General features: G+C 46.3%; 54 protein-coding genes and 1 tRNA gene (2 of these 55 cut by a window edge). 32 read left to right on the plus strand and 23 right to left on the minus strand.

Going from position 1 to position 57,671, the window contains the following annotated elements; all coding sequences use genetic code 11:
• A protein-coding gene (locus tag FOT42_RS12575) for a nucleoside-diphosphate kinase (RefSeq protein ID WP_151890922.1) crosses the window boundary here: on the plus strand, window positions 1-158 show its 3' portion. Its footprint begins 262 nt before the window's first position; only the last 158 of its 420 coding nucleotides appear in the window; its start codon lies beyond the left edge, outside the window; its stop codon occupies window positions 156-158.
• A gap of 15 nt (window positions 159-173) precedes the next feature.
• Here the strand turns inward: FOT42_RS12575 and FOT42_RS12580 are convergent, their stop codons facing one another.
• The 4 genes from FOT42_RS12580 to recF are packed head-to-tail and all read right to left on the minus strand — an operon-like array spanning window position 174 to window position 2,532.
• Window positions 174-713 carry a GNAT family N-acetyltransferase gene (locus FOT42_RS12580; RefSeq protein ID WP_192938391.1) on the minus strand — a complete coding sequence of 180 codons (540 nt, stop codon included), beginning with the start codon at window positions 711-713 and terminating at the stop codon, window positions 174-176.
• 19 nt (window positions 714-732) lie between these two features.
• Window positions 733-1,029, minus strand: a complete 297-nt coding sequence (locus tag FOT42_RS12585) for a DciA family protein (RefSeq protein ID WP_151890924.1) — start codon at window positions 1,027-1,029, stop codon at window positions 733-735.
• Window positions 1,029-1,451 carry a hypothetical protein gene (locus tag FOT42_RS12590; RefSeq protein ID WP_151890925.1) on the minus strand — a complete coding sequence of 141 codons (423 nt, stop codon included), beginning with the start codon at window positions 1,449-1,451 and terminating at the stop codon, window positions 1,029-1,031. The genes FOT42_RS12585 and FOT42_RS12590 overlap by 1 nt, the downstream gene beginning before the upstream one ends.
• Before the next feature lies 1 nt (window position 1,452).
• Window positions 1,453-2,532 (minus strand): DNA replication/repair protein RecF, encoded by a 1,080-nt coding sequence (recF, locus tag FOT42_RS12595; protein WP_151890926.1) that lies wholly within the window; start codon window positions 2,530-2,532, stop codon window positions 1,453-1,455.
• A gap of 126 nt (window positions 2,533-2,658) precedes the next feature.
• Between recF and FOT42_RS12600 the strand changes: the two genes are divergently transcribed.
• From FOT42_RS12600 to FOT42_RS12630, 7 genes are all read left to right on the plus strand, one after another.
• Window positions 2,659-3,420 carry a tetratricopeptide repeat protein gene (locus FOT42_RS12600; protein ID WP_151890927.1) on the plus strand — a complete coding sequence of 254 codons (762 nt, stop codon included), beginning with the start codon at window positions 2,659-2,661 and terminating at the stop codon, window positions 3,418-3,420.
• A gap of 3 nt (window positions 3,421-3,423) precedes the next feature.
• Window positions 3,424-3,906 carry a 6,7-dimethyl-8-ribityllumazine synthase gene (gene ribH / locus FOT42_RS12605; RefSeq protein ID WP_151890928.1) on the plus strand — a complete coding sequence of 161 codons (483 nt, stop codon included), beginning with the start codon at window positions 3,424-3,426 and terminating at the stop codon, window positions 3,904-3,906.
• Between the two features lie 212 nt (window positions 3,907-4,118).
• A complete protein-coding gene (locus FOT42_RS12610) occupies window positions 4,119-4,403 on the plus strand; it encodes a riboflavin synthase subunit beta (protein WP_151890929.1) in 285 nt (94 codons plus the stop codon).
• Window positions 4,403-6,247 (plus strand): DNA mismatch repair endonuclease MutL, encoded by a 1,845-nt coding sequence (gene mutL, locus FOT42_RS12615; RefSeq protein ID WP_151890930.1) that lies wholly within the window; start codon window positions 4,403-4,405, stop codon window positions 6,245-6,247. The genes FOT42_RS12610 and mutL overlap by 1 nt, the downstream gene beginning before the upstream one ends.
• The gene (locus FOT42_RS12620; protein ID WP_151890931.1) at window positions 6,248-7,003 is read left to right on the plus strand and encodes a rhomboid family intramembrane serine protease; all 756 of its coding nucleotides are present in this window, start codon (window positions 6,248-6,250) and stop codon (window positions 7,001-7,003) included.
• 3 nt (window positions 7,004-7,006) lie between these two features.
• A complete protein-coding gene (locus FOT42_RS12625; protein WP_151890932.1) occupies window positions 7,007-7,870 on the plus strand; it encodes a rhomboid family intramembrane serine protease in 864 nt (287 codons plus the stop codon).
• 19 nt (window positions 7,871-7,889) lie between these two features.
• A complete protein-coding gene (locus tag FOT42_RS12630) occupies window positions 7,890-8,909 on the plus strand; it encodes an endonuclease/exonuclease/phosphatase family protein (protein ID WP_151890933.1) in 1,020 nt (339 codons plus the stop codon).
• On the opposite strand, the gene FOT42_RS12635 is transcribed toward FOT42_RS12630, so the two are convergent.
• From FOT42_RS12635 to udk, 11 genes are all read right to left on the minus strand, one after another.
• The gene (locus tag FOT42_RS12635; protein ID WP_151890934.1) at window positions 8,898-9,206 is read right to left on the minus strand and encodes a DUF6122 family protein; all 309 of its coding nucleotides are present in this window, start codon (window positions 9,204-9,206) and stop codon (window positions 8,898-8,900) included. The genes FOT42_RS12630 and FOT42_RS12635 overlap by 12 nt on opposite strands.
• Window positions 9,199-9,831 (minus strand): WbqC family protein, encoded by a 633-nt coding sequence (locus tag FOT42_RS12640; protein WP_151890935.1) that lies wholly within the window; start codon window positions 9,829-9,831, stop codon window positions 9,199-9,201. The genes FOT42_RS12635 and FOT42_RS12640 overlap by 8 nt, the downstream gene beginning before the upstream one ends.
• Window positions 9,832-9,848: 17 nt before the next feature.
• Window positions 9,849-11,591 carry a signal peptidase I gene (lepB, locus tag FOT42_RS12645; RefSeq protein ID WP_151890936.1) on the minus strand — a complete coding sequence of 581 codons (1,743 nt, stop codon included), beginning with the start codon at window positions 11,589-11,591 and terminating at the stop codon, window positions 9,849-9,851.
• A gap of 48 nt (window positions 11,592-11,639) precedes the next feature.
• Complete coding sequence (gene dapB / locus FOT42_RS12650) at window positions 11,640-12,341, minus strand: 4-hydroxy-tetrahydrodipicolinate reductase (protein WP_151890937.1); 702 nt, start codon at window positions 12,339-12,341, stop codon at window positions 11,640-11,642.
• 3 nt (window positions 12,342-12,344) lie between these two features.
• Entirely contained in the window at window positions 12,345-12,971 is a 627-nt protein-coding gene (locus tag FOT42_RS12655) for a DUF5683 domain-containing protein (protein ID WP_192938392.1), read from the minus strand.
• Complete coding sequence (locus tag FOT42_RS12660; RefSeq protein WP_151890938.1) at window positions 12,964-13,872, minus strand: ParB/RepB/Spo0J family partition protein; 909 nt, start codon at window positions 13,870-13,872, stop codon at window positions 12,964-12,966. The genes FOT42_RS12655 and FOT42_RS12660 overlap by 8 nt, the downstream gene beginning before the upstream one ends.
• The gene (locus tag FOT42_RS12665) at window positions 13,873-14,646 is read right to left on the minus strand and encodes a ParA family protein (RefSeq protein WP_151890939.1); all 774 of its coding nucleotides are present in this window, start codon (window positions 14,644-14,646) and stop codon (window positions 13,873-13,875) included. It lies immediately after the preceding gene.
• A 133-nt stretch (window positions 14,647-14,779) separates the two neighbouring features.
• Window positions 14,780-16,867 (minus strand): methylmalonyl-CoA mutase, encoded by a 2,088-nt coding sequence (scpA, locus tag FOT42_RS12670; protein WP_151890940.1) that lies wholly within the window; start codon window positions 16,865-16,867, stop codon window positions 14,780-14,782.
• Window positions 16,860-18,257: a methylmalonyl-CoA mutase subunit beta gene (locus FOT42_RS12675; protein WP_151890941.1), complete on the minus strand. Its 1,398-nt coding sequence runs from the start codon at window positions 18,255-18,257 to the stop codon at window positions 16,860-16,862. The genes scpA and FOT42_RS12675 overlap by 8 nt, the downstream gene beginning before the upstream one ends.
• Entirely contained in the window at window positions 18,250-18,582 is a 333-nt protein-coding gene (locus FOT42_RS12680; RefSeq protein WP_151890942.1) for an FtsB family cell division protein, read from the minus strand. Before FOT42_RS12680 ends, FOT42_RS12675 begins: the two co-directional genes overlap by 8 nt.
• 2 nt (window positions 18,583-18,584) lie before the next feature.
• A complete protein-coding gene (gene udk, locus FOT42_RS12685; RefSeq protein ID WP_151890943.1) occupies window positions 18,585-19,193 on the minus strand; it encodes a uridine kinase in 609 nt (202 codons plus the stop codon).
• Between the two features lie 148 nt (window positions 19,194-19,341).
• On the opposite strand from udk, the gene FOT42_RS12690 reads away from it, so the two are divergent.
• The 4 genes from FOT42_RS12690 to FOT42_RS12705 all read left to right on the plus strand — a co-directional run bounded on the left by FOT42_RS12690 (window position 19,342) and on the right by FOT42_RS12705 (window position 24,263).
• Window positions 19,342-19,830, plus strand: coding sequence for an acyl-CoA carboxylase biotin carboxyl carrier protein subunit (locus tag FOT42_RS12690; protein ID WP_151890944.1), 489 nt, complete (start codon window positions 19,342-19,344; stop codon window positions 19,828-19,830).
• A complete protein-coding gene (gene accC / locus FOT42_RS12695; protein ID WP_151890945.1) occupies window positions 19,827-21,269 on the plus strand; it encodes an acetyl-CoA carboxylase biotin carboxylase subunit in 1,443 nt (480 codons plus the stop codon). Before FOT42_RS12690 ends, accC begins: the two co-directional genes overlap by 4 nt.
• 5 nt (window positions 21,270-21,274) lie before the next feature.
• A complete protein-coding gene (locus FOT42_RS12700; protein ID WP_151890946.1) occupies window positions 21,275-22,816 on the plus strand; it encodes an acyl-CoA carboxylase subunit beta in 1,542 nt (513 codons plus the stop codon).
• A gap of 232 nt (window positions 22,817-23,048) precedes the next feature.
• Window positions 23,049-24,263 carry a multidrug effflux MFS transporter gene (locus tag FOT42_RS12705; RefSeq protein ID WP_151890947.1) on the plus strand — a complete coding sequence of 405 codons (1,215 nt, stop codon included), beginning with the start codon at window positions 23,049-23,051 and terminating at the stop codon, window positions 24,261-24,263.
• On the opposite strand, the gene FOT42_RS12710 is transcribed toward FOT42_RS12705, so the two are convergent.
• From FOT42_RS12710 to FOT42_RS12740, 7 genes are all read right to left on the minus strand, one after another.
• Window positions 24,260-25,342 carry an anhydro-N-acetylmuramic acid kinase gene (locus tag FOT42_RS12710; RefSeq protein WP_151890948.1) on the minus strand — a complete coding sequence of 361 codons (1,083 nt, stop codon included), beginning with the start codon at window positions 25,340-25,342 and terminating at the stop codon, window positions 24,260-24,262. The two genes, FOT42_RS12705 and FOT42_RS12710, sit on opposite strands and share 4 nt — an antisense overlap.
• Complete coding sequence (locus tag FOT42_RS12715; protein ID WP_151890949.1) at window positions 25,329-26,924, minus strand: glycoside hydrolase family 3 protein; 1,596 nt, start codon at window positions 26,922-26,924, stop codon at window positions 25,329-25,331. The genes FOT42_RS12710 and FOT42_RS12715 overlap by 14 nt, the downstream gene beginning before the upstream one ends.
• A complete protein-coding gene (locus FOT42_RS12720; protein ID WP_151890950.1) occupies window positions 26,917-28,197 on the minus strand; it encodes an MFS transporter in 1,281 nt (426 codons plus the stop codon). Before FOT42_RS12720 ends, FOT42_RS12715 begins: the two co-directional genes overlap by 8 nt.
• Window positions 28,194-28,676: a GNAT family N-acetyltransferase gene (locus tag FOT42_RS12725; protein WP_151890951.1), complete on the minus strand. Its 483-nt coding sequence runs from the start codon at window positions 28,674-28,676 to the stop codon at window positions 28,194-28,196. Before FOT42_RS12725 ends, FOT42_RS12720 begins: the two co-directional genes overlap by 4 nt.
• 6 nt (window positions 28,677-28,682) lie before the next feature.
• The gene (locus tag FOT42_RS12730) at window positions 28,683-30,167 is read right to left on the minus strand and encodes a glycoside hydrolase family 10-like protein (RefSeq protein WP_151890952.1); all 1,485 of its coding nucleotides are present in this window, start codon (window positions 30,165-30,167) and stop codon (window positions 28,683-28,685) included.
• A 95-nt stretch (window positions 30,168-30,262) separates the two neighbouring features.
• Window positions 30,263-31,762, minus strand: coding sequence for a SusD/RagB family nutrient-binding outer membrane lipoprotein (locus FOT42_RS12735; protein WP_151890953.1), 1,500 nt, complete (start codon window positions 31,760-31,762; stop codon window positions 30,263-30,265).
• A 13-nt stretch (window positions 31,763-31,775) separates the two neighbouring features.
• Window positions 31,776-34,862, minus strand: a complete 3,087-nt coding sequence (locus FOT42_RS12740; RefSeq protein WP_226789888.1) for a SusC/RagA family TonB-linked outer membrane protein — start codon at window positions 34,860-34,862, stop codon at window positions 31,776-31,778.
• Window positions 34,863-35,323: 461 nt separating this feature from the next.
• Here FOT42_RS12740 and FOT42_RS12745 point away from each other — a divergent pair, with 461 nt between their 5' ends.
• On the plus strand, window positions 35,324-36,073 hold the full coding sequence (locus tag FOT42_RS12745) for a DeoR/GlpR family DNA-binding transcription regulator (RefSeq protein ID WP_151890954.1): 750 nt from the start codon (window positions 35,324-35,326) through the stop codon (window positions 36,071-36,073).
• A 2-nt stretch (window positions 36,074-36,075) separates the two neighbouring features.
• Complete coding sequence (gene murQ / locus FOT42_RS12750) at window positions 36,076-36,891, plus strand: N-acetylmuramic acid 6-phosphate etherase (RefSeq protein WP_151890955.1); 816 nt, start codon at window positions 36,076-36,078, stop codon at window positions 36,889-36,891.
• A 2-nt stretch (window positions 36,892-36,893) separates the two neighbouring features.
• Here the strand turns inward: murQ and FOT42_RS12755 are convergent, their stop codons facing one another.
• Complete coding sequence (locus FOT42_RS12755) at window positions 36,894-38,012, minus strand: PQQ-dependent sugar dehydrogenase (protein WP_151890956.1); 1,119 nt, start codon at window positions 38,010-38,012, stop codon at window positions 36,894-36,896.
• 256 nt (window positions 38,013-38,268) lie between these two features.
• Here FOT42_RS12755 and FOT42_RS12760 point away from each other — a divergent pair, with 256 nt between their 5' ends.
• The 18 genes from FOT42_RS12760 to FOT42_RS12845 all read left to right on the plus strand — a co-directional run.
• Window positions 38,269-46,476, plus strand: coding sequence for a T9SS type B sorting domain-containing protein (locus tag FOT42_RS12760; RefSeq protein WP_226789889.1), 8,208 nt, complete (start codon window positions 38,269-38,271; stop codon window positions 46,474-46,476).
• Between the two features lie 146 nt (window positions 46,477-46,622).
• Window positions 46,623-46,696: transfer RNA gene (locus FOT42_RS12765), tRNA-Pro, on the plus strand.
• Between the two features lie 222 nt (window positions 46,697-46,918).
• Window positions 46,919-48,193 carry a site-specific integrase gene (locus tag FOT42_RS12770; protein WP_036385944.1) on the plus strand — a complete coding sequence of 425 codons (1,275 nt, stop codon included), beginning with the start codon at window positions 46,919-46,921 and terminating at the stop codon, window positions 48,191-48,193.
• An 84-nt stretch (window positions 48,194-48,277) separates the two neighbouring features.
• On the plus strand, window positions 48,278-48,661 hold the full coding sequence (locus FOT42_RS12775) for an ArsR/SmtB family transcription factor (protein WP_036379075.1): 384 nt from the start codon (window positions 48,278-48,280) through the stop codon (window positions 48,659-48,661).
• On the plus strand, window positions 48,654-49,256 hold the full coding sequence (merTP, locus tag FOT42_RS12780) for a mercuric transport protein MerTP (RefSeq protein ID WP_036379073.1): 603 nt from the start codon (window positions 48,654-48,656) through the stop codon (window positions 49,254-49,256). Before FOT42_RS12775 ends, merTP begins: the two co-directional genes overlap by 8 nt.
• 2 nt (window positions 49,257-49,258) lie before the next feature.
• Window positions 49,259-49,471, plus strand: coding sequence for a GDCCVxC domain-containing (seleno)protein (locus FOT42_RS18345; protein WP_081894160.1), 213 nt, complete (start codon window positions 49,259-49,261; stop codon window positions 49,469-49,471).
• A gap of 108 nt (window positions 49,472-49,579) precedes the next feature.
• Window positions 49,580-49,912 (plus strand): ArsR/SmtB family transcription factor, encoded by a 333-nt coding sequence (locus FOT42_RS12790; protein WP_036379071.1) that lies wholly within the window; start codon window positions 49,580-49,582, stop codon window positions 49,910-49,912.
• A gap of 68 nt (window positions 49,913-49,980) precedes the next feature.
• Window positions 49,981-50,613: a hypothetical protein gene (locus tag FOT42_RS12795; protein ID WP_108423558.1), complete on the plus strand. Its 633-nt coding sequence runs from the start codon at window positions 49,981-49,983 to the stop codon at window positions 50,611-50,613.
• Window positions 50,610-51,080, plus strand: coding sequence for a DUF6428 family protein (locus FOT42_RS12800; RefSeq protein WP_036379069.1), 471 nt, complete (start codon window positions 50,610-50,612; stop codon window positions 51,078-51,080). The genes FOT42_RS12795 and FOT42_RS12800 overlap by 4 nt, the downstream gene beginning before the upstream one ends.
• Before the next feature lie 16 nt (window positions 51,081-51,096).
• Window positions 51,097-51,729: a low molecular weight phosphatase family protein gene (locus FOT42_RS12805; protein ID WP_036379068.1), complete on the plus strand. Its 633-nt coding sequence runs from the start codon at window positions 51,097-51,099 to the stop codon at window positions 51,727-51,729.
• A 3-nt stretch (window positions 51,730-51,732) separates the two neighbouring features.
• Window positions 51,733-52,779 carry an ACR3 family arsenite efflux transporter gene (gene arsB, locus FOT42_RS12810; protein ID WP_036379066.1) on the plus strand — a complete coding sequence of 349 codons (1,047 nt, stop codon included), beginning with the start codon at window positions 51,733-51,735 and terminating at the stop codon, window positions 52,777-52,779.
• Between the two features lie 2 nt (window positions 52,780-52,781).
• On the plus strand, window positions 52,782-53,552 hold the full coding sequence (locus tag FOT42_RS12815) for a metallophosphoesterase family protein (RefSeq protein ID WP_036379065.1): 771 nt from the start codon (window positions 52,782-52,784) through the stop codon (window positions 53,550-53,552).
• 322 nt (window positions 53,553-53,874) lie between these two features.
• A complete protein-coding gene (locus tag FOT42_RS12820) occupies window positions 53,875-54,471 on the plus strand; it encodes a sigma-70 family RNA polymerase sigma factor (RefSeq protein WP_051947131.1) in 597 nt (198 codons plus the stop codon).
• Between the two features lie 85 nt (window positions 54,472-54,556).
• Window positions 54,557-54,793, plus strand: a complete 237-nt coding sequence (locus tag FOT42_RS12825) for a thioredoxin family protein (RefSeq protein WP_051947130.1) — start codon at window positions 54,557-54,559, stop codon at window positions 54,791-54,793.
• 12 nt (window positions 54,794-54,805) lie between these two features.
• On the plus strand, window positions 54,806-55,780 hold the full coding sequence (locus tag FOT42_RS12830; RefSeq protein WP_051947129.1) for a permease: 975 nt from the start codon (window positions 54,806-54,808) through the stop codon (window positions 55,778-55,780).
• 12 nt (window positions 55,781-55,792) lie between these two features.
• Entirely contained in the window at window positions 55,793-56,332 is a 540-nt protein-coding gene (locus FOT42_RS12835; protein ID WP_051947128.1) for a sigma-70 family RNA polymerase sigma factor, read from the plus strand.
• 74 nt (window positions 56,333-56,406) lie between these two features.
• Entirely contained in the window at window positions 56,407-56,874 is a 468-nt protein-coding gene (locus FOT42_RS12840; RefSeq protein ID WP_161594391.1) for a DUF2703 domain-containing protein, read from the plus strand.
• Window positions 56,875-57,442: 568 nt separating this feature from the next.
• A protein-coding gene (locus FOT42_RS12845) for a ParB/RepB/Spo0J family partition protein (RefSeq protein ID WP_151890958.1) crosses the window boundary here: on the plus strand, window positions 57,443-57,671 show its start. It continues 1,568 nt past the right edge of the window; the window shows 229 of its 1,797 coding nt (coding positions 1-229); it begins with the start codon at window positions 57,443-57,445; its stop codon lies beyond the right edge, outside the window.

Consider the following 57,671-nt stretch of genomic DNA (forward strand, 5'->3'; position numbering starts at 1 on the left):
CCTTGATCGGTGCCACCAACCCGGCCGAAGCTGCCGAGGGCACTATCCGTAAATTGTATGCTGCCAGCATCGGTGAGAACGCCATCCATGGATCGGACAGCGATGAGAACGCTGCCATCGAAGGTGCTTTCCACTTTTCTGGAAGGGAAGTGTTCTAATTTGAACCAAAGATATCAAGAAGAAGCCGCTCCATTGGAGTGGCTTTTTTTATTGGAGAACAGCAGCAATTCCTCTTGACTTCCTGTCGGCATCACTTTTCCAATTTCTTGGAACCCCAACTTTCCCAGTAGTTGGCAAGACCGATTATTGGATGGAAGGACGATGGCGAGCACTTCATCAAAACCCAATTTGGATCGGGCGTGTTCCATAAGCGCTTTGCCGGCCTCCAACATCAAACCTTTTCCTTCATGATCTGGTAACAGGGCAAAACCGATGTCCGGATGGTCCAGATAATCTCGTTTCAAGAATCCGCACAGGCCTATCGGGACCATGGTTTCCTTGAAGCATAGCTTATACAGTCCAAAACTGTTGGTCTGGTAAGAATTCGTCAGGCTTTTCTGGATATAGTTTTCCGCGTCTTCCATTGAATATATTCCCTTGTCCCCAATAAATTGGATCCATGTAGGACTGTTCAACAATTCCAAAATGAATGTGGCATCGGAAAGTTCTGCTTCTGAAATGACGAGCCGTTCTGTGGATAGGATGACTTTCACGAGTGATGAAGGATCAATATCAACGAAGCACCAATTTCTTGACCAGTTCCCGGCCCAGTTCCTCATTGATCATGGAGATGATCTTGGTCTTGCCCAAACTGAGTTCTTCCCTGAGCACGGAGGAGGAAAGCGACACGTAGAGCGTCTCGTTCTTGAGTTCCACGGCCGTGGTGTAGTTGTTCACCCCATTGCCCATCAGGTTGACCCATGCCTCGCGGGCATCCACTTTGTCCATGCCTTTTTGGAGCTTGTTTTCCTTGATGAACTCGTTCAAGGCTTCGCTTAGCGGCAGATGGGAATTGTTCCTTTTGGCCATTATTTCGGGATTTTGATGGGTTGGAACCGCCTGTAGGAATAAGTGACCCCTTCTTCGTTGGTCACCGAAAATGAAAGGGAATCCACGGATACCAATTTTTCCTCCCATTCGCTGAACTCATTTTTGTAGCGGAGCGTATAGGTCTCTTGGTTTTCCGATACGGTGAAGAACTCCGTATCGTTCGAGGTGTCGTAGGAGCCATCAAACCGGGGCTGCATCTTCTTGCGGAACCCTTCGCCATCCTTCAATTTGATAAAATCAATACTGGGGTTGACCGAGTACTGCTTTTTGGAACCATCCGGAAATTCCACTTCGGCAATCTCCCAATAGCCGTTCAGATACTGTAGGTCCGCTTCGGCCACAGCGGTTTTTTTGCAGCCCAAGAGCATCAATAGCAATATAAAAGGAAGAATCCGTCGCATGTTACAAGGTAAAGATTTTATAGCTCTGATGGATGGTTTTCACCACATTTTCCGTGCGTTCTGCATGCGTGTCACTGATAAAGATCTGACCAAAATTATCGTTCTTCACCAAGCCCACAATATGGGAGACCCGGTTCTCGTCCAGTTTGTCAAAAATATCATCCAGCAATAGGATGGGCGTGGTGTTGGCCTGTTCCTTGATGAAATGGAACTGGGCCAGTTTCAGGGCAATCAAAAAGGATTTCTGCTGGCCTTGGCTCCCGAATTTTTTGATGGGATGTCCCGCAATGGTGAACTCCAGGTCGTCCTTGTGCACTCCCACCGAAGTGTATTGCAGGGCACGGTCTTTCTCTACGTTGGACTCCAAAAGTTTTAGGAGTGGACCTTCGGAGAGTGGGCTTTCGTAGGAGAGCATGATCTGTTCTTCCTTTTCCGAGATATGACTGTACTGCTCCTTGAAAATGGGCACAAAAGCAGCCATGAATTCCTTGCGCTTTTTATGGATCTCCGTCCCCAGTCCATGCAATTGTTCGTTGTAAATGGATAAGGTGTTCGGGTCAAAGGTGCGGTTGGCCACAAAGTATTTCAGCAGTGAATTCCGTTGTACCAAGACCTTGTTGTACTTGATGAGGTTCTGGAGGTAGCCCTTGTCCGACTGTGAAATAACGCCGTCCATAAACTTCCTGCGGGTTTCGCTGCCCTCAAGGATAAGGTCACGGTCCGAAGGGGAAATGATCACCAAGGGCAAAAAGCCAATATGCTCGGAGAACTTCTCATATGGTTTTCCATTGCGTTTGATGACCTTTTTGGTCCCTTTTTTGAAACTACAGATGATTTTTTCGGTTTTTCCCTCCTTTTCAAACTCGCCTTCCACCACAAAAAATTCGGTGTCGTGTTTGATGTTCTGCGTGGCCACCGGATTAAAGTAGCTCTTACCGAAACAGAGGTGGTAAATGGCATCCAGAATATTCGTTTTTCCCACGCCGTTATTGCCCACCAAGCAGTTGATGACGGGGTCGAACTCCAAGGTCTTGGAGTCGAAGTTTTTGTAATTGACTAAAGATAAATGTCTTAAAAACATAAAAATCTAAAGGGACAAAGTGGGTTTTTCCGATCGGTGTTCCGTTAGGGGTTCCAAAAATAACGAATAAATTACCTTTTGGTTTTGGATAAAAACTTTATTTTTGCGCGACCAATTAAATGACGGATGGCAACATACAAGAAGAGAGGCTTTAAGCCAAAAAATAAGGCGGAAGAAGCCCAAGTGGAAGAACACGACAGCACAACGGCGGAAGTGTTCAACACGCTGGACAAAGGTGCATCACGCACCGAGGCATGGGTACAAAAGAACCAAAACTATATTTTGGGGGTCATTGGAGCCGTTGCCATCGGGGTGCTTGCCTATTTGGGTTACCACCAGTTCATCCAAAAGCCGAAAGAGGCCTCTGCGGCCAATGAGCTATTCTATCCACAACAATATTTTGATCAGGCATTGGCCAGTGAGACCGAAAAGGATTCCCTGTTTACGTTGGCCCTTAACGGTGCCGAGGGTAAATACGGTTTCTTGGATATCATTGAGGAATACAGCGGAACCAAAGCGGCCAACTTGGCCAAATATTCTGCTGGAATGACCTATTTGAACCTTCAGCAATATGATGAGGCAATTTCCCATTTGGAAAGCTTTTCATCGGATGACGATATCATGGGTGCCATGGCCAAAGGCGGAATTGGAGATGCTTTTTCACAGTTGAACCAACCCGGAGATGCCTTGGATTATTACGAAAAGGCCATTGCCCATAGTGAAAATGAGTTCACCACGCCAAGATTTCTGTACAAGGCAGGAGTGGTTGCCATGGAATTGGGGGAAAAAGACAAGGCATTGGGGTATTTTGAGCGCATTAAGGAAGACTATCCGAACGCCCAGGAAGCCAATGGGGTCGAAGCCCTGATCGGAATGGCCCAAAATTAGACTATGGCCACAGCGAACAAAAATTTATCCACTTACGATAAAAACAAAATCCCAAATGCGAAGGACCTTCGGTTTGGGATTGTTGTTTCGGAATGGAACGGAGAGATCACCGGAGCCCTTTGTTCTGGGGCGAAAGAAACTCTTTTGGACTGTGGCGCACTTCCCGAAAACATATTGGTGTGGGATGTTCCCGGTAGTTTTGAGCTCACTTTTGGCTGCAAAAAGATGATGGATACCCAAAAAGTGGATGCCGTCATCGCCATAGGTAGTGTCATCAGAGGGGAGACCAGTCATTTTGATTTTGTGTGCAGTGCCACGGCACAAGGCATCAAAGACCTGAACGTGGCCTACGATATTCCTGTCATTTTCTGCGTCCTGACCGATGACAATCTTCAGCAGGCCAAGGATAGGAGCGGGGGCAAACATGGCAACAAAGGTACGGAAGCGGCCATAGCGGCCATCCAAATGGCTGTGTTGGGGAGATAAGTTCAAGCACAAATATCAAGTACAAGTATCAAGTTCAATAACATAGATGGGCCGTCTTTTATCAAGTTGAACTTTTGGATGGTTGGGTTTTTTGAGTTTGAACTTTTCCCTTTAACTTGAACCTTCCTCCTCCTGTTAACATTTTTTGGGAACAGTGTCCAATCCCTTTTTTCTATTTTGAGTACCTTTGAGGTGATACGGAGAAGGATGTTATGCGAAACCCCTTAAAACTTAGGAAAAATAAATCGTTCGATTATTCCCCACGCTACTACAAGGGGGAGGGCAATCCGTATAAAATAGAACACAAACTGGATAAGTTTCGAAGCACGGCACATACCAATAGAGGACTCAAGAACAAGTTTTCATCGGCAATGGATGACTTGAAAACGGAAGGGGACAAAAACCTGAAGCTGCGTCTTCTGGTCATCGTGGGCATATTGGTGTTGCTGTTCCTTTTTATCATCGACTTCGACCTATCGATATTCCTGAATCCCTAATGGCTGACATCATCAAACTTTTGCCAGACCATGTTGCCAACCAGATTGCGGCAGGGGAAGTGGTCCAACGGCCTGCTTCCGTGGTCAAGGAACTCTTGGAAAATGCCATCGATGCCGGTGCCAAGGTCATCAAATTGATCATAAAAGATGGCGGAAAGACCCTCGTCCAAGTGGTGGATGACGGGGTTGGGATGAGTGAGACCGATGCCCGATTGTCGTTTGAGCGCCACGCTACTTCCAAAATATCATCAGCGCAGGACCTGTTCAACTTACAGACCAAGGGTTTCCGTGGAGAGGCTTTGGCTTCCATTGCGGCCATTGCCCATGTGGATATGCAGACCCGAACGCCTTCGAATGAGGTGGGAACCCATATCAAGATCGAAGGGAGCAAAATTGTTTCCCAAGAGGTCGTCGCGAGTCCGAAGGGTACTTCCATTTCAGTGAAAAACCTCTTCTTCAATATACCAGCCAGACGAAATTTTTTGAAATCCGACCAAGTGGAGCTCCGTCACATCACCGATGAGTTCCATAGGGTGGCCTTGGTGCACCCAGATATCGAGTTTCATTTCTACAATAATGGTTCTGACATCTTCAACCTGCCATCATCAAAACACCGTCAGCGCATTGCCCATATTTTTGGCAGTAAGATGGATGGTCGATTGGTGCCCGTGCAGGAGGAAACGGAGGTGGTGAAGATCTCCGGATTTGTCTGCAAGCCCGAATTTGCCAAGAAGAGCAGGGGGGAGCAGTTCTTTTTTGCCAATGGTAGATTCATCAAAAGTCCATATTTGCACCATGCCGTGGTCGCCGCATTTGAGGGTTTGATCAAATCGGACATGTACCCAGGCTATTTTCTGTACCTGCAAGTGGACCCGTCTTCCATCGACATCAACATCCATCCTACGAAGACAGAAGTGAAATTTGATGATGAGAACACGCTCTACGCTATTCTCCGATCGACCATAAAGCATAGCTTGGGGCAGTTCAATGTGGCCCCGGTACTTGATTTTGAGCATGACCCGAACCTGGATACGCCTTATTCGTACAAAGAAAAGGGGGCAACCTTGCCCAAGATTACCGTGGATGCCAGTTTCAACCCCTTTCAGGAAACTTCTGAAAGGAAAAGTGCAGGGAGGTCCTATCAAAAAGCCAGTGCCAAAGGTTGGGAGGGACTGTACGAAGGACTGGAAAAAGGCTCCGATATTGAAGGTTTCAGCAGTGTGGTCATCGAGTCGGAAAGCGAAGAACAGGGCACTTTGTATTCGGAAGATGGGACAGGGCATTTGGCCTCCACCTTTCAGCTCCGAAGAAAGTATGTGGTGAGCACGGTCAAGTCCGGAATGCTCGTCATCCACCAGAGCAGGGCACATGAACGTATCCTTTTTGAAAAGTTTTTAGGGGAGATCACGGTGAAGGAAGGCCTGAGCCAACAACTGTTGTTTCCCATGGAGCTGACCTTCAACAAGCAGGAACTGGCCGTTCTGAACGAGATCAAGGAAAGCCTGACAAACATCGGTTTTGCCTTTGAAAACCTGGAACAGGAAACTGTAAAAGTGACAGGCGTTCCGTTGGTGGTCCCCGAAAGTGGGATTGGCACGGTATTGGATCGCCTCATCGCAGATTATACGGAAGGGTTCAGCGATGGTTCCGTTTCACAAGCAGAGGTCCTGGCCAAAGTGCTTTCCAAGAACTTGGCGGTACGGACCGGCGAGGTGTTGGACCAAGAATCGCAGTTGGCCCTTTTGGACAACTTATTTGCATGCAAGGAACCTTCATTGAGTCCGTTCCAGAAATTAACGTACACCATTATCTCCGAAGGGGATATCGATAAAAAATTCAGTTAGATGGGTAGAATGACCGAGGCAGTAAAGCATTTGTTGATCATCAATGTGATCTTGTTTTTTGCCACACAACTATATGGGGAACAAATGTACCAATGGCTGGCACTATGGTTTCCAAAAAATGAAAATTTCCATATTTGGCAAATAGTTACCCACATGTTCATGCATGGGGGTGTTATGCACATAGCATTCAATATGTTGGCTCTTTGGATGTTTGGGACCCCTGTTGAAAGGGTCTTGGGGAAGAACCGATTTTTATTTGTCTACTTTTCAGCGGGATTGGGAGCGGTATTGTTTCAGTTGGGGTTCTATTACTTTAATTTTTTGCCAATTCAATCGGAATTGTTGAGTACAGGACTTTCAAATCAGCAAATATTGGATATGATGGCTTCGAACCGACTTCAAGAAGGTTTGACCGAGATCCAGATTTCCACCTTGCGATCGGTAATGCCCGAGTATGCTCAAATTTATCATGCAAGTATGGTGGGTGCCTCTGGTTGTATCATGGGGGTACTGGCTGCTTTTGGGATGATGAACCCAGAGGCAAGACTTATGTTGATTTTCTTGCCAATTCCCATTAAAGCCAAGTATTTTATTCCTGGAATCATTCTGTTGGATATTATTTCGGCGCTTACAGGGCAATCCTTTTTCAGTCCTAGCAATACGGCGTATATGGCCCACGTTGGTGGTGCCATTATCGGTTTCCTGATCATGTGGTATTGGAAAAAGAACCAGTTCAACAATAGAAGATGGGATTGATCTATGACAAATGGCGGACTTCAATATCAATTTGCCCGACTCAGCATTGCTGAAAAACTTATCGTTGTCAATGTCCTGATCTTTATTCTGGATGGATTGTCAACAGCCTTGTTGGGCCATTCGGTGTCCCACTGGTTTCACTTGCCCAAGGATTTTTTGGAATTTGTGGGCCAACCGTGGTCTTTGATCACCTATTCCTTTTTTCATGCGGGATTGGGGCATATCTTTTGGAACATGCTCATGCTCTATTTCGCGAGTCGCATCTTCCTGAATCTTTTTGATGCCCAAAAGTTCATCAACGTGTATTTTTTGGGTGTCATCGTTGGTGGGTTGGTCTTTTTGCTCAGTTATAATGTCTTCCCGACCCTGTTGAACACCAACACAGCATTAATTGGGGCATCGGCAGGGGTGACGGCCGTACTGATCTTTGTCTGTGCATACATCCCCAACCAGGAGGTCAGGGTAATTTTCTTCAACATCAAACTATGGTATGTGGGGGCGTTCTTCGTTTTGGTGGATCTGATACAGATACCCTATGGCGCGAATATTGGAGGACGGTTGGCCCATTTGGGCGGTGCTTTTTTGGGCTATATGTATGCCCGGCAATTGCTCAATGGCAATGATATTGGCGCTGGGTTCACCAAGTTGAGGAATTCCATCGGGCAACTGTTCAAACCAAAAGAAAAAAAGGCCTCGATGAAGACCGTATATAGAAAAAACACTGCCGCAGACAGTCAGGCTGACTATGACAGGCAGGCCAGACAGCGAAAGATTGATACTATTCTGGACAAGATCAGCAAGTCGGGATACGAGAGTCTGTCCAAAGAAGAAAAGGACTTTTTGTTTAAAGCAGGTAAGGAAGATTGATACATAAAAATCAACGTCAATGCTGGATAGGATAATTCTTGCCATCAATATTTTAGTTGCCCTTTTATTGGGCATCATATCCATTTTTTCTTTTTTACCGTTCCAGCCAATACCTGTCCTTTCGGTATTGAGCCTCTTCGTTCCTTTTCTTCTTATCCTGAATGCTTTATTTCTGCTGTATTGGTTGTTCAGAAAAAGAAAAAGAGCAATTTATTCCATATCGGCATTGCTCATAGGATATATCTCCTTTGGATTTTTCTATGGATTTGGAGACAAAGATCAGGTGGGGAAAAAGAACACTGATTTGAAGATATTGACCTACAATGTTTGGGGCTTCAATAAGAATGGATGGATCAAGGAACCCGGTATTGGTGATAGTATAATCAATTTTATAAAGGAAAAAGACCCGGACATCCTTTGCATCCAAGAACACAATAGGATTCGTCATCGCCAATTGCGCCAGTATCCTTACAGAAGTGAAACTCCCTACTCGACCGGACGGACCACACAAGCGATTTTCTCAAAATATCCCATAGTGGGAAATGGTTCGCTGGATTTGCCAGGAACGATCAATAATATTATTTATGCTGATATTGCCCATGGAAAAGACACCATACGGGTGTATAATATCCATTTGCAGTCATTCAGTATTGTGCCGAGTGCAGCTTCCTTTTCGGACGGGGACAAGTCTGAAAAAGCATACCGGCGTTTGGTAAACACCTTCACAAAGCAACTGGAGCAGGCAAAGATTTTTAGGAGCCATCTTCAGGACAGTCCTTTTACGAACATTGTCTGTGGGGATTTCAATAACACCCAATTTTCAAATATCTATAAAATAGTCAGAGGAAATCTGCGAGATACCTTTTTGGAGAAAGGTGAGGGGTTTGGTCGAACTTATGACCTGTTCAAATTCCCGATCAGGATAGACTATATCCTGGCCGACCCGGATTTTGAAGTTCTGGACCATGAAAATTTCAACGAAAAACTGTCCGATCACTACCCTGTGATGGCCACCTTGCGCCTCAATTCACATCAATAGACAATCCATTATATCCGCTATTATGTGGATGATCAGAGCCAACCCAATGATTCTTGTAGGCCTGAAAAAAGGGAGAATGCAATACACCAAAATGGCCCAATAGCTGTGCAAAGGATGAAAACCAATGCTGCAACGATTTGGGTCAAATAAGGGGTCTGCCAGCAGATGGTCCACATCGATGAGAATGCCTGCCAACAAAATCAGTGCGATTTGCAGTCGATTGCCTTTGAAAAACCAGAAGGCAATAAGGATGGGCACCAAAAAATGGATACCATAATGGGCCATATGCCTAAGCATGGGACAAATCCAAGGGTTGGTGCTTCAGGTAGGTAAGCGCATTGGTGCCCTCGTTGAACAACAGGTCCAATATGCTCAGGTCGGGAATGAAGCGGTGGCGATCATCGAACACTTGTGGGTAAGGTTCCAATTGTATAGTTCCTTTTCGTTTGGCCTCTGCCAAAAAGCGGGTGTCCAATAGTTCGGTCGGTTCCATTTGGAACTTCTCGGTCTGTGTCATTGGCAGTTCCACTCCCATACAGTTGCAGATTACCTCAATGGTCTTTAGGTTGAACTCATACAAAGAGACGTCATTTCCCTCATACAGCGGTCTTATCCCATCTTCATAGAATTCAAAGAATGGAGAGGTCCTGTAGGCCGTTTCCAAGGTCCGCCAATGTTGTTTTTTCCAAGGATAACTGTTGTCCATTTCCACATCGGCATATTTTTGCCTGCCCTCATCGCCTCCTACGTGTTTGACGGGAATGTTGAGCATGTGCTTCCCTTTGTCCGTACAGATGTAACATCGGTTTCGGTAGGTCTGCTTCTGAAAATTGTCATTGGCCTCCCAGACCACATCATTTTGAACCATAGCGGCAAAAGAGGCCACATTGGGAAAATAGGTGGGGTGGAGCAATATTTTCAAAACAGAAAAATTAGGGGTTATTCGGCCTTTTTCTTCTTTCGCTTTCGGAAGAAATCAAATACAAACCAACCGATGATTACTGCCACAAAATACCAGCGGTACGATACAGGTTCCCCGCTACCGCCCACGGTGGTGAAGACACGCTCCCATCGGGGCCTCCAATTGGCAAGACCTTCCGTGAAATTGTCAAAGCTCATCCAAAGGAAGACAGGTTTCCCCACAATATGGTCTGCAGGGACATAGCCCCAGGTCCTACTGTCCTCGGAATGGTCGCGATTGTCCCCCATCATCCAGTAATAATCCTGTCTGAAGGTATAGGAGTTGGCTTCTTGTCCATTGATGAAGACCTTGTTTCCCGTCACCTTCACATCGTTGTGCTCATAGTCCCTGATTATTTTTTTGTACAGGGGGATGGTTTTGGAGTTGATTTCTACCGTTGCTCCTGCTTCGGGAATGTAAATGGGGCCAAAATTGTCATTGTTCCATGGATAGAGGTTCGGTTTTTGGGGAAAGGAACCACCATATTTTCCTTTGGGTTCCAAGGTCATCACCACGGAGTCGATGGCCGGGTTTTGGCGGAGTTTTTCCACCATTTCAGCGGTCATGTTGGCAACTCGTGACAAAGGTTTTTCTTCGGTCAAGGAAAGCCTCAATTGTCGGATGACTTCTGTTGGGATTCCTTTTTCCTGTGTTATAAGTTCAATTTTTCCATCTTTTGTCCGATTGGCTCCCATGGCGTAAGGTGCCAAGGCATTGTACTGCGCTTCGTTTATGCTGGTAGCGATGTACTTACGAAGATAATCCGATGCATTCACGTCTTCCAGATAACGACTGGATACACCATTCTTTGCATATACTTCATAATCGTACATAGGTTTGGCCCTGTCCGAAAGTTGGAGTTTTTTTCCATTGATATGCACAAAGCCGTCAACCACGGAAAGAGAATCCCCAGGAGTTCCTACACAACGTTTTACGTAATTGGATTTCTTGTCTATTGGTTTTATGACCGCCTTTTGCGCTTTGAAGAATTGGTACAACGTATCCGAAGGCAGACTGAAGACCACAATATCGTTCTTCTCCACGCTCTCAAAACCGGGCAAGCGCATGTAGGGCAGTTGCAGTTTGTTGATCCAGGAAGTCTTGGCGGTCTCGGGGTCCACATCGGCCACATAGGACCTTGTTTTGAGCACGGGAAGTGTATCGTGTACCATTGGGGCGGCCAAAGTGGTCATGGGCACCCGGGCACCATAATGGAACTTGCTCACAAAAAGGAAGTCCCCGACCCGTAGGGTGCGTTCCAATGATCCGGTAGGGATCACATAGGGCTGGATGAAATAAGTGTGCACCAAAGTTGCCGCCACGATGGCGAACACAATGGAGCTGACCCATTCGCCCAGACCGGTTTTGGGCTTCAGGCTGCGGTCCTCAATGTAGGTGACATCTTCAACATAGTTGATATAATAAATGTAGAACCCGAGGGTGAGGATCACCAACCAGGTGTCCAGTAGCGAAGTCTTTCCAAAACTGCGGATGGTCTCTACCCAAACGACGGGAAACATCAATAAATTGATGATGGGTATGAACAATAGGATGACCCACCACCAAGGCCTGTTGATGATCTTCATCAATACGACCCCGTTATATACAGGAATGGCGGCCTCCCATGCCTTTCGCCCTGCTTTTACATATAGTTTCCAAGTACCCAAAAAATGGATGATCTGGATGATCAAGATGAAAATGATCCACTGTGTACCGTCCATATAAAATTTTCTTTGTTAGACTAACCGCCTAGATTGTTGTTACGTTTTTTAGCTTAGGTTTAACACGTCCTTCATTGTAAAGACACCTGTTTTTCCCTGGATCCATTCCGCTGCGATTACGGCCCCAAGGGCAAAACCTTGTCTATTGTGCGCAGTGTGCTTTATCTCGATGCTGTCCACATCGCTTTCATAGCAGATGCTGTGGGTGCCGGGCACCATGCCTTCCCGTATTGATGTTATGGGAATGGTTTTATCTCCTGCGGTGTCCAATTTCCAATCCCTGTACGAAGAGTTTCCAATGATCCCTTCCGCCAATGTGATGGCGGTCCCACTGGGTGCATCCAGCTTTTGGGTATGGTGGATCTCTTCCATGGAAACCTTGTACTGTTCCAATTGGGACATCATTTTGGCCAAATGGGCGTTTAGTTCAAAAAAGATGTTCACGCCCAAACTGAAATTGGATGCGTAGATAAAGGCACCTTTATCTTCTTTGCACAGTTCCATAGCTTCTTCATACTGTGAAAGCCAGCCAGTAGTCCCACAGATGACCGGAACTCCATTCTTGAAACAGTTGGTGATATTTTCAAAGGCGGCATCCGGTGTACTGAAATCTATGGCAACGTCCATGGCGCCATAATCCACATTTGCCGTGCCAACATCTATTTTCGCCACAATGGTATGGCCTCTTTCTTGGGCAATTTGCTCAATCATTTTTCCCATTTTCCCATAACCGAACAAAGCAATGTTCATACACTAAAATTTTACGACCAAGGCCATTCCATAGTTGGGTTGGTTGGTCACGGGGTTTACATCTATATAGGGTTGAAAGTCAACCGCGAGATTGTCGTCGACGTTATATTGTTTCAGGTGGGCGTCCACATTGGCGTCTATGATGTTCAGGGCATAGAGCGCAATGGTGATCACCAGGGCAAGATCCCTGTCCCTTTGGGTGTTTTCCTGGGCTCCTTCTAGGGCCTCGTCGGAAATTCGGCCAAAAAATTCATCATCGGTAAAGCCTGCCAACCTGCGTTTAAAGGCGTTTCTTGCCCTTTTGTATTCGGTGTTGTTATAGGAATAAACATAGATTCCAGTGCCGATGGCGCCCCAGACAATGGGAGCTTTCCAGTAGCGTTTGTTGTAGATCTGTCCAAGACCGGGAAATACGGCAGAATAGAATGCAGCTTTGCTGGGAGCAAGTGGATTTATACTCTTCCTTTTGGCCACTTCCTCAAAAGTGATGCCTTCGCCTTCCATATTTTGGGCCAAGGAATCCACTTCTTTGGGTTGGGGTTCTTCCTTGCCTGTTTCCTCTTTTTCTTGGGAAAGTCCAATTTGGAGAAACAACAAGGCAAAGAACAAAAAGAGGAGGTTTTTATTCACCTGTCAATAATTTTTTTATTCGCTTGAACTCCTCTTCAGAGTGGAAAGGAATCACAATCTTGCCTTTTCCGTTGCTGGAAGCGGAAATGTCCACTTTTGCGGAAAGGTGTTCCTTGAGGGCCTCGATGCCCTTGGATACAAATCCGGGAACATCCTTGCTGCCTTTTTTCTTCGTGGCCGCTGTTTGGCTTTCGGGCTCCTTGTAGGCCTTCACCAATTGTTCGGTATCGCGGACGGACAGGCCATCGGAAACAATCTTTTCGTAGATGGAGATCTGGTCCTTTTTCTTGTCGATGTTGATGAGCGCCCTGCCATGTCCCATGCTGATGAACCCATCCCGCATCCCGGTTTGGATGATGGGGTCCAGTTTCAACAAGCGCAGGTAGTTGGTGATGGTGGAACGTTTTTTTCCTACGCGATCGCTCAATTTTTCTTGGGTGATCTGGATCTCGTCGATGAGACGCTGGTAGGAAAGTGCTATTTCAATGGGGTCAAGGTCTTGCCTTTGGATATTTTCCACCAAGGCCATTTCCAAGGATTCTTGGTCGTTGGCGATGCGGATGTAGGCGGGAATGGTCTCCAGGCCAACCAGTTTGGAGGCGCGGTACCTTCGTTCCCCGGATACCAATTGAAACTTGTTGAAATCAAGCTTACGAACGGTAATGGGTTGGATGATGCCCAATTCCCGAATGGAACTGGCCAATTCCTCAAGGGCCTCATCATTGAAGTTGGATCGGGGCTGAAATGGGTTCATCTCTATGGACTCGATGTCCAGTTCCACCACATTTCCTATCACCTTGTCCGCGTTTTTGTCCGAAACGGATTGGATATCGTTCTCGGGATCTTTCAATAGGGCGGACAGGCCTCTTCCCAAAGCCTGTTTTTTAGTTGCTTTCGCCATTTAAACTTTCTCCTTGTTTTTCTTCAAAATTTCGTTGGCCAAGTTAAGGTAATTGGAGGCACCTTTGCTGCTGGCATCGTATTTTATGATGCTCTCTCCATAACTTGGGGCTTCACTCAGTCTCACATTTCTTTGGATGATGGTGTCGAACACCATATCGGCAAAATGTTTCTTCACTTCTTCCACAACTTGGTTGGACAAACGCAATCTGGAATCGTACATGGTGAGTAGCATACCCTCGATGTCCAGGTCGTTGTTATGTATTTTTTGTACGCTTTTTACGGTGTTCAAGAGTTTACCAAGACCTTCCAGCGCAAAATATTCACATTGGATGGGAATCATGACCGAATCTGCGGCCGTAAGGGCGTTCAGGGTCAAAAGGCCCAAAGAAGGGGCACAATCGATCAAGACAAAATCATAGCGGTCGCCCAATCCCTTTAGGGCTTCCTTCATCATATATTCCCTGTTGTCCTTGTCCACCAGTTCTATTTCAATGGCCACAAGGTCTATGTGCGCGGGAACAAGGTCCACATTGGGCGAATCTGTTGGGATGATGACTTCATCCACGCTCATGGTATGTTCCAAAAGTTGGTAGGTGCCATGTTCCACGGAATCTACATCGATACCAAGGCCCGATGTCGCATTGGCTTGGGGGTCGGCGTCGATCAGCAATACTTTCTTTTCCAATACGCCAAGGGAGGCTGCAAGGTTTACCGTGGTGGTCGTTTTGCCCACACCGCCCTTTTGGTTCGCAATAGCAATAATCTTGCCCATTTCATAGTAAGTTAGGTGCTAAAAATACGATTATTTAAGATGCCAGAAAATGTATTTTGTTAACAAGGGGTGAATAACGGGTGCTTTGCGCGTTAAAGAAAGTTAAAGTTATCTGCGTTAGATCGTTAAGCCGTTAGCCCATCAAAATGTGGAGTATTTCTATGGCTGCATCACTGATCTTCGTACCGGGTCCGAAAACCGCTACGGCACCATGTTCCAGTAGGTGTCCATAATCTTGCTTGGGTATGACACCGCCCACAATCACCATGATGTCTTCCCTTCCCATTTTTTTGAGTTCTTCGACCACTTCCGGTACCAAGGTCTTATGGCCTCCGGCAAGGGACGAGATGCCCAGCACATGGACGTCGTTCTCCACGGCTTGTTTGGCCACTTCCGAAGGGGTCTGGAACAAGGGGCCTATGTCCACGTCAAAACCGAGGTCGGCATAGCCTGTGGCCACCACCTTTGCCCCGCGGTCATGCCCGTCCTGCCCCATCTTGGCGACCATGATCCTGGGTCTACGGCCTTCCTGAATGGCAAATTCATCAGCCATTTTTCGGGCCTTTTCAAAGCTTTCGTCGTTTTTGATCTCTTTGGAATACACTCCGGAAAAGGATTGGATTTTTGCTTTGTAGCGTCCAAAGGCACTCTCCATGGCGTCACTGATCTCACCTAGGGTAGCACGTTCTTTGGCCGCTTCCACCGCTAAAGCTAACAAATTTTCACGGTCGGTCTCCTGCTGCATTGCTTTTTTGGCCACAGTCCTTATGTTTTCGAGGGCTTTTTCCACCGCAACCGTATTTCGGGTGGATTTGATATGCTGAAGACGTTCCATTTGCTGCTTGCGGACCTTTACATTGTCCACTTCCAGGATCTGGAGGTCGTCCTCATTCTCCAATTGGTACTTGTTCACGCCCACAATAATGTCCTGTCCGCTGTCTATCCGGGCCTGTTTTTTGGCTGCAGCCTCCTCAATACGCATTTTGGGAATGCCCGATTCGATGGCCTTCGTCATTCCGCCCAGTTTTTCCACTTCCTCGATCAATTTCCAGGCTTCTTCGGCAATCTCTTGGGTCAATTTTTCAACAAGATGGCTACCGGCCCATGGATCTACTGTTCTCGTGATATGGGTTTCCTGCTGTAAATAGATTTGGGTATTTCGGGCAATTCGCGCCGAGAAATCCGTGGGAAGTGCAATGGCCTCATCCAACGCATTGGTATGCAGGCTCTGCGTGCCACCGAAAACGGCAGCCATGGCCTCAATGGTGGTCCTGGCCACATTGTTGAAGGGATCTTGCTCGGTCAAGCTCCAGCCACTGGTTTGGCTGTGGGTACGCAGCATGGACGATTTTTCATTCTTCGGTCCGAATTGTTGCACCAGTTTGGCCCAAAGCATGCGACCTGCACGCATTTTGGCAATTTCCGTGAAATGGTTCATCCCTATTCCCCAGAAAAAAGAAAGGCGAGGGGCAAATTCATCGATTTTCAAACCTGCCTTGATCCCGGTCCGGATGTATTCAATCCCGTCCGCCAAGGTGTAGGCCAATTCCATGGCCGCAGGTGCGCCAGCCTCGTGCATATGGTAGCCAGAAATACTGATGCTGTTGAATTTCGGCATATGTTTGCTGGTGAACTCGAAAATATCGGCCACCAGTTGCATGGAGGGAGTGGGAGGGTAGATGTAGGTGTTCCGCACCATGAACTCCTTCAAAATATCGTTCTGGATAGTTCCCGAAAGTTGTTCCATGGGCACGCCCTGCTCCAAGGCCGCCACAATGTAGAAGGCCATAATGGGAATCACGGCACCGTTCATGGTCATGGAAACGGACATTCGGTCCAACGGAATGCCGTCGAATAGGATTTTCATGTCCTCCACAGAATCTATGGCGACCCCGGCCTTGCCAACATCCCCAACAACACGTTCATTATCAGAATCATACCCACGGTGGGTCGGGAGGTCAAAGGCAACGGAAAGTCCTTTTTGCCCAGCTTCCAAGTTTCTACGGTAGAAGGCATTGCTCTCTTCGGCAGTGGAAAATCCTGCATATTGACGGATGGTCCATGGCCTGCTCACGTACATGGTGGAGTAGGGGCCCCGAAGGAAGGGGGAGATGCCGGCGGCGAAATTGGCATGCCTATAGTTATGAGTTATGGGTTTTGAGTTATGAGTTTCACCCAATTCTGAACTTAATTCCAAATGCTGAAGGTCCTTCCTACTCATTGTCCAATCGTTTTTGTTCCAGACTTTCTGCCAGTCTTCGGGATATAATGGGTTCAATAAGGGTTTTTCGGGGCTGGGTTTTCACAAAAGGGTATAGCTCCAGATCATCTTTCATGCGATCTTGGGGGTTCTGGTATTTGTTCGTTCCCAATGATATGATCTTGCCCTCATCAAAAAGCTGTTGTTCCTTTGCGGCACTTTCCTTGATTTTTTGTTGGATGGTCCCTTTTTTCAAGGCATCCAAAAATCCGCCCGAAGCTTCTATCTGTTTGAAGAGTGCCAATGCCTTTTCCGCCAGTTGTTGGGTGAGCGATTCGATGTAGTAAGCTCCTTCCGAAGCAGTTGAAGTGCTATCAAAATAACTTTCCTCTTTCAGTAACAACAATTGGTTTCGGGCCAAACGGCTACCAAACTCATTGTCCTTGTGGTAGATGGCGTCATAGGGGAGGTTGCACACCGTATCGGCACCGCCCAGCACGGCCGACATACATTCGGAAGTGGTACGGAGCATGTTCACGTTGTAATCGTACAGGGTCTTGTTCCGTTTGGTGGGCACGGCAAGAATGTGGCAATCGTTATTTAAATCGTATACTACGGCCAACGTGTTCCAGAGCCAACGCAATGCTTTCAATTTGGCTATTTCAAAGAAATAGTTGCTGCCCACGGCCACATCAAAAACAATCCCAGGACTTTTATCATTTACAATAACTGTATCATAGCCAAAAGTATGCAGGTACTCATGGGCATGGGCCAACCCATAGGCCAGTTGTTGTACCATGTTTGCTCCTGAGTTTTGATACATCGAAACATCTACCTTCAGGGAACATTTGATATTTGCTTTTATAGCCTTGATCAGGATGTCACTTAGAAAATGCCTATCCTTTTCCAGATTGTGGTACCAGTTTCCATCTTTGGCCAAATGACCGATAATGTCCAAGTTGAGGAATATATTTGCTTTTTGGCCGTCGGTCATGGACAAGAGCCGTTTGATGGATTCCACGTCCAAAAACCCGAAATTCAAATGTATTGGAGTTTTTTCTAAATCGATATCAGCAAGAAGGACGGAAAAATCTGTTTTTGGCTCGGGAATGGTAAAAATCAAACTGCCAGCTCCTTTTTTGAGGGCGTCCAAGGCTTTTGCATTTGCTTTTTTAGGGTCTCCGGCATAGACGCCCTCCGCAATTTGCCACGTATGGCCTTCGGGTAGGGGAAAGGTCTTGGTGCTTTCCATATCCTCCGAGTGGTAGAAGGGCTTTACCTTGATGCCCTCCAACGATTCCCAGACCAAGGTGTCGTTGTAGTCGGCTCCTTTTAGATCATATTGGATCTTCTGTTTCCATTGTTTTGCGGAAACTTCGGGGAATTCATCAAATAGGCCACTGTCAGTCATTTTGTTTGTTTTTCAAACTGTCCTCGTACTCGATAAGGAAGATTTCTTCATTTTCCTTTTTCATGTAATATTTTTCGCGGGCCAGTTTTTCCAATTCATTTTTATCCGACATCTTTTCGAGGATCTCCTTGTCCTTTGCAATTTCATCTTTGAGGAAATCCTTCTGTTTTTCCAGTTTCTTGATCTCGTTCCGCAGCTCCATGTGGATCAATAGGGAGTTGGTGTCGAAAAAGGCCATCCATATCACAAAAATGGTCAGTACCAAAATATACGTATTGGTAAAGACTTTGAACCATTTTTTCTGTTTTAATTCCTTCAGGCCCATGGCTATGCCAGTTTATTGTTGATGATGGTCCGCACAATATCCACGGCCACCGTGTTGTAGTGGTTGTTCGGGATGATGATGTCCGCAAACTCCTTCGAAGGCTCGATAAACTGTTCGTGCATCGGCTTTACGGCGGTCTGGTATCTTGTCAGCACCTTGTCCAGATCATGTCCCCGTTCCCGTATGTCGCGCTGCAACCTGCGGATCAACCGCTCATCGGAGTCGGCATGCACAAAAATCTTGATGTCGAACAGGTCGCGGAGTTTTGGGTTGCTCAGCACCAATATGCCCTCAACGATCATCACCTTTCGGGGCGGGGTCGGAATCGTCTCCTCCAAACGTGTTTCCTCCACAAAGGAATATGCGGGCATTTGGATGGTCTTTCCTTCCCTCAGTTGCACCATATGGGAGATCAACAAGTCAAAATCAATGGAGTTCGGATGGTCAAAATTGACCTTCCCACGCTCCTTCCTGTCCATGTGGGAAAGGTCGTTGTAATACGAGTCCTGTGAAATAACACCCACTTCATTTTCAGGAAGTTGGTCAACAATTTGATTGACCACCGTCGTTTTTCCACAACCGGTGCCCCCGGCAATCCCTAAGATCAGCATATGAACCAATTTGACCCCAAAAATAAACATTTGAATATATCTCTTGCCATAACCCCATCCGCAAATTACAACAAAGGATAACCGGAATGTCTTGTGCAATTCCAAACCATTACTCTTATATTTATCCAACTAACTAAAGATTATATCTATGGACAGTTCGTACTCGGTAAAGGTGGACGACAATGTTGGCTTTGCGTTTTCCCGCGAACAGATTGCGGCATTGGATTTGATCAAAACGGGCAAAACTACTTTTCACTTGCTCCAAGAAGGGCAATCCTACCATGTGGAAATCCTGGAATCCGATTTTAATGCGGGCAGATATACCATCTCTGTCAATGGCAGTGAATACTTGGCATCCATCCACACGCCATTGGATGAACTCATTCTGAAAATGGGCTTCGCTGTCAATGGGGCCAAGAACATCGATTCCATTTCCGCCCCCATGCCCGGCCTTATCTTGGATATTTTGGTAAAGGAAGGGCAAGAAGTGGACGAAGAGGACCAACTGTTGGTCTTGGAGGCCATGAAAATGGAGAACATCATCACTTCGCCGAGAAAGGGAGTGATCAAACAGGTGGCCGTGAAACAAGGTGATACGGTTGATAAAAAACAATTGTTGATAGCGTTTGAACAATGAAAAGGATATTGATAGCCAACCGCGGCGAGATTGCGGTCCGTGTGATGAAGACCGCCAAAAAAATGGGCATACAAACCGTGGCCATATTTTCAAAAGCGGATAGGAACGCACCCCATGTGCAATTTGCGGATGAAGCCGTTTGCATAGGCGAGGCACCTTCCAACCAATCCTATTTGAGAGGAGATAAGATTATTGAAGTGGCCAAGGCACTTGGTGTTGATGGCATCCACCCCGGTTATGGTTTCCTCAGCGAGAATGCCGATTTTGCCGAAGCTGTCGAGAAAAGTGGGATCACCTTCATTGGTCCCAAATCCAAGGCCATCCAAATGATGGGGAGCAAATTGGCGGCAAAAGAGGCGGTCAAGGCTTACGATATTCCCATGGTCCCGGGCATAGACGAGGCCATTACCGATGTGGCCAAAGCCAAGAAAATTGCAAAGGAGGTAGGTTATCCCATCCTCATTAAGGCGTCCGCAGGAGGTGGGGGCAAAGGAATGCGTATTGTGGAGAAGGAAGAGGAACTGGAATCGGGCATGAAACGTGCCATCAGCGAGGCCACTTCTGCATTTGGGGATGGCTCAGTATTTTTGGAAAAATATGTGAAGTCCCCCAGACATATCGAAGTACAGGTGATGGCGGACACCCACGGGAACGTTCTCCACTTTTTTGAGCGGGAATGCAGTGTGCAAAGACGGCACCAAAAAGTGGTGGAAGAGGCCCCATCCTCCATTTTGACCCCGGAACTTCGAGAAAAAATGGGCGTGGCAGCCACCAAAGTGGCCAAGGCCTGTGACTATATCGGGGCAGGTACGGTGGAATTTCTGATGGACGCCGACCACAATTTCTATTTTTTGGAAATGAACACCCGTTTGCAGGTGGAACACCCCGTTACCGAGATGATCACAGGGGTCGATTTGGTGGAATTACAGATTCGGGTGGCCCGTGGGGAAGAACTGCCCATGAAGCAGGAAGGCCTAAAAATTCAAGGACATGCCGTGGAACTTCGGGTGTATGCGGAAGACCCCTTGAACGATTTTTTGCCCAGTGTGGGAACCTTGGAAATATACAGACCGCCCAGTGGACAAGGTATCCGCGTGGACGATGGTTTTGAGGAAGGCATGGATGTTCCCATCTACTACGACCCTATGCTGTCCAAACTGATTACCTATGGTAAAACCAGGGAAGAAGCCATAGCCTTGATGCTGGACGCCATCAAGGAGTACAAGGTGAAGGGCGTACAGACCACGTTGCCGTTCGGGAGTTTTGTCTTTGCCCATGAAGCTTTCCGGTCGGGCAATTTTGACACCCACTTTGTGAAAAACCATTACGCCCCGGACGACATCAAAGAGAGCAATGCCAAACAAGCCGAAGTAGCTGCGCTGGTTGCGCTCTATCAATATTTGGAAGATAAAAAAATAGTACGGTTGCCATCAAACTGAATCCCATGGACGACAAAATAAAGACACTTCAGGAAAAAATGTCCGAAGCCGTTTTGGGCGGTGGAGAAAAGCGAATTGAAAAGCAGCATCAAAAGAAAAAACTGACGGCCCGTGAGCGGGTCCATTATTTTTTGGATGAGGGTTCTTTCGAGGAAATGGGGGCATTGGTCACCCATCGTACCACCGATTTTGACATGGACAAGGAAATATATTATGGTGATGGGGTGGTTACGGGTTATGGTACCGTCAACGGAAGACTGGTATATGTGTATGCACAGGATTTTACCGTTTTTGGTGGAGCCTTGTCCGAGACCCATGCCGAAAAGATTTGCAAGGTGATGGACTTGGCCATGAAGGTTGGGGCTCCCATTGTTGGACTGAACGATTCCGGAGGGGCCAGGATTCAGGAAGGGGTACGATCTTTGGGAGGCTATGCCGATATTTTTTACCGAAACGTACAGGCTTCGGGTGTGATTCCGCAAATTTCGGCCATTATGGGCCCCTGTGCGGGTGGTGCTGTCTATTCCCCGGCCATGACGGATTTTATCGTGATGGTGGAGGAGACCAGCTATATGTTCGTCACAGGTCCGAATGTGGTGAAAACGGTGACCAATGAGGAGGTCACTTCCGAGGAATTGGGTGGGGCCAGTACTCATGCAGCGAAGTCGGGTGTGGCACACCGAACGGCTTCCAATGATGCCACTTGTTTGGACGATATCAAAAGATTGTTGGACTACCTGCCCCAGAACAACAAAGAATTGCCCAAACAGAAACCTTACGAACTGGGCGATGAGATTCGGGAGGAACTTTCCAACATTGTTCCTGATAACCCCAACAAGCCGTACGATATGCATGATGTGATCCAAGGCATCATCGATGGCGATTCGTTCTATGAGATCCATAAGGACTTTGCGGAAAACATCATCACGGGCTTTGCCCGTTTGGGAGGGCGGAGCATTGGGGTCATTGCCAACCAGCCCATGTTTTTGGCAGGGGTGTTGGATGTCCGGAGTTCGCAGAAAGCGGCCCGTTTCACCCGTTTTTGTGATGCGTTCAACATTCCATTGCTTGTTTTGGTGGATGTCCCTGGGTTTTTACCGGGAACGGACCAGGAATGGAGTGGGATCATTATGCACGGAGCCAAATTGCTCTATGCGCTCAGCGAGGCGACCGTTCCACGGGTGACGGTGATCACCCGTAAGGCGTATGGCGGTGCCTACGATGTAATGAATTCCAAGCATATTGGGGCCGACTTCAACTTTGCATGGCCCACTGCCGAGATTGCGGTAATGGGGGCCAAGGGAGCCAGCGAGATCATTTTTAGGCGCGAGATTGCCGCTTCCGATGATCCAGTGGCCAAATTGAAGGAGAAAGAGACCGAATATGCCGAAAAATTTGCCAACCCCTATCGAGCGGCGGAACGCGGTTTCATTGATGAGGTCATCTTGCCGAAGGAAACCAGGCGCAAACTGCTGAAAGCCTTTGCCATGTTGGAGAAAAAAGAAGTGCAGGCCCCTTGGAAGAAGCATGGGAACATTCCGTTGTAGGTTTTTTGGGGGTTTGGTACGAATTGCACCACTTTTCATTGATTGAATTGTGAATATAGCTTCATGATGTCATTGGGAAATGACGAACGTAGGGACGATTGAGAAATCTTTTTAGTTTTTTGGGATTTCACACGTTAGTTCGAAATGCCCCATAGACAAAGCTTATATGAAAATAACATTAAACCTATCTTAAAAGCTTTCTTCGTCCATAGGGGATGCCTAATTTTGCGGCATGCAAAAAGAAACCCAAAAACCCCATTTTGAATTTGTAGCCATGATGGCCGCCTTGATGTCCATTGTTGCCCTGGCCATTGATGCCATTCTGCCCGCTATTTCAAATATTGGTGAGGCCATCAACAGTCTGGATCCAACGGACAATCAATTGCTGGTCACCATGATTTTCCTGGGGTTGGGTGTGGGACAATTGTTTTTTGGTCCCATATCCGACAGTTTTGGCAGAAAACCTGTGGTATATGTTGGTTTCATCATTTTTTTGGTGGCCAGCATCATCTGTCTCTATGCACCATCATTGGAAGTCATGGTCGTGGGAAGGATTTTTCAGGGGATAGGGCTTTCGGCCCCACGCACCATATCCATTTCCATCATCCGAGATACGTATGAAGGTGATTATATGGCCAAGGTCATGTCCTTCGTCGTGGCCTTCTTCATATTGGTGCCCGTAGTGGCCCCTGCCGTAGGCAAATTGATCTTGGATGCTGCGGGATGGCAGGCCATTTTTTATGTGCAGTTGTTCTTTGCCTTGGTGGTTGCACTTTGGTTTTGGAAACGACAGCCGGAGACCTTGCACCCCGAATATAAGATTCCGTTCACGGGCCATGTCTTTATCGATGGCCTGAAGGAGTTTGTAAGGCATAGGGAAACGGTTGCGTTTACATTGACCTCCGGGTTGGTCACAGGTGCATTCTTGGTGTATTTGAGTTCCGCCCAGCATATTTTTGAAGACCAATATGCGTTGAAGGAAATGTTCCCCTACATTTTTGCCGGATTGGCCATTTCCATTGGACTTTCCACTTTTTTGAACGGTACCTTGGTGATGCGCTTCGGGATGCGAAAACTGTCCTTGATGGCCACTATCGTATTTTGTGTGGTAGCCCTTCTGTATTCCATTTTATTTCTGAACTCGCCCAACCCCAGTATCTATGTGTTGGTCGGTTTTTTGTCCGTACAATTTTTCTGTCTTGGATTTATGTGGGGAAATTTCCGTTCCATCGCCATGGAGCCCATAGGCCATATTGCCGGGATTGGGGCTGCAATCAATGGTTTTGTTTCCACGATTCTCTCCATTCCTATCGCAACTTTCATTGGGGTGTTTGTGAAGGATAGTGTGTGGCCACTTTTTGCTGGATTGGCTGTTTGCGGACTGTGTGCCCTTGCCATTTTCTTGATGGTGAGAAAGCCGAGACGACGAAGGTTGGCTGCTGTTTAATCCAAATTGGGAAGAAAGACCTCCCCACTGCAGGAGTCTGATGTGGCACCGGTAACGGAACGCAACACATTGGTTTTTCCTTCCAAACGCAGCACACCCATCAATGCAAAGACCAAGGCTTCTTTGTAGGCAATCAATGTCTTGCTTGGAATGAACACTTCAATGTTCGGCCCCAGTTTTTCCCGAAGGGTGTCCATGAAAAATTGATTGAGCGCCCCACCACCCGTAGCGAGCAGTTTGCGCTTCGATTTGCCCTGGTGTTTATGGACGGCAAAGGCAATTTGTTCGCAATTATGGTGAATGAAAGTGTGCAATAAATCTTCATTGGAAATTTTCGAAGCCTCGATAAGGGGCACAATTTTGGAAGTAAACCACTCATATCCCGTTGACTTGGGGTAGGGCAATTGATAATATTCCAAACTGTTCAACTTTTTGAGAAGATCATGGTCCAACTTTCCGTAACGGGCCAACTTTCCATTTTCATCATAGCCCAGACCCATTTTATGGGTAATATAGTTCAAGGGCATATTGGCCAAACCGATGTCATAGGCAATGCGTTCACCATTTTTATCAAAAGAAATATTGCTGATGCCTCCCAAATTCAAACAAAAATCATATTCGTGGAAGAGTAATTTATCGCCAATCGGGACCAATGGGGCGCCTTGTCCCTTTAGGGACACATCTTTGGCCCGGAAATCGCACACCACTTTTTTCCCACTGGTATTCGCCAAGAGTTGTCCATCACCCAATTGAAAAGTGATGCCGTCGTGCGGTCTATGGTGGGACGTGTGGCCATGGCTGGCAATAAAATCCACATCGCCATCAATTTCCTTTATAAAAGTTTTCGCCTGTTCCCCCAACCAAATACCATAGTCCCTGTGCAACTGCGTATGGTCTTTTTCGGATAGGTAAATGGCATTTTTGAGTCGTTCCCTCATTTTATCGGTATAGGAAACATCTTTAGTGTGCTTGATGGAGTAGTTCCAATGTCCGTTTTCCTGCCAAATATGGCAAAGGGCCATGTCCAGCCCATCCAGTGATGTGCCCGACATCAACCCCAATACGTTATAGCTGCTCATAAAATTTGGTTTTAAGTTGGATGGGAAGCATTCCTTTTGCTTTAATTTTTCCTATAAAATGGTCGAAGGCAACATCTTGAAATTCAGGAAAATTTTGATAGGCCAAGACCACATTGGAACTTGGCCGCAACTTCAAAATATCCAGCACATACGGGTTGCCAAAAAGATAGATCAAGCTATTTTTTTCTGCTATGAGCCTGTGGATGCTTGCCAAGGTTTTTTCATCAAAGCCAAACAGGTTTTTGGGTTTTACGGCGGGTGGGAAGATGCCCAGCACCATATTTTTGATATCGGAAGATAGAGCGCTGTTCAAATTGATGGTTTTTGACCCAAAATGTGCCGAAATCTGCTCGGAAAAACTGTTTTCTTTGCCAAAACACACCGAAACGTTCAAAAAACCGGAAGATTTTAGTTGCTCAAGGGCAGCAACATCCCCATACAGTTCTGTGATGGTTTTCTCGGCAATTTCACGGTTCAGTTTGGAATGCAGGTCAGTGTTAGGTTTTTCAGATCGTGAATTTTCTACAAACACTTTGTGTTTAAGGTTCCATATCCTGTCAAAACTCTGTTGGATTCTTTCCTCCGAGGCATTCGTCAATATTTCATCGATCCCTTCTTTTACATGCTCACTGAAGCATAGCACATCCATGCCTGCTTCAAAAGCGGCCTGTTCCAATTTTCCTTTTTGGGGATATTTTTTGGAGACGGCGTGCATGTTCAGGGCATCTGAAATGATAACACCCTCAAAACCCATTTGTTTCCTGAGGAGAGCGGTAATGATTTTTGATGAAGTGGTCGATGGATTTTGGTCGTCCAATTGGGGCAGCAACAAATGGCCCACCATCACGGAATCCACTCCTTTGTTGATGAGTTCCTGAAATGGGAACAGTTCATTTTCTTTTAACTCTACCAATGATTTGTCGATGACGGGCAACCCCAAATGAGAGTCGGTCGCTGTATCCCCATGACCGGGAAAGTGTTTGATGGAGTTCAGCGTCCCGGTACTTTTCATTCCCCGAATGAAAGCTTCGGATTTGGCCAACACCTTTTCTTTGTTTTCCCCGAACGAACGGTAGCCGATCACAGGGTTTTCAGGATTGTTGTTGATGTCCACCACCGGGGCAAGGTTCCACTGAATGCCAGCAGCCCTGCAATCCCATCCGATATGCTGTCCCACTTGATAGATGAGATTTTCACCCCCGTTCAGTGCGCCCAGGGTAATGGCGTAAGGAAACTGAGGAGTGTTCTCAATGCGCATGGCCAACCCCCATTCGGCATCGATGGCCACTAAAAGAGGGATTTCAGCTGCTTTTTGATATTGGGCGATGAGTTCCTTTAATCGGTCGTAGCTTTTGGCATTGTGCACCACTTTTTTCTTTCCTTCAAAATTGGTGGCAGCACTGGCCCTACTATGGAAAAAGCAGATGGATCCCACATGGTATTCCTTGATGAGCCTTTCCATTTTTTGGACTTCTTCCTCGGTATCGTTGATGAAAACCGCGGGCATGAACAATTGTCCCACTTTTTCTCTTAGGGTCAATTCTTTCTTTGAAAGCGTATAAGTTTGATGGGTGTCAGTCATTGGTGTCAACAGTTTTTTTGCCATAATCTTCGGGGTATTTCAAAAAGCGCAGTACCACAAATGCGGGTAGCGCGGCAATCACAACCCAAGTAAAGAAGCCACCATAGCCCAACCATTCCTGTATATATCCGCTGAGCATGCCGGGGAGCATCATCCCGAGGGCCATAAATCCAGTGGCGATGGCATAATGCGATGTTTTCGAAGCGCCTTCGGCCACGTAGATCAAGTACATCATGAATGCGGCAAACCCAAAGCCATACCCAAATTGCTCGATCACCACGGTGCCCACCACGGCAAACATGCTGGTGGTCTGGGTTATCGCCAAAAGGGCATAAAGGGCATTGGGCAGGTTGAGGGCCAGCAACATGGGCAGCATCCATTTTTTAAGACCGTCCCTTGAGATCAGGATTCCGCCCAAGATTCCGCCCAGGGATAGCATGATGATGCCCACCGTGCCATAGATGGTACCCACGGCTTCCGTGGAATAGGCCAGTCCGCCCACCTCGAGTTTGTCCAAAAGGAAGGGGGAGGCCATTTTTACCAATTGGGATTCGCCCAAGCGGTAGGTAAGGATGAACAGGAGTGCCCAACCTATCTGTTTTTTCTTGAAAAAGGAAGCGAACACCTCAAAAAAGCCCACTTGTTTTTCTTTGGGTCGGGGTGCTGTTTCTTCAAACTTGGGCGTAGCAAAAAAGTTGGAAATGGTGAGAGCGATCATCAAAACGGCGGCACTGATCATGGTCATGGACCAAGCTTTGGTGTTGTCGCCATATTTGTTTTCCAAAAATCCAGCGAAAATGACCAAGAGCCCCTGTCCGGTCACCATGGCCAATCGGTAAAATGTGCTGCGAAGGCCAATGAAAAAAGACTGCTTTTTTTGAGTGAGACCGATCATGTAATAGCCATCCGAAGCAATATCGTTGGTGGCGGAGGCGAAGGCGGCCATCCAGAAAAATGCCAAGGTAATGGTGAAAAAGGAATTGGAGGGCAGGAACAGTCCAATTCCCAAAAATGCAAGGGCGATGACCAATTGCATGCCCAGAAACCATTTTCGTTTGGTGCCGTTCAGGTCCACAATGGGACTCCATAAGGGTTTGATGACCCAAGGTAAATAGAGCCAACTGGTGTACAGCCCTATTTCGGCGTTGCCGATGCCCAACCGCTTGTACATGATTACGGAGACCGTGACCACCAGAATGTAGGGAATCCCTTGGGTAAAGTATAAAAAGGGAATCCACAACCAGGCATTTTTATCTTTTGGGGCTACATTCATTTGGGATGTTTTAATAAGTTCTGGTAGATGCTTTTCTCCGATTTTTCGATGATAGTGGCACCTACGGTTTTTTCATAATAACTAGCAGGGCCGACCCCACCGATGATGGCGTAGGCATATCCCATTTCCTTCAGGGCGAGCAAGGATTTCACCAAGAGGATCTTGCCTAAGTTTTTGCCCCGTTCTGAAGGAAGAACACCCGTAGGTCCAAAAAAGTTCTTTGCGGTACTCTCAAAACAGGCAAAACCTAAAATTTCCTGCTCCCGTTGGGCAATGAAACAATTCACGGGCAAGGCCGTGAAGGCAGCTTCGGTCTCATCTGCCCAGTTTGTGCTGAAATGCTTGCCGACCCAGTCCACCACAATGCTTTTTTCGGGAGGAATGGGCCTTTTGAAAACGATGCCCTCTTTCTCCAAAAGTTCTTTTTCTTCTTTGGAGATTTCAGGAAGGTCCATAAGTCGAACAAGCATGTCGTGCATATCGGTCTATTTGATGTTCAAGGGTTGCATGGCACTTTGGTTGCCAAAGGCATCACTGATATTTATCTCGAGTTCACCTCGGAGCTGTTTTGGCGTCAAGTTGAATGCAGAGCATCCTTCCACATCACTTTCTGAAAGATATTCTTTTCCAAGCAGCTGTGGTTTTCCATTTTTTACAAGGTAAAGGTTCAGAAAACGAGGGACATTGTCAGCATGATTGACACAAATTTGCACGGTTTGATCGGTTGTTTCCGAAGAAATGATGGCTGGCAACTGTACGGCCCTTGTCACTTGGTTGATGGGTCCAGGATTTGCTGCGGGCAGGCCATAAAATTTCTTTTCCAGTTTTTGGTTGACCTTTTCATGCTGGTCCATCAATGATTTGGCACTGAAAAAAATATTACCATCGATATTTTCCAAATCACGGACGTGGTTCAACTGCTTCGGAATCTCATTTTTCTTATCCCAAGCCTTGTCGGCGTTGTTTTTGATCTTATAGGTGCCATTGCCGATGTACAGGTTGGTATTGGGCGTGGCATCGGCCCACCAAGAAGTGATTTTTTTGTGCGAGGCCACGGGATAATCCATGCTCCAATAGACCTGTGGGGCCAAATAGTCCAGCCAACCTTCCTGCACCCAGAGCACAGGGTCTGCATACAAATCCTCATAGGTGGTCTGTCCGGCTTGGGTGTCGGAGCCTTTTGGGTCGGTGCTTTTGTTTTTCCAGACCCCAAACGGGCTGATGCCGAACTGTACCCAAGGTTTGTTCTTTTTGATGGTGGCGTGTACGTTTCTCACAAGGGAATCCACATTGCTTCGTCGCCAATCTTCCAGGGATTGTCCGGGCAATCCGTATTTGGAGAAAGTTGCAGCGTCCCCAAATGTCTCTCCTTCAATTTTATAGGGATAGAAATAATCATCAAAATGGATGGCATCCAGTTCGTAGGTGGTGACCAATTCTTCAATGATCTGGTTGAATTTGTCCCGCACTTCGGGGAGGCCGGGATCATAGTAGTATTTTTTGCCGTATTTGAGCATCCAGTCGGGATGTTGGTAAAAGTCATGGGATTTGGAAAGGGCCAAGGTGTCCAGGTCGAACGTGGCACGGTAGGGGTTGAGCCATGCGTGGAACTCCATTCCCCTTTTATGGGTTTCCCTGATCATCCATCGGAGTGGTTCTTCAAAACCGTCGGGTGCGTTTCCCTGTTGGCCTGATAGGTATTTGGACCATGGGGCGAGCTGGGTGGGGTAGAGGGCATCGCCGGCGGTCCTCACCTGCACAATGGCCGCATTGAAGTTCAACTTTTCGTAAAAGTCCAGGATGGCGATAAAGTCCTTCTTTTTCTTTTCGGCATCATCGGAAGGGTGCTTGGGCCAATCGATGTTGGCCACTGTGGCTATCCATACCCCCCTGAATTCTTCCTTGGGTGCTTTGGAAACTGCACAGGAAATCAAAAATGTAAAAGGAATCAGGTAGAGAAATCTTTTCATGAACCGAAATAAATAAAAAAGGCCTACGTATGCACTAAATGTAGGCCTTTTTGCTAAAATTGAATTAAACAACTAACAACTCAAATGAAATTCCTTTATTCTTCGGTATTCCACCAAACAGGTGTTGTGAGTCTGATGTAAGGGTTATTGTCAGGCATATTCACATAATTCCTGTCCTCTTCATTGTATTCGTACATCATTGCCTGTATCCAGTCATTTGCTCCTGGGAAGATGTCCAGGTTGACATTGTCCGGTCTTTGCAGGCCAGGATAAATATCAGCGCTGTAATCCATCCTGCGCATATCCACCCAGGTTTCTGGGTTGAGCATGTTGGCGATGTATTTTTGGACCATGATGTGTGACAAACTTATGTTGTCACTGCCCACTTGGGTGTCCAACTCATTTAGGTAAGCGGTTGCCTGGGTATTGGGGACTCCCAATTTTTCCAAGTCGGCCTGAACGCCCATTCTAAAGGCGGTATAGGCTTCACCTGGGTTTCCACTCCTGAATTGTGCTTCTGCCTCAATAAATTTGACCTCGCTATAGTTCATCATATAGGTTGGAGATGTTGCGCTGGTATAGAAACCGCCATTACCCAATGAGAAATCATCGGAAGGCAAGCCGTCCAACCCTCGACCGGTCACTACGCCATGATAACCGCCATTGACTGCTTCGGGAACGATAATGCCAAGTCTGGGGTCTTCATAAGGGGTTTCCAGGTTCAAGGGGTTTTTTAGCATTTCCACAAAGAAATCGGAGAAATAGTCAAAACGGGAGGAGCCATACCCTGTGGAGCTAAAGGGCTGGTTGTCATTTTCCGCTTCACCACCACCAAAGGTCACCTGTGCGTTGTCTGCATTGGAAGTGAATGATTCTTGGCAAAGGGTAATGATCTGTTGTGCATCATAGGCCATGTCCCCAGAGGTTTTCTTGCTCAAATGGTTCAAATACCTGGCTTTGATGGCTTTGGCAAATTTTATCCACTGATCTTGGTCACCCTGATAGAGCACGTCGCCGCCTTCTTGGTCCAGCCCTATGGCACTGGGCTGTTGCAATTCGTCTATGGCCTCGTCCAACAATTGAAATATGGTCGCGTACACTTCCCTTTGCGTTACAAACTCGGGAGTAAGGTTCATGGAGGACTCGCCGTCGTAGGTCTGATCTGTCACGATGTCGCCATATTGGTCGGTGGTCATTCCAAAATTGTAGGCTCTCAATATTTTACCTACCGCAACATAGTTGGGAGAGTTGTATCGATTTCCCAAAACGATGAGGTCGGCGGTATTTGGCAGGGCATACACATAGGCATTTTGCCACAGGAAATATCGGCCTGTGGTAAATTCATTGCTCCAGGTCTCCGAATAGTAGTTGGCCACGTTCTGGGATCCGTACTGGACCACTCCCAAAACTTCCCTCATTCCTCTGTACTGGGCGGTGCCCGTAGTGTTCTCTATGGCACCTTGAATCCTATATTGGGGTTCCAGCGATGCTGTGGTCGGTGCTGTTTCTGAACTGTTCACATCAAAATAGTCATCCGAGCAGGATGCCACTCCAACAAGTAACAGTGATATATATATGTGTTTGATAATTTTCATAGTCCTTTTGGTTTTAAAAAGTAAATTTCAATCCTAAATCAAATCCTTGGGTGTTCGGCGTGCCCAAGTTATCAATGTACGTGGAGCCAGCACCTGAGATCCCTGCTCCAAACGTATTTACATCTGGGTCAACTCCGCTGTAATCCGTGATGGTGAGCAGGTTTCGTCCAGTGGCATAGAGCTCAAGAGCGGATAGGGATAGTTTGTCCAAAATTGTTTTTGGGAACTTGTAGCTTAGGGTCACATACCTCAAACGTGCAAAAGAACCATCCTCAATAAAGTTTTCCGAATTAAGGGAATAGTAGTTCTGATAGTAGCTCTGGTTCATCACCACGGGCGTTTGGTTGGCAACGCCGTTCACATCCACACCCGGGATAATGGTGGTTTCCCCTCTGTTAAGGGTGATGGGGCTTTGCCCATAATACGCCAAAGCAGAAGAGGTAGCGTTGTAAATGTCCTGGCCCATGGCTATGTCAAACAAAAAGGAAAGGCTCAGATTTTTGTACTTGAAGCTGTTGGTGATGCCCAAAGTCCAATCTGGCAACCTGTTTACGTCGTCATGAATTGCATCTTCCAAGACGGGCAATCCATTGGATTGGACCAGTACTTCCCCATTTTCGTTCCTTTGAGGTCGTTTTCCCCTAAGGCCGAAAAGTGAGCCATCCAAGATAGCTGCGCCGGCAGCCGAGTTTCTAAAGGTCCATGAATCCGACAAATATATTTCTGTCAAGGATCCAGGAAGATCTTTTACTTTGCTTTTATTGGTGCCGAAGTTGAAGGTGGCGTCCCAGGAAAAGCCTTGGGGATTGTTGAAAATATTTGCTGAAAGCAATGCTTCCACACCTTTGTTTTCTATGAAACCTCCATTAAGGGTGGCATAAAAAGTGCCTGTGGTGGGGGGGACCCGGATATCCGTTAAAATTTGATTGTCCGATTTACTGTTGTAATAAGTGACCTCCAACGAGATTTTGTTTTGAAGAAAACGCATATCCGCGCCAATTTCATAGCTGTTGGTGAATTCAGGTTCTAAATCTGGATTGCCAACAACTACACCATTCCAGGCATAGCCCGAACTGGCAGCTCCATTCAGATTTTTTCCTAACGAACTCTCCAAAGACCCTATGGGGGCGTCTTTTCCTACTCGCGCCCAATTTGCTCTTAATTTCAAATAATTCAATTTATCGCTGGAGAAATCGAATAGATCGGTCAATATGGCTGTTGTGCCCAACGATGGATAAAAATAGGAACGTTTGTCACGAGGCAAGGTGGATGTCCAGTCATTCCGTCCGGTCGCGGTCAAGAACAAGGCATTTTTCCACCCCAATTTAACGTCACCAAAAACACCCACGATTCTTTTTCTTTGAATAGTCTCTAAAATAATTTGATTTTCTATATCCACATTGGCAATGCTGTATATTCCAGGAGCCTGAAAACCATCGCCAGTAACCGTTGTTCTTCTTATGTTCCACTCTTCTACAGAATTTCCGACCATGGCCTCCACGGAAAAATCATCGGTGATCTGCTTGTTATAATTTAAGAACAAATTGGAAGTAAGACGACTACTTTCTTTTTCGAACTGACTGATATAACCATCGGCCCTGTTTTCAACCAAGGAACCTGTTCCGGTTATCTTTTTATCGAACTCATGATAGTCATCGGTGCCTACCTTATAGGTCAGATTGAAATCGTTTAAGAAGTTATAGCTCAGATTGAGCACTCCAATGAACCTTTTGATATCGTTGCTGTTGGGGCTATTGGCTATACTCCAATATGCATTGTCAAACTGTTGGTCCAAATAAAAAGGTTCTTGGGCTCCGTTTTCATCCAGATAATCCTTTGCATTGACATTGATAGGATAAGCCAAAAGGCTGTTGAGACTCCCTCCAGTAGAATTCCCTTGACGGGTACTTGCAACTTTTGTATTGATATAATTTCCTGAAATTCCAATGGTAAAATTATCACCAAACTTGGAGTTGGCATTGATCTTAAAAGAGGTCTTGTCATAGCTGGTACTCGGAATGATCCCATCTTGGGAGATGTCTCCTATGGAAAAATACAAGTTGCTTTTTTCCGTCCCACTGGAATAGCTCACATTATGGTTCTGGGTAATGGCTGTCTTGTAAAAATCCTCCATGTTGTAATAGATGGGAGTTCCTGCAGCTAGTGGTGCACCCCAGGAAAAAGAAGACTCAGGATCATATTCAGTACCCGATTGGTTCACAATTTCCATTCCCTGCCCATAAGTACTTTGAACATCTGGAGTCCCCAATATTTTATCCACAGACAAAGAACCGGAATAACTGATTGTGCTGACCCCTGCCTTCCCTTTTTTGGTGGTAATGATAACGGCTCCATTTGAGGCCTGAGTTCCATAAAGAGCAGCTGCGGCAGGTCCTTTCAAAATGGAAATGCTCTCCACATCCGCTGGGTTGATGTCCGAAGCCCTATTGATGCTGGCCACATCCAACGAGGAATTGGTGGAGTTGTCGATAGGGATACCGTCCACTACGAACAGGGGTTGGTTGCTTCTAGTAAGTGAAGTCCCACCTCTTATTAATATAATAGAAGAAGTTCCCGGTGCGCCTCCTGAGGAAACAATATTGACCCCAGAAACCTTGCCTTGCAGCCCATTGACCATGTTGGCTTGGTTTCCTTCTAATAATTGCTCACTCTTTATATTTTGTATGGAGCTTGTTAAGGATTTTTTGTTGGCCTCGATTCCCAATGCGGTGACCACCACTTCGTCAAGGCTGGTCAAATCCTCTGAAAGTGAGGCATTGTTGGTGATTGTGGAATTCCCCCCGGCGGTAAAGGTGATTTTTTGAGGGGTAAAGCCCAGTGAACTGAGCGACAAGGTGTGGGTTCCTTGTTCCAGTGTTGCCGTGAAGCTGTAATTTCCATCAAAATCGGTAACCGTCCCGAATGATGTGTTCTCGATGAATACAGAAGCACCGGTCAATGGTAGTCCGGACCCGCTTTCTGTTACGGTTCCCGTCAAGGTGTATTGACTTTGGGCAAACGCTGATAGCGAAGACGCCATAAGTGCAATAAAAACCAATCGGAACCTCATTTTTCCTAAAAAGTCATGAAGTTTTTGCATAAATGAGTAGTTTAATTGAGTTACATAATTGATAGTATAAAATCCTTTTCATGACCTTGATTTTCAGTCAATTTGGGATTTTATATCTATTTGCGGTTTTTCAATCGATAAGGGCATCGGAGCCCTGTTGTCCATAACCTTGCGGGATATGGTATGGTCTTTTTTGGGAAAGGTTTCTGCATATGGCATCCTAAATCTCTTCTTCATGCCCTTGCCCCAAGGTAATCGTAAGACCATTTCAAGTTTTGTTTCTTTCTGCCGGCATCAAAAGCATCCAAATATCATATTCTTGCAAAAGACAGAAAGAATATTTCAAATATATATTAAAAGCAGCATAATAATGCATTTATTTGCAAGGATTTGCAATTATTGAAAATATATTTATAAAATCTGCATATTTTTGCAGTATTTTGCTGGTATTGGTATTCTTTTTTGGTTTTATTTAACTTTACCCCAATACTATGTTGAAGGAAGAAAGACATCAGTTTATCCTCAATGAGGTTGGGATCCACAACAGGGTACTGTTGACGGATATAGCCAATCTGCTCAATGTTTCTGTGGATACCATACGTAGGGACATCAAAGAGCTGCACAATGCCAAACAATTGAAGAAAGTGCATGGAGGGGCCATTTCCTTAGGTTTTAATAATTATAGCCCTACTGGAAAGAAAATTTATTCCCTAGAGAAAAAATCACTGATAGCTGAAAAGGCGTTGGGATTGATCAAAGAAGGACAGGTCATTTTACTGAGTGGGGGGACCACCAATCTGGAATTGGCAAGACGGTTGCCTTCAAAAATAAAACTGACCTGCTTTACCCCAAGCCTTCCTATAGCGGTGCAATTGTTGGGAAAAAGCAATGTAGAGGTAATTTTCATCGGGGGAAGGTTGTCCCAGGATTCCCAAATAGCCATTGGGGGCAGTGCCATCAACATGCTTTCGGAAATCAAGGTGGATATCTGTTTTTTGGGGACCAATTCCATTCACCCTACGGAAGGTCTAATGGAATTTGATTGGGAGATTGTCCAGGTGAAAAAGGCCATGATCCAAAGTTCAAGAAGGGTCGTATCCCCTTGTATATCCGAAAAGATTGGATCATTACAGCGATACAGGATATGTGGGGTGGAAGAAATTGACGTGCTGATCACTGAATTGGACCCTTGGGACATAAAACTGGATGCTTTTAAAAATATGAACATACAATTATTATAATAGTGGTAGAAAAGCACATAAAGATAACCGAAGAACCGTCTTTGTACGACCGATTGGACGAAATGGATACATTGGACATTGTGGCCAATATCAATAATGAGGACAAGAAAGTGGCCGATGCCGTGGAACGGGTCCTACCCCAAGTGGCGCGTGTCGTGGATGAAACTTCAAAGCGGTTTGAAAAAGGGGGTAGGCTCTTCTATATTGGTGCCGGTACCAGCGGACGATTGGGAATCCTTGATGCTTCCGAGATACCGCCCACCTTTGGTCTGCCCTACGACAGGGTGATCGGTCTCATTGCTGGAGGCGACAAGGCCATCCGAAAGGCCGTTGAATTTGCAGAAGATGATACGGAGCAGGCTTGGAAAGACCTTCAGGAATATGGCATTACCAACAATGATGTTCTGATCGGTATAGCGGCTTCCGGGACCACTCCTTATGTGCTGGGCGGTATTGCAGATGCCAAAAAGCATGGCATACTGACCGTGGGCATTACCAATAACCCGGGTTCACCTTTGGCAACGGATACGGATATTCCGATAGAAGTCAATGTAGGACCCGAGTTTTTGACGGGAAGTACCCGGATGAAAAGTGGCACCAGCCAAAAGTTGGTGCTCAATATGATTTCCACAGCACTGATGATACGCGTAGGCCGTGTGAAGGGCAATAAAATGGTGAACATGCAGCTCAGCAACACCAAATTGGTGGACAGGGGCACTCGCTATATTATGGAAGAGTTGGGACTCAACTATGAAGATGCGGAAAAAGCATTGAAAGAATATGGTTCGGTCAAAAGGGCCATTGATGCCTTGAGATAAGGTTATTTGGGGACCAATCGGAAAACTCCCTTGCCCTCTATGCCAACATAAATGTAGCCGTCCGGGCCCTGCCGTACATTGCGGACCCTTCCCATGCCGTCCAATAATTTTTCCCGGTACACTACTTTATTGTCCTTGATTTCCAATCGTTCCAAATATTGGAACGATAAAGATCCCACCAAAAGACTGTTTTTCCAATCGGGATATTTGTCGGAAGTGACAAAAGCCAATCCAGAAGGCGCGATGGAGGGCGTCCATTGGTAAAGGGGTTGTTCCATGCCAGGCCGTGAGGTTTCATCGGTAATTTTTGTTCCGCTGTAGTTGATGCCATAGGTAATCACTGGCCAGCCATAGTTTTTTCCTTTTTGGATGATATTGATTTCGTCACCACCCCTTGGACCGTGTTCATGTTCCCACAACTGTCCGGTTTCCGGGTGTAGCGCCAATCCTTGTGGGTTTCGATGTCCATAGCTGTATATGGCCGTCTTGGCTCCGTCTTGGCCAACGAACGGATTGTCCTTTGGAACCTTTCCATCATCATGAAGGCGATAGATCTTGCCGCCGTCCCTGGTGATGTCCTGCGGGTTCACATCCCGATCTCCGCGTTCACCGATGGAGAAAAAGAGGAAGCCATCCCGGTCAAATTCCAAACGTGACCCAAAGTGCTGGCCTTTGGTGGTATTGGGGATCGCTTTGTAGAGCAATTGTTTCTGAACAAGCTTGTTGTTGGAAAGTTTCGCCCGCATGATCGCGGTGTTTCCGCCTTTGTCATCACCCTCGCTTGAGGCATAGGAAAAGTAGATCCAACCATTTTTTTTGTAATTGGGATGGAGTTCAATGTCCATCAATCCTCCCTGTCCACGGTTATAGACTTCGGGAGCATTGTCCACTTCAATGGTTTTTCCGGATTGGTAGAGGATCAGTTTACCCGATTTTTCGGATATGAGGATATCCTTATTGGGCAAGAAGACCATGCCCCATGGATTTTGAATTCCATCCACTACAATTTCCGACGTAAAACCGTCATTATTCGTAAGATTTATCTTAGAGTCGGAATTTTGTGCGCAGGATGTATTGAGCAGTACAACGAAAAAATAAGGAAATAAGGTACTTTTTTCCATAATTTTACGTTGAAATAATAGATTTATTGGACGAACGGTCATTTTTAGAGAATCATTTGCTGTAAGATAAACAGAATTTTTATAAGTATAGACAATTACAACTTAGAATATTAAGGTCCCAAATCTGACATATTCTGCTAACAAGACTTAACCTATGCTCCCTCAAAAAACAAGGCATTTGCTATATGCCGTGTTGCTGGTGTTCATATCCATATTTGGTTCCACGGTATTAGCAAAAACAGACGTCAAACTAATTTTGACAAAAATAGTATCCACCGTTTCCGCGGAAGATGCCGGGGAAGAAGAGGTGGTTTCCGTTCCAGAGATGCCATCGGCCACAGAAGTGACCTTTGCTCCGGCAAGTGCCAGTATGTTCACAACCATTATCCAGGGGAGCGACCAACAGGTCATATGCCCCAACGATGGAAGTACTTTGGCCAAATTCTTTCTTTGTGGAACCAGCGATATCAGAACCTTGAGCCTGAGCCAATCCGGTAGTACTTATCAATGGCAACAGTTGGACCCCAATACCTGTGCTCCAACGGTGGTGGACAACTGCCCCACCATAAATGGTGCCTGTACATGGAACACTGTGGGAACAGGAGCGACGTATAACCTTTCTACTGCAGGTGAATTCAGGGTACGGGTAAATTCTGGACAGTACTATTATTTTAAATCGACCCTTAACCCCTTGAACCCACAATTGATCAAAGAAGATATTGTTTGTGGAAATCCGGGAAGGGTAGAGGTGACCAACGTTCCTGCGGGTTATGAGTACAGTTTGAACAGTCCTGCCGGACCTTACCAAGACACTCCCTACTTCGATATTACTTCCCTGGGAACTTACAGGGTCTATGTGCGTTTGAAGAACGTTTCGGCCAGTGCCTGTGTATTTCCGTCAAATCCTGTGACCGTGAACGATCTTGATATCAACGTGGATGTGACCGCCAACGATATTTTATGTAGTGGGGAATTGGGAAGCATTGATATCCAAGTTTCGGGTGTGCCGGGATTTTATACCTATCGTTTGATCAAAAATGGGGTGACCGTGAATACTTTCGGTCCAAACGGGGCCGATGCCTATACGTTTGCGAACATAAGCCCCGGAACCTATAGTATTCGGGTAGAGACCAACGATTGTTCCGTGACCATTACGGAAGATGTCAATGGAGACCCCATCGTGATTGGTGGAGGCATAAGTCCTTTGGCTGTATCTGCCACTGCTTCGGACAGTTTCGGCTGTGGTGCCACCTCGGTCGATGTCAATCTGACCACTTCAGGGGGTACGGCTCCGTATCGCTTCAGTGTGGATGGAGCTCCTTTTGGTTCGACCTATGCCAGTACCGCCAGCTTCTCGGTGACTACGGCAGGAACCTATTCCGTTTTGGTGGAAGATGCCAATGGTTGCCAACGAAGTGCTTCGGTGGATGTTCCGGATATACCCCAGCCCATTTTCAACATCACAGAAGAAGATGCCAACTGTGGGGGTGCCAATGATGGTAGGATTACCGTTAATGTGACCAACGGATTTGGGTACGAGATTGAATACAGTGTCAACAATGGGGCCACCTATCAAATAAGCAATGTGTTCTCCAATTTGGCACCAGGTTCCTACGATGTGGTCCTGAGGTACCAACAGGATTCGTTTACCTGTGCCACAACACCACAAACCGTCACGGTGGGCACACCATCCACCATAACCGCATCGGCCACTCCCGATTTTCAGCCCACTTGTGGGAATGAAAATGGGGGACAGATCACCATTTCAGGTGTTTCAGGAGGGACAGGGCCTTATGAATACAGTATCGGTGCCGGTTTTGGGACCAGTAATGTGTTCCCCAATTTGGGTGTGGGAACCTATACGCCCATGGTAAGGGATGCCAATGGTTGTGTTCAGGCACTTCCGAATATCGTTTTCAGTACGTTGAACAAACCCACAAATCTGGATTTCAGCATTTCCAGTTTGGATTGTATCACGACCACCGCTTCTTTGGATTTGGCGGTAACGGGTGGAACCGGACCATATACCTACGAGATCATTGCCCCTTTGGTGAGTGCAGTCAACAATGGTACCAACAATACCTTTACAGGGTTGGGACTGGGAACCTATACGTTCAGGGTCACTGACAATGAAGGATGTTCTTATGAAGAGAACTACGCCATTACCGATATCAGTTCCATTGGCGTACAGGCCCAACAGACTAGGGTAGTGACCTGTGTTGGTGATTCCGACGGGGAAGGTCGCTTTTTGGTGGATGGCTTCAGCACCACCTATAGCTACAGTATAGACGGAGGCCCAGTGTTCACGGCCCAGAATGGAAGCATCATTCCCGTAACAGGATTGACTGCCGGAAGTTATGTGATTTCCGTGACCGATGAAGCCACCAATTGTACCGACGCGGCCACTTTGACCATTGAAGAACCATCAACTGCTTTTGATATTTCAGGTTTGAACGTAACGGACATGAGTTGCCAAAATGGGAACATTGGAGCCGTCCAGATCAATACCGTAGGAGGATGGGGAGGTAACCGATACACCCTGATCCAACCCGATGGTTCCACAAGAGGACCAAAAAGTGGAAGCACGTTCTCCAATCTTTCCTTGGATGGGAACTATCAAGTGATTGTTGCCGATGCCAATGGATGTGAGGTCACCGATAGTTTCACCCTCACAAGATTGGATGCGCCTACCCTCACGCTGGACAACGGAGTCTCTGATTTCTGTTACGATAATTTTAATGCATCTACCTTGGCCGTGAACGCTGCGGGCGGATTGGCCCCGTACCGCTATAGGATCAACGGAGGTCCTTTGGGGGCTAGCAACAGCTTTTCCGGACTCACTCCCGGAACCTATACCATTGAAGTGGTGGATGCCAACGACTGTCGCGATACGGTCACCGCTACGATTCAGCCTCAGGTGATGGCCAATGCCACGATCACTCAGGAACTGGATTGCGGAACCCCTTTTGGTGCAATACAGGTAAACATCAGCAACGGATATACCTCCGGGGGCAACTACGATATCTATGAAGTGAGCATCAATGGTGCGCCTTACACTTCTGATAATAACAACATTACAGGGAACTCGTTTGTGTACAATGTTCCCAACGATGGTTCCATCATCTCGGATACCACCTTTCAGTTTTTGGTTACTGATAGCCGTGGATGTACCACGCAATCGAACGTTGTGACCATGTCCCCTCCCGAGACCATAGCAGGGTCTGTAGTGGGTACGGATACGCAATGTGGAGACAATACCAGTGGCATTGTAGAGTTGGTTCCCGACACCACCCAGGGTATTCCACCCTATGAATACAGTAATGACAATGGGGCGACATTCAGTAGCCAAAATATCTTTTCGGGTTATGGACCTGGAACCCACGGAGGGTTTGTCATCCGGGACAGTAGGGGCTGTGTGAGCCCGGCCTATTCCGTCACCATCGGTGCCAGTGATCCTTTGGATGCTTCCGCAACACCCACCGATGCGATTTGTTCATCGGGACCAATTAATGGTGAAATAGAGGCAACGATCAGCAATGGGGTTGCGCCTTTCGATTATGTATTGGTGGACGAATTTGGGGGAACAGTGGCATCATCGATAGGGACCACCAGTACTTTGGTGAATTTCACTAACCTACCCACGGGCAACTATACCTTGATCACTACCGATGCCCAAGGTTGTGAGGACCGGGATCCCGTAGTGATAGACCAAAACCAATTGGATTTGATTCCGTTGGACCCAGCCCCGACAGATTGTTTTGATACTTCGTTTCCATATCGAGTCCAGGCCGTTGGCGGAACAGCACCCTACGATTTTAGGTTGGTGGGTGACCCGACATGGCAGTTGGGGTCAGGTGCTGGAAATGATATATTTGATGTCACCGGATTGGTAGTTCCTGGAGTGACCTACTTTGTAGAAGTGATGGACGCCAACGGTTGTACCTATATAGAAGAAATAGATCCCATAGGCCCAACCAATCCTGTTACTGTGACCGCAACTTCCTTGGCAGCCTCCTGTAATGTGGCAGGAAGTGGCTCCATTGATTTTGAGGTATCTGGAATTTCAGTAGTTGGAAACTTTACTGTCAGGGTAGAAAATACCGATACCGGAGCAACGGTTTCGACCCAAACGTTTACTGGAGAAACCATTCCTTATACCGGAACCTTGACCGGATTGGCTCCTGGTAACTATCAGATCATTGTCACAGACGATTCTACGGGATGTAGCTCAAGCACCTTGGCATTCATTGACATCAGTGCTGTTTCCATAGCCATCGACAACTTTGTGGAGGCCACATGTAATGCTGGTGCATTGGTGACCGTAAGAGGCTTTGGAAGCACAGGTCCATACACCTATGCCTATGTGCCTTCGGGAGATCCAGCACCGACAACATTTGTGCCAGAAACCACTTTTGAGGTTCCTGGTCCTTACCCAACGACATATGATTTCTATGCCCAAGATGCCAATGGATGTACGGCTTTCACTACGCTTGCGGTGACCCAAGAGGCTGGTGTTCCAGACCCAATGATCGATGTGGTGAACCAATGTACGGCCACAAGTGGTTATCAAATCAATATGGTATCGCCGATCACTTCGGGTTCTGAACCGGAAAATACGTTCCAGTACAACATCGGAAGCGGGTACCAAACAGGGACTACCTTTATTGTGCCCAACCCTGGCACCTATGTGATCACGGTGCGTGATGGAAACGGCTGTACCAACACCGTTACTGCGGAAGTATTCGATTTCTTTGCCATTACGGCCGATGCCACCTCTTTCCCTACCTGTAATGCGGGGGATGGAGTCATCACCGTGAACACCACCGGGGGTAGTGGAAATTTTGAATACCAATTGAGGGATGCCCTCACTTTGACAGATCTTGGCCCACCACAGTACACCAACGAATTTACCGGTGTGATGCCTGGGGATTACAATATTTTGGTAACGGATTTGGATTCCAATACATCCCCATTGTGCTCGGATGAGGCAGAAGTTATTGTCTCTACAGTGGATACCCCGATCATTACGGCCACGAACAGTAGCCATGTGACCTGTAATGGGGCCGATAACGGTACTATTTCCGTGGAACTTCAACCCGGGACGGATACGGATACACCCATACAATATATCCTGTACCAAGGTTCCAGTTCGACCATCGTGGCCGGTCCGCAAGGCTCTCCTGTTTTTGATGACCTTCAACCAGGCACCTATCAGGCCGAAGTGGTTTCCGATAGGGGATGTGCAAATAGATCAGGGGACATCATCATCGGTGAACCTTCCTTGTTGCTGGCCAATGCAATACATACCGAATTTAGCTGTAATCCATCCAGCAATCAGTTCAGTACGGCGACCATAACCATTTATACCGATACCAATGGTGATGGAACTGGAACAGCAACTGGAACAGGTCCTTATACCTACAGCATGAACGATGGTACCCCACAGTTTGATGGGACCAATTTTCAGACCAGCAATATTTTTGAAGTGATCGATAATGGCACCAATCAGACCATTACCCTCACTGCCCGTGACTATAATGGATGCGAGGAAACATCAACCATAACCATCAACAGCCCAACAGACATCACTTTTAGCTATAATGTGAACCCCATCACCTGTGATGCTTCGGGAACAGGGGTGAGCCCGGGTAGCATTGACATCATCATCAATGAAGGTCCGGGTAACTATGAAGTGGAACTATTGCCCTTGGGATCGGAACCCGCAAGGAACTCCGGAGGCAGTGACCGTGTAAGCTGGGATATTGCCACTCCTGGTGATTATATTTTCGCCGTGACCGATGTGGGCAGCGGCGGATGTACGTATTTGACCACCACCATCAACATGCCCGAATACAATACCATCGAGGCCCTGATCGCCGAGGTGGAACCCGTGACCTGTTTTGATGGAAGAGATGGTTCCATAAGCTTGCAGATCAGCAACTATAATGGTGAGTACAATTACGAAGTGTTCACTCGAGACAATGCAGGAGTGGAAACTACCACAGGGGTAACGGGTACTTTTGATACCAATGCCCCGATCAATACTCCCGAGATCATCGAAAATTTACCTGCAGGCAACCTGATTGTCCGTATTGAGGCTGTGGATTCCCCCTATTGCGATGCCGTGAGCAATGTTACAACGGTCAGATCGCCGGATAGGGAACTCACCATTGGTGCTGTTCAGACCTCTCCTGTAACCTGTAATGTTCCGGGTTATGGTGAGATCACCGTGGCAGGAGATGGCGGATGGGGAACCTATGAGTACCAATTGGTGGCGCCGGATGGTGTTACGATATTGGTGGATTACCCCAACACCAATCCGGTTTTTGAAAACCTGTCCACGGGCACCTATATCGTCAATGTAAGGGATATGAGAGGTTGCGAGGCCTCCAATACCATCAATTTGCCATTGCCAGTGGAAATCACGGCAGGCATTCGTGTGGTGAGCCCATTGGCCTGTAACAACGATAACGATGGGGTGATTGAGGCCTTCGCGGTTTCGGGTGGCCAAGGACCAGGAAATTATCTGTACCAATTGAACCGCATCACTGACGGTACCAATAGTGGACTCCAGACCACCCCAACCTTTGCCAACCTATCGGCGGGAGATTATACCATCACTATTTTTGACGGATGGAACTGTAGTGCCCTCACCGATGTGATCACCATTGCCGATCCAGAAATCGTGGTGGCCGAATTGGTGGAGTTGCAACCTCCAGGTTGTGGGGATTTGGGTAGAATGGAATTAACGGTCACCAATCCGGAACCTCTGGTTGAATACTTCTATCGTAGGTCGGGTACTTCTGATCCATTTATTCCTTTTGGGGCCGGAATGAACAGTGTAGAGATTACAGTGGACATTACTGCAGATGCAGGACCTTTCCAATTTGATGTACAGAACTCCAATGGTTGTCCTTCCGAGAAATCGAACCAGATTTCCTTGGACCCAGCGGCACCGTTGGTGATTTCCTTGGACCTTACCAATGCAACGATCAATTGTGCCGGGGAATCCACTGGTATCATCCGCTCCGAGGCATTCGGAGGTATTGGAAGCTATATGTATACTTTGGTGAACGCGAATACCTTGCCTGTGTCTGCGGCCAATATTGTCCGTCCGTCACAAAGCTCTGGAATCTTTAGGGATCTGGATGCCGGCACCTACTACGTGTATGCCCAGAGTGGTGGATGTGAGGCCATGTCGGACCCCATAATCATTGAACCGAAACCACCATTGGTATTGGAATATCTGGAAGCAGTGCCCGTTATGTGTGCAGGGGATACCAACGGACAGATCATCATCGAAGCCAGTGGAGGTACTGGTAGGATCAGGTACTCCATTTCAGATACATTGAGCGAGTTCTTTGAAGGGGATGACCCAAACAATCCAAATCGAAAAACATTCAATGACTTGAGTCCTAGGACCTATGACATCATCATTCAGGACGATCTTGGATGTACCATTACCCGAACACTGGAAATCACCCAGCCTACGGAACTCATCGCTGCAGTGGTTTCCACAACTCCAGAGGTATGCATGGGCGATGGTGATGGCACCTTGACCTTGGGAGTTTCTGGAGGAACGGCACCCTATTACACCAGCATAAATTCAGTGGATGATGCCGATTTTGTTCAGAATGATACCATGTTCTTTGATAATCTTCAAGGAGGGGAAACCTATGCCATCTTCATTAGGGATGCAAATGGTTGTCAGACCAACGTGATAGCGGAAATAGGTATTGGAATAGACATTGTGGCTGAGCCCATTGTGGAATATGGTTGCGAGGGTATTTTCCCCAATAGTACCGCTACTGTTAGTATTGCGGACAGTTCGCAACTTTCCGATCTGTTGTTTTCATTGGATGTTGACGATGTGCAACTGGCCACGAACCAAAGGACCTTTGGAGACCTGCCACCTGGCGAACATACGGTATATATTTATCACGCCAACGGTTGTGTGACCTTTGTGGAATTTGAGATTGACGCCTATGAGCCACTTACGCTGGAAGCCATGAAAACTGGCCCCAATGAGGTCACGGCCATCGCTACGGGCGGATTTGGGGGATATGAGTATTTCTTCCAAGGAGAGTCCTATGGGGACATCAATACGTTCAACATCAATGTGGATTCCAACATCAACGTTATGGTCAGGGACAACAATGGATGTGTGGCTAATCTTGTGCTGCCGTTCAATTTTGAAGGAATGCCCGAAATGCCGTCGTTCTTTACCCCGGATGGTGATAATCTGAACGATTACTGGTATCCTGGGAACCGTGAATTTTTCCCCAATATCGATGTGATCATTTATGATCGATATGGTAGGGTAGTGGCCCGATTGGACCAAGTCAAAAAATGGGATGGGACCTATGAGGGCAAACCGCTGCCCACTGGCGACTACTGGTATGTGGTGAATGCAAACGATAGGGAAAAGCAACGATTCGTCGGTCACTTTACGCTATACAGATAGAGGGATTTATTTTATAAATCATTGATAATAAGTCTAAAACGTATTTTGGTGTCAAGATGGGTGGTCCTATTTTGCATTCGAGGGCAAAAGTTTTGTAGGGGCTGAGGCAAAATATCATCAAAATTTATATTTTTGCAGTCCGATTTCGGGATGTGGCGCAGTCTGGTAGCGTACACGCATGGGGTGCGTGTGGTCGCTGGTTCGAATCCAGTCATCCCGACGAACCATGGTTTTATGACACTAAGTAAAACCTTAATTAATTGAAAACCAGAAAATTAATTTTTTCTGGTTTTTTTTATTTCCATCTGAAACCATCGGTGAGGATGTCCTATAGAGTGTCCTATTTTTGTCGGGAAAAATTCCCTAAATTGTACTTCCATTATTGATTTTTCGTGTGATTTGACTTTCGCTTCAACCAATGTTTCACTTAAAGCGAGAACACATGAATACCTCTAACTCCTTCAGTATCAGTTTTTGGCTGAAAAAATCAGGAAGAAAAAAAGATGGACGGTTTCCAATTTATGTCCGGATCAGATGTAAAGGAAAAAATGCAGATCTCAGTGTCCATAGATCAACTTTTGAAGAACGATGGTGTCCTATTTTGGGAAAAATGGACCATAGGGCCAGTGAATCCGTTGTTGTAAACAAATATCTGGACGACGTCCGTGCAAAGTTGCTGGAATGCCATCGGCAACTTAGTGCCGAGAGTAACTTTATAACGGCACAATCCATCAAGCTTCGATATCTGGGAAAGGACAAGGTGATGCTCACCCTATTGGACCTTTTGGAGTACAACCGAACCTATGAGTTGCCCAAACTGGCCAAAGGGACGGTCAAGAACTATTCCTCCACAGAGACCTACCTGAAACGCTTCATTGCCAAAAAATATCGGGTACCCGATATTGGGCTGGCCTCGATAGACTATGCCTTTTTGATCGAGTTTGAAAACTTCCTGCGGAACTGCGAACCCATCAAATCGTTCCAGACATTGAACAACAACGGTATCATGAAACATATGCTGCGGTTCAAGAAATTGGTGACCATGGCCTATAAATTTGATTGTATCCCCAAGAATCCCTTCAATCTGTATAAAGTGAAAATGGAGGATTATGACAGTGCTTTCTTGGAAGAGGAGGAAATTCTGGCGCTGGACCAATTGGAATTCGAGGAAAAGGGCATGGAACTGGTCCGGGATATTTTCCTTTTTGCCTGTTATACCGGACTCAGCTACATAGAGATCAAACTTCTCAATCCCAATGGTATCGTATCCGGCATCGACGGGGAACTCTGGATCGATGTAAAACGCCAAAAGACCAAGACCGAAGTGAAGGTTCCCCTATTGCCCAAAGCCAAGAAAATCTTGGAGAAGTATGTGGATTTTCCCAAAAATGAAAATACCGTTCTTCCAGTGTATTCCAATCAAAAGGTGAACCAATACCTAAAGATCATTGCACAAAGGGCAAATATTGATAAGCACCTAACCTTCCATGTGGCCAGACATACCTTTGCAACGACAATCACCTTAATGAACGACGTGCCCATTGAGACCGTTTCCAAACTCCTCGGGCATACCAAGCTTTCAACGACCCAAAAGTATGCTAGGGTCGTGGAAAAGAAAATCAGCAAGGACATGGCCCAGTTGAAGGAGAAATTGGGAAGCGGGCAAAGTAAAGCGAACGACAATTCGGAATATCCGACCCTAAAGATTATCAGGTAATGTGACCCAGGGCTTGATATTGTTCTTTTGCCACCCATTTATTTTAGAGTTTGCTAAAATAATAAATTACTGTAACTTCGTAGTATGGATAAGAACATATGCATACGTTTGGAGGCGGATGCCAAACAGATAATGGAATGCAGGGAAACTATGCAAAATTTGGAAAATTCCATGGACTCCCTTTCAGGGATAATGAATTTAATGGGCAATCCGGTTCGGCTTAAGATTCTCTACCTTTTGAACCAAGAGCAACGCTTATGTGTCTGTGACCTTAGTGATATACTGGAAATGAATGTATCCGCAATTTCACAACATTTGCGCAAGCTCAAGGACAGAAATTTGATCACATCCCAAAAGGAAGGCCAGATGATCCATTATTCCTTGGTGACCGATCATTCGCCGTTACTTTTTCCAATTTTTGACCTGCTCGATAAAAAAGAACAAATAAAACCAGTAAACCATGAATAACAAGAAAACCTTAATGGGATCTTCCATTATTTTGGCCATGGCCACCTCCCTTTGTTGCATAGGACCACTTTTGGCCATTGTGGCCGGAACATCTGGCCTGGCGTCCAATTTTAAGTTTTTGGAACCGTTCAGACCGTATTTGATCGGAATTACGGGTTTGGTTTTGGTAGTGGCGTGGTACCAACAGTTAAGGACAGTCGCCAAAAAGGAAATAGACTGTGCATGCGATACGGACGAAAAGCCGGCCTTTTGGAAGGGTAAAATTTGGTTGATGACCATCACGGTCTTTGCCTTAGCGATGCTTGCCTTTCCCTATTATGCCCAATCTTTGTACCCGAAACAGGAAGCCAAGGGTCAAACGAACTTTTTTGCGAGCCAAGATGTCAAGGAAATCAATATTCCGGTCGTGGGAATGACATGCAGTGGGTGCGAGGCACATATTGAACACGAGGTCAATGGACTTGATGGGATCATCATGGTCAAGGCAGATTACCAAAAAGCCAATGCACAGATAATGTACGATCCCGCCAAAACCACCAGGGATGCTATCGTGAACGCCATTTTGAAAACCGGATACACCATAAAGGACCAGTGATAATGGATATCAATCTGTACTCTACAATTACCTGTCCGCATTGTGGCAATTCCAAAGAGGAAAAGATGCCTACGGATTCTTGTCAGTTCTTTTATGAATGTGAAAATTGCGGCTCCATTCTAAGGCCCAAAAATGGCGATTGTTGCGTGTATTGTTCCTTTGGTTCGGTGGCCTGTCCCCCCATTCAGGCAACATCCGGATGTTGTGGTACATGACCAAGTGACCCTGAAAATTTGTAAAGCCTTGGTTTGAACCTAAGTATTTTTATCGAAAATCTTTTTATGTTGAATCAATATATTGTAATATTGCGATAAAATAATGATATGGGACTGGCAAAGACCGAAATATTTACCGAAAACCAGAATGAGCTCGCCCTCATCGGTAAGGTATTTGCCCATCCCGCCCGGATTGCCATATTGCAGCACCTCTTCAAGGTCAAGGCCTGTGTCTGTGGTGACCTTGTGGACGAGATAGGACTGGCACAGCCTACGGTTTCACAACACTTGAAGGAACTCCGGAACATGGGACTCATCAAGGGCGATGTGGAGGGCACCAGTGTCTGTTACTGTGTCAATGTGGCAAATTGGAACGAAATGAAGGATAAGTTCAAGGCATTCCTCGATCAGGGGATTGAACTGGACCAAGAGTGCTGTTAGTATTTTTTTGAACCCATTAATCGTTTTATTGCGATTAACTAATAAACTGAAACCATAAAATAGAAACCATGAAAACAAAAATGATCCTAACCATGGCACTGCTGCTGTTGTGCCTCCCATTGACCACACATTCCCAGGAACTGAGGGGAAAGATCCAACGCTCCGTAAAGGAACTGAAGACCGTTTTTCCCCAGATACCCAAAGAAAAGATCCAGCTTTTGGACCAACTCGCCGCCAGAATGGTGTCCAATATGGGGGAGACCCCTTATACCGTTGTATTTGTGGACCAGGACAATGACGATATGGGCCAATTGGCCATGATCTGGCTCAGGACGGGCCTTATGTACTACGGATTATATGACAGGTTCAAGGTGGAATCCGCTGGTCTGGATACCGCCAATGAGACCCTTCCCGGTCTGGCCCTGCTGAAGAACGATGGGTTCAGGGTCTCCAATGCGCAGGGCGAATCCCTGTTCACGTATTCGGTCCGCTATGGCTCCGATAGTTGGACCATCAACAGAAAGACCCTCGAATCCTTACATTTGGACGAGGACAGCAGTGTCAAGGTATATGTACAGGATGGGCTGACGGACCGAAATGCAGAGGTCCTTTTTGAAAACAAGGCCGTCATCGCGGGGGAAATGATCTATGTCGCCACCCAGGTCGATGCTATTATCAAAGCTAAAATGAACAATCCATGAAATTATCAGAAGTAAAAGAAGTACTGTCCCGATTGGAAACCCTTGGCTTCCAATTGCCCACCGGGGAAATGGTCCCCGGACATTTCCATGTCACCGAAGTGGGGAAGATTCACAAACACTTTATAGACTGCGGGGGAACCGTGCGCCATGAGGAAGTGGTCAGTTTCCAACTGTGGGAGGCCAACGACTATGACCACAGGTTGCATCCCGAAAAGTTGGTTCATATCATCGAACTGTCCCAAAAGGTATTGGAAATAGAGGACTCACTGGAAGTCGAAGTGGAATACCAGGGCACCACTATCGGAAAATATGGCCTTGCCTTTGATGAAGGGCATTTTCTGTTGACCACCAAGATGACCGACTGCCTTGCCAAGGACCAGTGTGGGGTCCCCGAAAAGAAACCAAAGGTAAGACTGTCCCAATTGAAAAGTGAGCCCTGCTGTTCCCCGGACGGCAATTGTTGCTAAATCTTAATTCTATATAATGACTACGACCACAACTAGCCTGTTCCCTGAAATAGCGGGATTCATCACAACCTTGAAACTGGATGCCGTTTCCCCGGAGCGTAGGGAAATCCTTGATCCCCTTGCCGGGTTCATACAGTCGAAAGTTTCCGAAAATCAGGAAATACGCCTGAATTTCATTTGCACCCACAATTCCAGGAGGAGCCACCTGTCACAGATATGGGCACAGGCCATGGCTTTCCATTTCAACATCAAGAACGTATTTTGCTATTCGGGGGGGACCGAAGCCACGGCCCTGTTCCCGATGGTGGCGGAAACCTTGGGGAAACAAGGGTTCCAGATCCAACAGCTTTCACAGGGACAAAATCCTGTCTATGCCATCAAATATGCGGAAAATGCCCATCCGGTGATCGGGTTCTCCAAGAAAATGGACGATGCCTTCAACCCCAGTTCCGGCTTTGGGGCCATCATGACCTGTGATTCGGCCAATGAGGCCTGTCCCTTTGTGCCCGGTGCGGAAAAGCGCATCCCCATCACCTTTGAGGATCCCAAGGCCTTTGACAATACCCCGCAACAGGCCGAGAAATACCTTGAAAGGAGCATACAGATAGCAACGGAACTTTGGTATGTATTTTCACAGATCAAATCATAACACATGGCAGTAAAAAAATTGAGCTTTTTGGACAGGAACCTTACCCTTTGGATCTTTATCGCCATGGCGGTAGGGGTCGGTATCGGTTACTTCTTCCCGTCCTTCCCCGACATCATCAATTCGTTCAACAGCGGCACCACTAACATCCCCATTGCCATAGGTCTCATCCTGATGATGTACCCACCTTTGGCAAAAGTGGATTATAAACTGTTGCCCAAGGTGTTCAAGAACACCAGGATCTTGACCATTTCCCTGGTGCTCAACTGGATCATCGGCCCCGTGTTGATGTTCGTCCTGGCCATCCTCTTTTTGAGGGACTATCCCGAGTATATGGTCGGATTGATATTGATAGGTTTGGCCCGTTGCATTGCCATGGTGCTGGTCTGGAATGACCTGGCCGAGGGCAGTGCGGAATATGGTGCGGGACTGGTGGCCCTGAACAGTATCTTCCAAGTGTTTGCCTACAGTTTCTATGCGTGGATCTTTATCACCGTTTTGCCCCCATATTTTGGCTTTGAAGGGGCCATTGTGGACATCTCCATAGGGACCATAGCGGAGAGTGTGGCCATTTATTTGGGCATCCCCTTCCTTATGGGCATCCTTAGCCGAACGATATTGGTCCGGATCAAAGGGGAACAGTGGTATGCCCAAAAGTTTGTTCCCGCCATTTCTCCCATGACCTTGATCGCCCTGTTGTTCACCATTGTGATCATGTTCTCCCTCAAAGGGGAACTTATCGTGGAGATTCCCATGGACGTGGTGGTGATCGCCATACCCCTCTTGGTGTACTTTACCCTGATGTTCATCATTGGGTTCTTTTTCACCAAGGCGATGGGTGCCGAATATGACAAGACCGCTTCGGTGGCCTTTACAGCAGCCGGGAACAACTTTGAGCTCGCCATTGCCGTGGCCATTGCCGTCTTCGGACTGGATTCCGGCCAGGCCTTTGCAGGGGTCATCGGGCCCTTGGTGGAAGTTCCTGCCCTGATTCTGTTGGTAAGGGTCGCCTTTTGGTTGCGCAAAAAGTATTTTAAACCGCAAACCGCATAAGGATGAAAATTGCACTCTTCTCGGACATCCACGCCAACCTTCCTGCCCTTGAGGCCTTTTTTGTGGATGTGGAAAAACATAGGCCGGACGCCATCTATTGCCTTGGGGACCTTGTGGGCTATAACATCTGGCCCAACGAGGTGGTCCATGAGATCAGAAAACGCCGGATACCCACCATTGCGGGCAACTATGATTTTGGCATCGGACGCAACAGTGATGATTGTGGCTGTGCCTACAAGAGCGATGAGGAAAAGGCGAACGGGGCAATTTCCATATCCTATACCAACTCCATTATGGGGGATGATGAAAGGGCCTACCTGAAAAACCTTCCATCCCATATCAATGTGGAGTTCAAAAGGAACGATGAAACAGTGAACCTACTCCTGGTGCATGGAAGCCCAAGACGAATCAACGAGTATCTTTTCGAGGACCGGAAGGAGAAGAGCCTGGTACGCATCCTGCGGGATGCAAATGCCGATATCCTCTGTTTTGGACATACACACCAACCCTATCACAAGGCCCTTTTGGATTATGATGGAGGCACCATATACCGCCATGCGATAAATATCGGATCCATCGGAAAGCCCAAGGATGGCGACAATAGGGGATGCTATGTGCTGTTGAACATGGATGGGAACTTCCGTAGGCCGGACAAGAATAGCATCCATGTGGAGTTTGTACGCTTCGAATATGATGTCGAAAAGGCGGCCAAAGCCGTTGAGGGCAGCATATTGCCCAACGCTTACGCTGGAGCATTGAGAAAGGCCCATTGATTATTTTTTAAGGCCTTAGTCTAAATATTTTCTTGTAAGACAATCCAAATCTGTGATGAATTTTGTAAGGAACAATGTAAGTACAAGAATATAACAGGCAACTTGGTGGAAATATTTTCCATTGTAAATCTACCCTTGATCAGCATTTAAGGGAATTGAAAACCATGGTCAGTTACAGGGAAATTTTACCACTACTAAAGCTTCATCCTTAATTGACAAAGGAAATAGGAAGAGTGAAAAATAAAAGTTTCACCAACCTCTTTGTATACATATCCTGTGTAGGCTGGCACACCATTAAACCGAAAGCCATAAAAGCAAAGCCATGAAAAAGAAATGTTGCGATATTAATGAACAGATCGAAAGTTTCTACAGTTATTTAAAATACTTTACCTTAAAAAAGGTTCGGGATGAAACCATTGCGGAAGATATTGTGCAAGAGGTAATGCTGAAACTGGTCGAGTCCTATCAAAAAAATAGGGAAATTGAAAACATCAAGGCCTGGCTGTTTCAAGTTGCCAGAAATACCATTTATGACCATTTCAAAAAGAGTGCCCCAATTGTTGAACTTAGTGATGTAAAGATACTTGAGGCAACTGAACCAACCAATCTGGAGCTATCCGTGTATGATCATATGATACCCATGATCCAGTTCCTTCCCAAAAAATATGCCGAGCCTTTACAATGGAGTGACATCGACAAACTATCCCAAAAAGATGTAGCTGAAAAGCTGAACTTGGGGTATTCGGCTGCAAAAATGCGGGTGCAAAGGGCAAGAACAAAGCTAAGGGAATTATTTGTGGAATGCTGTGATATCGTATATGATGCCAATGGCAACTTCGTCAATTGCTCTGTTAAGGAATCGTGTATCCCGTTAATAAACCACTTGGTTGATTTTCAGGCATCCACAAAGTACAAATAGGTAGAATCATTTTTTTATTGAGAATTGTGTCTTTTGACACGCCATTTTAGACTACATAGTAAAGTTTATTTAAAATTACTGAACTATGAGTACTGAAGTCAAAATTTTACATTCATCCTGCTGCGCCACTGCATCCCCCATAAGGGCACAAATCGAAAAAATTGCCAGTGAAAACCATCTGGACGTAAACATCACCGAGTTTTCTGACCTCAAGGACACCATGCCCTACGGGGTCCTTACCTTTCCTGCATTGGTCATTGACGGGAAGGTTTATGACTATAAAAAAGTCAGCAACGACAAGGTGTTATTAGCAATTCTTTAAAACGTTTTTAAGATGGAAATCTTTACAAAACTGCTTACCCGACTGGCAGACTATGTTGTCCATGTCCTTTTGGGTATTCCTGATACGGATACATTCGGCTCAGCATTACACTATTTCATCATTGCCTTTGGCTCTATTTCCATTCTGGTTGTGCTGGTGACCTATGTAATGGGAGTGGTAACAAGCTATTTGCCCATGGAAAAAATCCGGGATTATTTGGAGAAACACAAAAAATCAGGTCTTGGGAATGTTGTGGCCTCCTCTTTGGGTGCCTTGACACCTTTTTGCTCGTGTTCTTCCATTCCTTTGTTCGTGGGAATGATGCAGGTCAGGATCCCACTGGGAATTTCACTTTCCTTCCTCATAACCTCACCCTTGGTGAACGAAATCGCTATTGCCATTTTCTGGTTGGGCTATGGTTGGAAAGTTACAATAGTGTACCTACTTTCAGGAATCGTCTTGGGGGTGATCGGTGGAATTATCCTGGAAAAGATGGGTATGGCCAAATATGTGGCAGAATGGCTCAAGGACAATGAATGGAAAGCGCATTCGAGGGAAAAGGATAGCAGAAATTTGCTGAAACGATTTCCTGGAATTCATCGGGAGGCCATTCGGACCCTTAAAAACCTTGTCCCCTATATTTTTATAGGAATTGCAATAGGGTCATTTATCCACGGCTATGTCCCCGAGTCATTTTTTGGCACCTATATTTCAAAATCCAACCCTTTTGCGATTCCCATTGCCGTATTGGTATCGATTCCATTGTACATTGATGCGGTTGGAATCCTGCCCATATTGGATTCGCTCGTTGACAAAGGGGTTCCGTTAGGGACGGCCATGGCCTTTATGATGGGTTCGATCGGACTTTCCATCCCCGAAGGCCTGCTGCTCCAAAAAGTGATGCAAAGGCAGTTGATCATTGCCTTCTTTTCAACTATTGCCATTGGAATGATCATTTCCGGTTATTTGTTCAACCTCCTTTTTTAACAACCTATACTTATGAAATGTGATATATTCAATATTTGGGAAGACCTTCGGACTGATTTAAGGAACTATGTGGGCAAGCGTGTTTACAATGAGCATGATGTTGATGATATAATGCAAACGATTCTTATCAAGGTCATAACATATTGTGAGAAAAAAAATGACGTAAGATATATAAAGGCTTGGTTATACAGGATTGCACAACATACAATTTTTGACTTTTACAAGAAGCCAAGAAAGACCACACTTGTTGACCTGGAACAGTTGCACCTGTTTGTTCCGGATGAATATGATGAAAACGTCTTTGTTTGGCTCGATAAGTTTATAAATGGTCTCCCTATCGACTATTCAACTCCCTTGAGACTTTCGGATATAGAAGGCCTTCCGCAGAAAAGTATTGCCGCGCATCTGGGCTTGACATTATCGGCAACAAAGTCAAGGATCTTAAGGGCAAGGAAAAAGGTTAGGGCAAAGTTTGATGAATGTGGTGAAGTTGAATATTCTGAAAACCAAATGTGGAGATTTACCATTACAAAATCCTGTTGCCTATCATAATTTTGTATAAACCTGCATCCTTTGTCCATTTTCCATGTCTTAGGGGTAAACTTTAATCTTAAAAACGTATGAACATGGAAGTAAAGACAAAAAATGCATTGAGAGTGACCCTTTTTCAAGTGGGAATGCCAACAACTGGGGAAGGTACTTGCTCAGCCTGTGATTCTGTTCAAGGTGTATTGCTATCGGCGATTCAAGAAGTTCAAGAACTCTTTGATCATTTGAACTGCGAAATCTTGTTCAGTTCAACCATGATTAAAACGATAGAGGAAGCCGAAAAAGCCCATATTGTTGCTTCCCCTACCATAAGGGTCGGCAACCTCGATTTCCATCCTGAACATTTGGAAGACAGTCCGGAAGCCAGGGAATGGGTTTGGAATGGAGCTACAATGGGAGAACCCAATAAAGAAATCTTAATCGAGGTATTGCTCAAAGGCTATTTTGAACCCAAAAATGACCATGGGGAAATAACCTTGTCCCCTTACATTCTAAAACACTTAAAAGGAGAAGTGACCGCGGATTCCAACTGCGGATGCCATTGATGAATGATTGGGTGAACCGCCTTAGGTTCTGTTAGATGAGATTTACCTCATACAAGAAAAGACCTTATTAAGCTCATCGGAAACGATGGGCTTTTGTTTTACCTATTTTTTGAATTTGGCAATCTTCCCAGTAGTATTTCATTACCGTTCAATACCCCAATGCCGTATCGTCCCCTCGTTTGTCCGCCCCGCCCTCAAATAAGTCATTTTCAGGACTAGGACGGCGGATACGCTTCCCATAACCTAGGTTCGTGCCTGATTGATATTGTAGCCTTTGGTTTTTAGGGTTCTATGGGTTTTCAAAGAAAAACCTTCGGTTTCAAACATGCGTACAAGGGATATCCATCTAAGGTTTGGAACTATAATACCCTTATGGGCCTTCTGGAGGGGTAGATTTCTTTTTTATCTTCCAATAGTTTTCGAAAGATAAGCCCGCAAATGGTTTGTCGGACAAGGGACGGCATAAAGCCGTTCCCCTGTCACTTTTTATTCCGTTTCCTTGCCACTCCAAAAATTTGTCTTCCGCTTGGTTTCCGCTCAAATATTGTTTAACCAAAATCCAAAGATCATGGAAGCACAAACAAAGAAGAGAGCGACACGTAAAGCAGGTAACAACCAAGGTTCAAAGTCGGAACAAACCAAAACTGTGGAGAAGGTGGAAAACGTTCCACAGATCCAGTTGTTGGGAATCGATTCGGTTTTCCCGGACCCAGACCAACCCCGAAAAACCTTTGATGAGCAAAGTCTCAATCATTTGGAACAGAGCATTGCCGAACATGGGGTGCTGCAGCCGATCA

The sequence above is a fragment of the Flagellimonas hadalis genome (genome assembly GCF_007785775.2).
Lineage (GTDB): Bacteria > Bacteroidota > Bacteroidia > Flavobacteriales > Flavobacteriaceae > Flagellimonas > Flagellimonas hadalis.

Bases quoted from the DNA above. Each gene is read 5' to 3' on its own strand.
- FOT42_RS12585 (WP_151890924.1), bottom strand. From the start codon at position 1,029: ATGGCCAAAAGGAACAATTCCCATCTGCCGCTAAGCGAAGCCTTGAAC.
- FOT42_RS12590 (WP_151890925.1), bottom strand. From the start codon at position 1,451: ATGCGACGGATTCTTCCTTTTATATTGCTATTGATGCTCTTGGGCTGC.
- recF (WP_151890926.1), bottom strand. From the start codon at position 2,532: ATGTTTTTAAGACATTTATCTTTAGTCAATTACAAAAACTTCGACTCC.
- FOT42_RS12600 (WP_151890927.1), top strand. From the start codon at position 2,659: ATGGCAACATACAAGAAGAGAGGCTTTAAGCCAAAAAATAAGGCGGAA.
- ribH (WP_151890928.1), top strand. From the start codon at position 3,424: ATGGCCACAGCGAACAAAAATTTATCCACTTACGATAAAAACAAAATC.
- FOT42_RS12610 (WP_151890929.1), top strand. From the start codon at position 4,119: ATGCGAAACCCCTTAAAACTTAGGAAAAATAAATCGTTCGATTATTCC.
- mutL (WP_151890930.1), top strand. From the start codon at position 4,403: ATGGCTGACATCATCAAACTTTTGCCAGACCATGTTGCCAACCAGATT.
- FOT42_RS12620 (WP_151890931.1), top strand. From the start codon at position 6,248: ATGGGTAGAATGACCGAGGCAGTAAAGCATTTGTTGATCATCAATGTG.
- FOT42_RS12625 (WP_151890932.1), top strand. From the start codon at position 7,007: ATGACAAATGGCGGACTTCAATATCAATTTGCCCGACTCAGCATTGCT.
- FOT42_RS12630 (WP_151890933.1), top strand. From the start codon at position 7,890: ATGCTGGATAGGATAATTCTTGCCATCAATATTTTAGTTGCCCTTTTA.
- FOT42_RS12635 (WP_151890934.1), bottom strand. From the start codon at position 9,206: ATGCTTAGGCATATGGCCCATTATGGTATCCATTTTTTGGTGCCCATC.
- lepB (WP_151890936.1), bottom strand. From the start codon at position 11,591: ATGGACGGTACACAGTGGATCATTTTCATCTTGATCATCCAGATCATC.
- dapB (WP_151890937.1), bottom strand. From the start codon at position 12,341: ATGAACATTGCTTTGTTCGGTTATGGGAAAATGGGAAAAATGATTGAG.
- FOT42_RS12660 (WP_151890938.1), bottom strand. From the start codon at position 13,872: ATGGCGAAAGCAACTAAAAAACAGGCTTTGGGAAGAGGCCTGTCCGCC.
- FOT42_RS12665 (WP_151890939.1), bottom strand. From the start codon at position 14,646: ATGGGCAAGATTATTGCTATTGCGAACCAAAAGGGCGGTGTGGGCAAA.
- scpA (WP_151890940.1), bottom strand. From the start codon at position 16,867: ATGAGTAGGAAGGACCTTCAGCATTTGGAATTAAGTTCAGAATTGGGT.
- FOT42_RS12675 (WP_151890941.1), bottom strand. From the start codon at position 18,257: ATGACTGACAGTGGCCTATTTGATGAATTCCCCGAAGTTTCCGCAAAA.
- FOT42_RS12680 (WP_151890942.1), bottom strand. From the start codon at position 18,582: ATGGGCCTGAAGGAATTAAAACAGAAAAAATGGTTCAAAGTCTTTACC.
- udk (WP_151890943.1), bottom strand. From the start codon at position 19,193: ATGCTGATCTTAGGGATTGCCGGGGGCACCGGTTGTGGAAAAACGACG.
- FOT42_RS12690 (WP_151890944.1), top strand. From the start codon at position 19,342: ATGGACAGTTCGTACTCGGTAAAGGTGGACGACAATGTTGGCTTTGCG.
- accC (WP_151890945.1), top strand. From the start codon at position 19,827: ATGAAAAGGATATTGATAGCCAACCGCGGCGAGATTGCGGTCCGTGTG.
- FOT42_RS12700 (WP_151890946.1), top strand. From the start codon at position 21,275: ATGGACGACAAAATAAAGACACTTCAGGAAAAAATGTCCGAAGCCGTT.
- FOT42_RS12705 (WP_151890947.1), top strand. From the start codon at position 23,049: ATGCAAAAAGAAACCCAAAAACCCCATTTTGAATTTGTAGCCATGATG.
- FOT42_RS12710 (WP_151890948.1), bottom strand. From the start codon at position 25,342: ATGAGCAGCTATAACGTATTGGGGTTGATGTCGGGCACATCACTGGAT.
- FOT42_RS12715 (WP_151890949.1), bottom strand. From the start codon at position 26,924: ATGACTGACACCCATCAAACTTATACGCTTTCAAAGAAAGAATTGACC.
- FOT42_RS12720 (WP_151890950.1), bottom strand. From the start codon at position 28,197: ATGAATGTAGCCCCAAAAGATAAAAATGCCTGGTTGTGGATTCCCTTT.
- FOT42_RS12725 (WP_151890951.1), bottom strand. From the start codon at position 28,676: ATGCACGACATGCTTGTTCGACTTATGGACCTTCCTGAAATCTCCAAA.
- FOT42_RS12730 (WP_151890952.1), bottom strand. From the start codon at position 30,167: ATGAAAAGATTTCTCTACCTGATTCCTTTTACATTTTTGATTTCCTGT.
- FOT42_RS12735 (WP_151890953.1), bottom strand. From the start codon at position 31,762: ATGAAAATTATCAAACACATATATATATCACTGTTACTTGTTGGAGTG.
- FOT42_RS12740 (WP_226789888.1), bottom strand. From the start codon at position 34,862: ATGCAAAAACTTCATGACTTTTTAGGAAAAATGAGGTTCCGATTGGTT.
- FOT42_RS12745 (WP_151890954.1), top strand. From the start codon at position 35,324: ATGTTGAAGGAAGAAAGACATCAGTTTATCCTCAATGAGGTTGGGATC.
- FOT42_RS12755 (WP_151890956.1), bottom strand. From the start codon at position 38,012: ATGGAAAAAAGTACCTTATTTCCTTATTTTTTCGTTGTACTGCTCAAT.
- FOT42_RS12770 (WP_036385944.1), top strand. From the start codon at position 46,919: ATGAATACCTCTAACTCCTTCAGTATCAGTTTTTGGCTGAAAAAATCA.
- FOT42_RS12775 (WP_036379075.1), top strand. From the start codon at position 48,278: ATGGATAAGAACATATGCATACGTTTGGAGGCGGATGCCAAACAGATA.
- merTP (WP_036379073.1), top strand. From the start codon at position 48,654: ATGAATAACAAGAAAACCTTAATGGGATCTTCCATTATTTTGGCCATG.
- FOT42_RS18345 (WP_081894160.1), top strand. From the start codon at position 49,259: ATGGATATCAATCTGTACTCTACAATTACCTGTCCGCATTGTGGCAAT.
- FOT42_RS12790 (WP_036379071.1), top strand. From the start codon at position 49,580: ATGGGACTGGCAAAGACCGAAATATTTACCGAAAACCAGAATGAGCTC.
- FOT42_RS12795 (WP_108423558.1), top strand. From the start codon at position 49,981: ATGAAAACAAAAATGATCCTAACCATGGCACTGCTGCTGTTGTGCCTC.
- FOT42_RS12800 (WP_036379069.1), top strand. From the start codon at position 50,610: ATGAAATTATCAGAAGTAAAAGAAGTACTGTCCCGATTGGAAACCCTT.
- FOT42_RS12805 (WP_036379068.1), top strand. From the start codon at position 51,097: ATGACTACGACCACAACTAGCCTGTTCCCTGAAATAGCGGGATTCATC.
- arsB (WP_036379066.1), top strand. From the start codon at position 51,733: ATGGCAGTAAAAAAATTGAGCTTTTTGGACAGGAACCTTACCCTTTGG.
- FOT42_RS12815 (WP_036379065.1), top strand. From the start codon at position 52,782: ATGAAAATTGCACTCTTCTCGGACATCCACGCCAACCTTCCTGCCCTT.
- FOT42_RS12820 (WP_051947131.1), top strand. From the start codon at position 53,875: ATGAAAAAGAAATGTTGCGATATTAATGAACAGATCGAAAGTTTCTAC.
- FOT42_RS12825 (WP_051947130.1), top strand. From the start codon at position 54,557: ATGAGTACTGAAGTCAAAATTTTACATTCATCCTGCTGCGCCACTGCA.
- FOT42_RS12830 (WP_051947129.1), top strand. From the start codon at position 54,806: ATGGAAATCTTTACAAAACTGCTTACCCGACTGGCAGACTATGTTGTC.
- FOT42_RS12835 (WP_051947128.1), top strand. From the start codon at position 55,793: ATGAAATGTGATATATTCAATATTTGGGAAGACCTTCGGACTGATTTA.
- FOT42_RS12840 (WP_161594391.1), top strand. From the start codon at position 56,407: ATGGAAGTAAAGACAAAAAATGCATTGAGAGTGACCCTTTTTCAAGTG.